Origin of the sequence: Streptomyces venezuelae, assembly GCF_008642275.1 — a bacterium.
Classification (GTDB): domain Bacteria; phylum Actinomycetota; class Actinomycetes; order Streptomycetales; family Streptomycetaceae; genus Streptomyces; species Streptomyces venezuelae_E.
In genome coordinates, this window is the sequence record NZ_CP029189.1 from 57,672 (window position 1) to 112,110 (window position 54,439).

55 protein-coding genes (1 of these 55 running past the window's edge) are annotated in these 54,439 nt (G+C 72.0%); 25 read left to right on the forward strand and 30 right to left on the reverse strand.

Annotated elements, in window-relative coordinates; all coding sequences use genetic code 11:
• Positions 1-7: 7 nt before the first annotated feature.
• The 5 genes from DEJ51_RS00180 to DEJ51_RS00200 form a co-directional block, all read right to left on the reverse strand.
• Positions 8-1,228, reverse strand: coding sequence for a 4-hydroxybenzoate 3-monooxygenase (locus DEJ51_RS00180; protein WP_190620085.1), 1,221 nt, complete (start codon positions 1,226-1,228; stop codon positions 8-10).
• Positions 1,229-1,711: 483 nt separating this feature from the next.
• On the reverse strand, positions 1,712-1,963 hold the full coding sequence (locus DEJ51_RS00185; RefSeq protein ID WP_150255180.1) for a hypothetical protein: 252 nt from the start codon (positions 1,961-1,963) through the stop codon (positions 1,712-1,714).
• A 79-nt stretch (positions 1,964-2,042) separates the two neighbouring features.
• A complete protein-coding gene (locus DEJ51_RS00190) occupies positions 2,043-3,092 on the reverse strand; it encodes a GRAS family protein (protein ID WP_190620087.1) in 1,050 nt (349 codons plus the stop codon).
• 119 nt (positions 3,093-3,211) lie between these two features.
• The gene (locus tag DEJ51_RS00195) at positions 3,212-4,648 is read right to left on the reverse strand and encodes a purine-cytosine permease family protein (protein WP_223835579.1); all 1,437 of its coding nucleotides are present in this window, start codon (positions 4,646-4,648) and stop codon (positions 3,212-3,214) included.
• Positions 4,649-4,758: 110 nt separating this feature from the next.
• Positions 4,759-5,517, reverse strand: coding sequence for a hypothetical protein (locus DEJ51_RS00200; RefSeq protein WP_150255184.1), 759 nt, complete (start codon positions 5,515-5,517; stop codon positions 4,759-4,761).
• 409 nt (positions 5,518-5,926) lie between these two features.
• Between DEJ51_RS00200 and DEJ51_RS00205 the strand changes: the two genes are divergently transcribed.
• Positions 5,927-8,602 carry an AAA family ATPase gene (locus tag DEJ51_RS00205; RefSeq protein WP_150255185.1) on the forward strand — a complete coding sequence of 892 codons (2,676 nt, stop codon included), beginning with the start codon at positions 5,927-5,929 and terminating at the stop codon, positions 8,600-8,602.
• 16 nt (positions 8,603-8,618) lie between these two features.
• Here the strand turns inward: DEJ51_RS00205 and DEJ51_RS00210 are convergent, their stop codons facing one another.
• Positions 8,619-9,476, reverse strand: a complete 858-nt coding sequence (locus tag DEJ51_RS00210) for a hypothetical protein (protein WP_150255187.1) — start codon at positions 9,474-9,476, stop codon at positions 8,619-8,621.
• A 161-nt stretch (positions 9,477-9,637) separates the two neighbouring features.
• Positions 9,638-10,087: an acyl-CoA thioesterase gene (locus tag DEJ51_RS00215; protein WP_150255189.1), complete on the reverse strand. Its 450-nt coding sequence runs from the start codon at positions 10,085-10,087 to the stop codon at positions 9,638-9,640.
• A gap of 246 nt (positions 10,088-10,333) precedes the next feature.
• Between DEJ51_RS00215 and DEJ51_RS00220 the strand changes: the two genes are divergently transcribed.
• Positions 10,334-10,750 (forward strand): hypothetical protein, encoded by a 417-nt coding sequence (locus tag DEJ51_RS00220; RefSeq protein WP_150255190.1) that lies wholly within the window; start codon positions 10,334-10,336, stop codon positions 10,748-10,750.
• 205 nt (positions 10,751-10,955) lie between these two features.
• Here DEJ51_RS00220 and DEJ51_RS00225 read toward each other — a convergent pair whose 3' ends face one another.
• Both DEJ51_RS00225 and DEJ51_RS00230 read right to left on the reverse strand, forming a co-directional pair.
• Positions 10,956-11,381: an SSI family serine proteinase inhibitor gene (locus tag DEJ51_RS00225; protein ID WP_150255192.1), complete on the reverse strand. Its 426-nt coding sequence runs from the start codon at positions 11,379-11,381 to the stop codon at positions 10,956-10,958.
• 475 nt (positions 11,382-11,856) lie between these two features.
• The gene (locus DEJ51_RS00230; RefSeq protein WP_223835580.1) at positions 11,857-13,365 is read right to left on the reverse strand and encodes a hypothetical protein; all 1,509 of its coding nucleotides are present in this window, start codon (positions 13,363-13,365) and stop codon (positions 11,857-11,859) included.
• 185 nt (positions 13,366-13,550) lie between these two features.
• On the opposite strand from DEJ51_RS00230, the gene DEJ51_RS00235 reads away from it, so the two are divergent.
• Positions 13,551-14,087 (forward strand): hypothetical protein, encoded by a 537-nt coding sequence (locus DEJ51_RS00235; protein ID WP_150255195.1) that lies wholly within the window; start codon positions 13,551-13,553, stop codon positions 14,085-14,087.
• Between the two features lie 54 nt (positions 14,088-14,141).
• On the opposite strand, the gene DEJ51_RS00240 is transcribed toward DEJ51_RS00235, so the two are convergent.
• Positions 14,142-16,082 carry an FHA domain-containing protein gene (locus tag DEJ51_RS00240; RefSeq protein ID WP_150255197.1) on the reverse strand — a complete coding sequence of 647 codons (1,941 nt, stop codon included), beginning with the start codon at positions 16,080-16,082 and terminating at the stop codon, positions 14,142-14,144.
• Positions 16,083-16,384: 302 nt separating this feature from the next.
• On the opposite strand from DEJ51_RS00240, the gene DEJ51_RS00245 reads away from it, so the two are divergent.
• On the forward strand, positions 16,385-17,713 hold the full coding sequence (locus DEJ51_RS00245) for a serine/threonine-protein kinase (RefSeq protein ID WP_263411727.1): 1,329 nt from the start codon (positions 16,385-16,387) through the stop codon (positions 17,711-17,713).
• Positions 17,714-17,761: 48 nt separating this feature from the next.
• On the opposite strand, the gene DEJ51_RS00250 is transcribed toward DEJ51_RS00245, so the two are convergent.
• Positions 17,762-18,265 carry a MarR family winged helix-turn-helix transcriptional regulator gene (locus DEJ51_RS00250; protein ID WP_150255200.1) on the reverse strand — a complete coding sequence of 168 codons (504 nt, stop codon included), beginning with the start codon at positions 18,263-18,265 and terminating at the stop codon, positions 17,762-17,764.
• 273 nt (positions 18,266-18,538) lie between these two features.
• Here DEJ51_RS00250 and DEJ51_RS00255 point away from each other — a divergent pair, with 273 nt between their 5' ends.
• Together DEJ51_RS00255 and DEJ51_RS34325 are read left to right on the forward strand one after the other, a co-directional pair.
• Positions 18,539-19,807: a YhgE/Pip domain-containing protein gene (locus tag DEJ51_RS00255; RefSeq protein ID WP_150255202.1), complete on the forward strand. Its 1,269-nt coding sequence runs from the start codon at positions 18,539-18,541 to the stop codon at positions 19,805-19,807.
• Positions 19,808-19,882: 75 nt separating this feature from the next.
• Positions 19,883-20,029: a hypothetical protein gene (locus DEJ51_RS34325; RefSeq protein ID WP_190620089.1), complete on the forward strand. Its 147-nt coding sequence runs from the start codon at positions 19,883-19,885 to the stop codon at positions 20,027-20,029.
• Between the two features lie 29 nt (positions 20,030-20,058).
• Here the strand turns inward: DEJ51_RS34325 and DEJ51_RS00260 are convergent, their stop codons facing one another.
• Both DEJ51_RS00260 and DEJ51_RS00265 read right to left on the reverse strand, forming a co-directional pair.
• A complete protein-coding gene (locus DEJ51_RS00260; protein ID WP_150255204.1) occupies positions 20,059-21,618 on the reverse strand; it encodes an amidohydrolase in 1,560 nt (519 codons plus the stop codon).
• 12 nt (positions 21,619-21,630) lie between these two features.
• Complete coding sequence (locus DEJ51_RS00265; RefSeq protein WP_150255205.1) at positions 21,631-22,965, reverse strand: lysine N(6)-hydroxylase/L-ornithine N(5)-oxygenase family protein; 1,335 nt, start codon at positions 22,963-22,965, stop codon at positions 21,631-21,633.
• A 253-nt stretch (positions 22,966-23,218) separates the two neighbouring features.
• Between DEJ51_RS00265 and DEJ51_RS00270 the strand changes: the two genes are divergently transcribed.
• From DEJ51_RS00270 to DEJ51_RS00285, 4 genes are all read left to right on the forward strand, one after another.
• Complete coding sequence (locus tag DEJ51_RS00270; RefSeq protein ID WP_150255207.1) at positions 23,219-24,163, forward strand: methionyl-tRNA formyltransferase; 945 nt, start codon at positions 23,219-23,221, stop codon at positions 24,161-24,163.
• 176 nt (positions 24,164-24,339) lie between these two features.
• The gene (locus tag DEJ51_RS00275) at positions 24,340-24,882 is read left to right on the forward strand and encodes a hypothetical protein (RefSeq protein WP_150255209.1); all 543 of its coding nucleotides are present in this window, start codon (positions 24,340-24,342) and stop codon (positions 24,880-24,882) included.
• Between the two features lies 1 nt (position 24,883).
• The gene (locus DEJ51_RS00280; protein ID WP_223835581.1) at positions 24,884-25,396 is read left to right on the forward strand and encodes a hypothetical protein; all 513 of its coding nucleotides are present in this window, start codon (positions 24,884-24,886) and stop codon (positions 25,394-25,396) included.
• Between the two features lie 303 nt (positions 25,397-25,699).
• A complete protein-coding gene (locus DEJ51_RS00285) occupies positions 25,700-27,742 on the forward strand; it encodes an MMPL family transporter (protein WP_150255211.1) in 2,043 nt (680 codons plus the stop codon).
• A gap of 24 nt (positions 27,743-27,766) precedes the next feature.
• Here DEJ51_RS00285 and DEJ51_RS00290 read toward each other — a convergent pair whose 3' ends face one another.
• Positions 27,767-28,390: a TetR family transcriptional regulator gene (locus tag DEJ51_RS00290; RefSeq protein ID WP_150255213.1), complete on the reverse strand. Its 624-nt coding sequence runs from the start codon at positions 28,388-28,390 to the stop codon at positions 27,767-27,769.
• Between the two features lie 99 nt (positions 28,391-28,489).
• On the opposite strand from DEJ51_RS00290, the gene DEJ51_RS34330 reads away from it, so the two are divergent.
• The 4 genes from DEJ51_RS34330 to DEJ51_RS00305 all read left to right on the forward strand — a co-directional run bounded on the left by DEJ51_RS34330 (position 28,490) and on the right by DEJ51_RS00305 (position 30,532).
• Positions 28,490-28,657, forward strand: coding sequence for a hypothetical protein (locus DEJ51_RS34330; RefSeq protein WP_190620091.1), 168 nt, complete (start codon positions 28,490-28,492; stop codon positions 28,655-28,657).
• Complete coding sequence (locus tag DEJ51_RS00295; protein WP_411757272.1) at positions 28,654-28,974, forward strand: DUF4190 domain-containing protein; 321 nt, start codon at positions 28,654-28,656, stop codon at positions 28,972-28,974. The genes DEJ51_RS34330 and DEJ51_RS00295 overlap by 4 nt, the downstream gene beginning before the upstream one ends.
• A gap of 134 nt (positions 28,975-29,108) precedes the next feature.
• Positions 29,109-29,621 carry a hypothetical protein gene (locus tag DEJ51_RS00300; protein ID WP_150255214.1) on the forward strand — a complete coding sequence of 171 codons (513 nt, stop codon included), beginning with the start codon at positions 29,109-29,111 and terminating at the stop codon, positions 29,619-29,621.
• A gap of 110 nt (positions 29,622-29,731) precedes the next feature.
• Entirely contained in the window at positions 29,732-30,532 is an 801-nt protein-coding gene (locus tag DEJ51_RS00305; protein WP_150255216.1) for an arylamine N-acetyltransferase family protein, read from the forward strand.
• A 44-nt stretch (positions 30,533-30,576) separates the two neighbouring features.
• Here the strand turns inward: DEJ51_RS00305 and DEJ51_RS00310 are convergent, their stop codons facing one another.
• The 3 genes from DEJ51_RS00310 to nadE form a co-directional block, all read right to left on the reverse strand.
• On the reverse strand, positions 30,577-31,338 hold the full coding sequence (locus tag DEJ51_RS00310; protein ID WP_150255218.1) for a GNAT family N-acetyltransferase: 762 nt from the start codon (positions 31,336-31,338) through the stop codon (positions 30,577-30,579).
• Positions 31,339-31,396: 58 nt separating this feature from the next.
• Positions 31,397-32,647, reverse strand: coding sequence for a SpoIIE family protein phosphatase (locus DEJ51_RS00315; protein ID WP_223835582.1), 1,251 nt, complete (start codon positions 32,645-32,647; stop codon positions 31,397-31,399).
• Between the two features lie 111 nt (positions 32,648-32,758).
• Positions 32,759-33,589, reverse strand: a complete 831-nt coding sequence (gene nadE / locus DEJ51_RS00320) for an ammonia-dependent NAD(+) synthetase (RefSeq protein ID WP_150255220.1) — start codon at positions 33,587-33,589, stop codon at positions 32,759-32,761.
• Positions 33,590-33,693: 104 nt separating this feature from the next.
• Here nadE and DEJ51_RS00325 point away from each other — a divergent pair, with 104 nt between their 5' ends.
• Both DEJ51_RS00325 and DEJ51_RS00330 read left to right on the forward strand, forming a co-directional pair.
• A complete protein-coding gene (locus DEJ51_RS00325; RefSeq protein ID WP_150255221.1) occupies positions 33,694-33,897 on the forward strand; it encodes a hypothetical protein in 204 nt (67 codons plus the stop codon).
• 61 nt (positions 33,898-33,958) lie between these two features.
• On the forward strand, positions 33,959-34,705 hold the full coding sequence (locus DEJ51_RS00330; protein WP_150255223.1) for an SAM-dependent methyltransferase: 747 nt from the start codon (positions 33,959-33,961) through the stop codon (positions 34,703-34,705).
• A gap of 87 nt (positions 34,706-34,792) precedes the next feature.
• Here the strand turns inward: DEJ51_RS00330 and DEJ51_RS00335 are convergent, their stop codons facing one another.
• Positions 34,793-35,206 (reverse strand): nuclear transport factor 2 family protein, encoded by a 414-nt coding sequence (locus DEJ51_RS00335; protein WP_150255225.1) that lies wholly within the window; start codon positions 35,204-35,206, stop codon positions 34,793-34,795.
• 87 nt (positions 35,207-35,293) lie between these two features.
• On the opposite strand from DEJ51_RS00335, the gene DEJ51_RS00340 reads away from it, so the two are divergent.
• On the forward strand, positions 35,294-35,860 hold the full coding sequence (locus DEJ51_RS00340; RefSeq protein WP_150255226.1) for a PadR family transcriptional regulator: 567 nt from the start codon (positions 35,294-35,296) through the stop codon (positions 35,858-35,860).
• Positions 35,847-36,653 (forward strand): SGNH/GDSL hydrolase family protein, encoded by an 807-nt coding sequence (locus DEJ51_RS00345; protein WP_150255228.1) that lies wholly within the window; start codon positions 35,847-35,849, stop codon positions 36,651-36,653. Before DEJ51_RS00340 ends, DEJ51_RS00345 begins: the two co-directional genes overlap by 14 nt.
• Before the next feature lie 34 nt (positions 36,654-36,687).
• Here DEJ51_RS00345 and DEJ51_RS00350 read toward each other — a convergent pair whose 3' ends face one another.
• The 7 genes from DEJ51_RS00350 to DEJ51_RS00380 form a co-directional block, all read right to left on the reverse strand.
• Positions 36,688-38,100, reverse strand: coding sequence for a sensor histidine kinase (locus DEJ51_RS00350; RefSeq protein ID WP_150255230.1), 1,413 nt, complete (start codon positions 38,098-38,100; stop codon positions 36,688-36,690).
• A complete protein-coding gene (locus DEJ51_RS00355; RefSeq protein ID WP_150255232.1) occupies positions 38,097-38,828 on the reverse strand; it encodes a response regulator transcription factor in 732 nt (243 codons plus the stop codon). The genes DEJ51_RS00350 and DEJ51_RS00355 overlap by 4 nt, the downstream gene beginning before the upstream one ends.
• A 34-nt stretch (positions 38,829-38,862) precedes the next feature.
• A complete protein-coding gene (locus DEJ51_RS00360; protein ID WP_150255234.1) occupies positions 38,863-39,492 on the reverse strand; it encodes a hypothetical protein in 630 nt (209 codons plus the stop codon).
• A 117-nt stretch (positions 39,493-39,609) separates the two neighbouring features.
• On the reverse strand, positions 39,610-40,386 hold the full coding sequence (locus tag DEJ51_RS00365) for a cytochrome c biogenesis CcdA family protein (RefSeq protein WP_150255236.1): 777 nt from the start codon (positions 40,384-40,386) through the stop codon (positions 39,610-39,612).
• The gene (locus DEJ51_RS00370; protein ID WP_223835583.1) at positions 40,383-41,036 is read right to left on the reverse strand and encodes a TlpA disulfide reductase family protein; all 654 of its coding nucleotides are present in this window, start codon (positions 41,034-41,036) and stop codon (positions 40,383-40,385) included. Before DEJ51_RS00370 ends, DEJ51_RS00365 begins: the two co-directional genes overlap by 4 nt.
• Positions 41,033-41,797, reverse strand: a complete 765-nt coding sequence (locus DEJ51_RS00375) for a thioredoxin family protein (RefSeq protein ID WP_190620093.1) — start codon at positions 41,795-41,797, stop codon at positions 41,033-41,035. Before DEJ51_RS00375 ends, DEJ51_RS00370 begins: the two co-directional genes overlap by 4 nt.
• Before the next feature lie 379 nt (positions 41,798-42,176).
• Complete coding sequence (locus DEJ51_RS00380) at positions 42,177-42,416, reverse strand: hypothetical protein (RefSeq protein ID WP_223835584.1); 240 nt, start codon at positions 42,414-42,416, stop codon at positions 42,177-42,179.
• 25 nt (positions 42,417-42,441) lie between these two features.
• On the opposite strand from DEJ51_RS00380, the gene DEJ51_RS00385 reads away from it, so the two are divergent.
• On the forward strand, positions 42,442-42,726 hold the full coding sequence (locus DEJ51_RS00385) for a hypothetical protein (RefSeq protein ID WP_223835585.1): 285 nt from the start codon (positions 42,442-42,444) through the stop codon (positions 42,724-42,726).
• 226 nt (positions 42,727-42,952) lie between these two features.
• Here the strand turns inward: DEJ51_RS00385 and DEJ51_RS00390 are convergent, their stop codons facing one another.
• Positions 42,953-43,831: a CAP domain-containing protein gene (locus DEJ51_RS00390; protein ID WP_150255242.1), complete on the reverse strand. Its 879-nt coding sequence runs from the start codon at positions 43,829-43,831 to the stop codon at positions 42,953-42,955.
• Positions 43,832-44,329: 498 nt separating this feature from the next.
• Here DEJ51_RS00390 and DEJ51_RS00395 point away from each other — a divergent pair, with 498 nt between their 5' ends.
• On the forward strand, positions 44,330-45,040 hold the full coding sequence (locus DEJ51_RS00395; protein ID WP_150255243.1) for a hypothetical protein: 711 nt from the start codon (positions 44,330-44,332) through the stop codon (positions 45,038-45,040).
• An 18-nt stretch (positions 45,041-45,058) separates the two neighbouring features.
• Here the strand turns inward: DEJ51_RS00395 and DEJ51_RS00400 are convergent, their stop codons facing one another.
• Entirely contained in the window at positions 45,059-45,754 is a 696-nt protein-coding gene (locus DEJ51_RS00400) for a GNAT family N-acetyltransferase (RefSeq protein ID WP_190620095.1), read from the reverse strand.
• A 94-nt stretch (positions 45,755-45,848) separates the two neighbouring features.
• Here DEJ51_RS00400 and DEJ51_RS00405 point away from each other — a divergent pair, with 94 nt between their 5' ends.
• The 3 genes from DEJ51_RS00405 (at position 45,849) to DEJ51_RS00415 (ending at position 48,057) form a co-directional block, all read left to right on the forward strand.
• Positions 45,849-46,697, forward strand: coding sequence for an NADPH-dependent F420 reductase (locus DEJ51_RS00405; protein WP_263411692.1), 849 nt, complete (start codon positions 45,849-45,851; stop codon positions 46,695-46,697).
• A 131-nt stretch (positions 46,698-46,828) separates the two neighbouring features.
• Positions 46,829-47,167, forward strand: coding sequence for a PadR family transcriptional regulator (locus DEJ51_RS00410; RefSeq protein WP_150255247.1), 339 nt, complete (start codon positions 46,829-46,831; stop codon positions 47,165-47,167).
• Positions 47,164-48,057 carry a hypothetical protein gene (locus tag DEJ51_RS00415; RefSeq protein ID WP_150255249.1) on the forward strand — a complete coding sequence of 298 codons (894 nt, stop codon included), beginning with the start codon at positions 47,164-47,166 and terminating at the stop codon, positions 48,055-48,057. The genes DEJ51_RS00410 and DEJ51_RS00415 overlap by 4 nt, the downstream gene beginning before the upstream one ends.
• A gap of 8 nt (positions 48,058-48,065) precedes the next feature.
• Here DEJ51_RS00415 and DEJ51_RS00420 read toward each other — a convergent pair whose 3' ends face one another.
• Entirely contained in the window at positions 48,066-48,866 is an 801-nt protein-coding gene (locus tag DEJ51_RS00420; RefSeq protein WP_150255251.1) for a class I SAM-dependent methyltransferase, read from the reverse strand.
• A 766-nt stretch (positions 48,867-49,632) separates the two neighbouring features.
• A complete protein-coding gene (locus DEJ51_RS00425; protein WP_150255253.1) occupies positions 49,633-50,478 on the reverse strand; it encodes a dienelactone hydrolase family protein in 846 nt (281 codons plus the stop codon).
• Positions 50,479-50,757: 279 nt separating this feature from the next.
• Here DEJ51_RS00425 and DEJ51_RS00430 point away from each other — a divergent pair, with 279 nt between their 5' ends.
• Positions 50,758-52,659 (forward strand): alkyl/aryl-sulfatase, encoded by a 1,902-nt coding sequence (locus tag DEJ51_RS00430; protein WP_150255254.1) that lies wholly within the window; start codon positions 50,758-50,760, stop codon positions 52,657-52,659.
• 29 nt (positions 52,660-52,688) lie between these two features.
• Entirely contained in the window at positions 52,689-53,339 is a 651-nt protein-coding gene (locus tag DEJ51_RS00435; RefSeq protein ID WP_150255257.1) for an HAD family hydrolase, read from the forward strand.
• Between the two features lie 36 nt (positions 53,340-53,375).
• Here the strand turns inward: DEJ51_RS00435 and DEJ51_RS34815 are convergent, their stop codons facing one another.
• Positions 53,376-54,439: the 3' portion of a DNA/RNA non-specific endonuclease gene (locus DEJ51_RS34815; RefSeq protein ID WP_223835586.1), read on the reverse strand. Its footprint extends 820 nt past the window's final position; the window shows 1,064 of its 1,884 coding nt (coding positions 821-1,884); its start codon lies beyond the right edge, outside the window — the gene reads right to left on this strand; the stop codon is at positions 53,376-53,378.

Here is a 54,439-nt window from a genome sequence, read left to right on the forward strand (position 1 = left end):
TCGGCGGTCACACCCCGACGTAGTTCTCGGCGAACCAGTCCTGGTGGACGCGCGAGGTGCGCAGCGAGGCGAGCCGGGAACGCTGCAGGGCGGCGTGGAAGAACGATCCGCCGCCCTGGTCCCGGTCGGGGGGCGGCGCGTGCAGGAGCCGGGTCATCCACCCGGTGAACTCCTGCGCCCGCCAGATGTGCGCCAGACACCGGTCCGAGTAGCTGTCGAGCCCTGCGGTGTCGCCCCGGGTGAGGGCGTCCGCGAGGGCCTCGGCCAGGATCTCGGCCTCCAGGACCGCGAGGTTGGCGCCCTTCGCCGCGGCCGGGGCGAGCAGGCTCGCCGCATCCCCGGCCAGGAAGAGCGGGCCGTGCCGCAGCGGTTCGACGACGTCGCAGGTGAGGTCGAAGACCCCGCGTTCCAGGAGGCGTCCCCGCCGCAGCGGGCCGTGGTCCGCCGCGCGCATCCGGACGTCGAGCTCGTCCCAGATCCGCTGCTCGGACCAGGCGTCGGCAGACGCGCCGCGCTGCCACTGGAGGTAGTAGCGGGTGACTTCCGAGGTGCGGGCCATGTGCCCGGCGAAGCCGTGGCCGTGGATGGCGTAGCCGACGGCGTCGAGGCTCGCGGGGGTCTCGGCGAGCAGGCCGAGCCAGGTCACCCCGTGGTCGTACCGGTGGTGGCGGACGGCGTCCGGTGGCAGTGAGCGGCGGGCCGCCCCGTACCGGCCGTCGCAGCCGGCGACGTACCGGGCGGTCCACCGGCCGGGGCTGCCGTCGGGCTCGCGCGTCGTGACGGCCGGCCGGCTGCCGTCGGTGTCACGCACGCCGAGCGCCTCGGTGCGGAAGCGAATGCGTCCGCCGAGGCCGAGGTAGTGGTTCAGGAGGTCCGTGACCAGGTTCTGCTGCGGGTAGACGTGATGCTGCCCGCCCTGGCCGAGAGCTCCGTAGTCGAGGCGGAACCGGCCGTCCTCCGTGCGGAACTCGCACGTGCCGTGGCGGTGGCCGTGTCGGTGCAGGCCGTCGGCGAGGCCGTGGCGGTCCAGGATCCGTACGGTGTTCGGGGCGAGGAACCCGGCGCGGGCCCGGGTCTGGACATGGGTACGGGAAGCACGCTCCAGGATGACGCAGTCGATCCCGGCGGTGTGCAGCAGGACTCCGAGAACGAGCCCGGCGGGTCCGGCACCGAGGACGACCACATCGGCTGATTCCCGTAACGTGCGGGAGGTCTGACTTTCCGTCATAGCGGGTGAAGCATAAGCACGCGAAGATCCACACACCTACGTGAATCATCCCTAGGCGGGAATAGAGTGACAATCGCCCCGGGTGTTGCCGTCCGGTGGCAGCGGGGCCGGAACGCGTTTCGACAGTCGGCCGGTGGTGCGCTCCGGGCGCGCGGAGGCGGACGCGCTCTCCCGCACGTTCCTACCGTGCACCGGCGCACACCAGGCCGTCGGGGTCGTGGAGTGCGGGCACTTCGAGGAGCCGTCGTCCGGCAGTCGCCGCGCCGCCGGGGCTCCCCCGGCGCGGGGGGGCGCACCCCCGGCCGCCGTGGGACCGTCCGGGCCGACGGAGTCGGGAGCTCCGGGGGTGTCGGCGGGTGCGGGGCGGAGCCCGGTCGCGCCGGCCTCCGTGCCGTCCCCGCCCGCATCGTCACCGCGCGCGCCTGGGAGTACGCCTCCCACCGCACCGGCGGACGGCCGGCCGGGCGCTTGCGGAACCGGTCCTCATCCGGTGCGCGGCTTCGACCGCGGCTCATCGGGCCGGGCCGGCGACGACTCCCGCTGCGCCTCGGTTCTCAGCCCGAGCAGTCGGTTCCGCAGCGCCTCCAGCCTGGCGACATCGCCCTCGGCCTCCCGCGTGAAGATCCCGATGGCCGTCACGTAGTCGCTCACGAGCTGCGCCGCGTATTCCACTCCGCCAACGGCGATCGCCTCTTCGATTTGATCCCTGGTCAGGAATCCATGAAAGTTGTTCACTGAACGATCCGGTTCACTCTGTGGGGCGCGTCGGGCTGGTGTTCCCTGCGGGGACGGACGGCCCCTTCCCAGCTGCTGGTCAGCGCGCGGGTTCGGCCACGATCACGGCGGCGACGGAGGTACGCCGGTAGGCCAGTTCGAGGTGGGTGGGACGGGCGGTGGCCGTGAAGCCGGGCAGCTGCTCACCGGCGGGCTGGGGCAGGGCCACGGGGACGAAACCACAGGCGGTCAGACGGTCGAGCCATGTGCGCGTCGGCTCGTGCCGTTCGTAACGCGCGGTCTCGCGGGTGGCACCCACGACGTCCACGATCTCCCGGCCGAAGAACCGCTTCATCTCGCGCTTCTCCCCGTCGCTGGCGCCGGTGGCGTCGATCGCGGCGAAGACCGTGCCGTAGTGGTGCCAGGCGTTGGCCAGCCTGACCCGCAACGGGACGAGGTGGTGATCGCTGTCGGGTTCGCACAGTGCCAGCGCGGCCGGCTCCAGCGCGCGCAGTCTGCGCAGAAGTGCGGCGCGCGCGTCCGGTTCACCCTCCCGGTCCAGCATGTGGTGGAGGGCGAAGGAGGCCGTGACGAGCAGGGGACGGGGCAACCGCTCGATCATCGCCCACACGCTTTCGCCCACGTCCTCGCTCGCGGCGAGGACCGGACGGAAGTCGACCCGGGTCCCTGCGGGTACTTCCGGCCCGCTCATGGCCCGGCCGGCCGCATCGAGGCTCCCTGCGGCGACGTCGACACCTACGACGGTCACGCGCTCCAGCCCCGCGCGGGCCACCAGGTCCACCTCCTGACGGCCCTGACCGATCCCGAGTGCGAGCACGGTGGCCGTCTGCTGGTCCGCGCAGTATTCGAGGAGGGCGTCGTTGGCGAGCTTCCCCGCCCGCAGGAAGGGCAGGTGCTGATGCAGCAGGTAGAACAGGTCGATCTGGGCCATGCCCTCCGTCCGCAGATAGAGATTGGCGGGCCGGTCCCGGCCGAGGCGGGTGGCCAGACCGGCGAGGAAGCAGTCGGCCAGGCCCGGGCCGCCCTCGGAGAACCTGCTCGCTTCCTCCAAGTGCGCGGCCAGTGAACGGAGTTCGCCGGTCTCGGCGGCGATTGCCGCCTTCTGGAGAAGTGAATACACGTCACTCATGTCTTTACACCACATCCTGTGTTGATCGATGTCGCACGCACGAGGAGACCTCAGGACCACCGGCATCACTTCCAGCGCGAAGGACATGGCCGATTCCTTCCTGCCGGGCCTCGGGCGGCTCACAGGGACCGTACGGACTTCAGCGGACGGCCTTCGGGAAGAGGCGCAGTGGCATCGCGCTTTCCCGCCAGCACCGCGTAGAGGATGCCGCTCACCAGCAGTCCCACGACGAACGAGACGTCGGCGCCGTCCATGGCTTCCGCGGCCGGCCCGCGGAAGAAGGTGGTCGAGATGAACGGGACCATGGCGACGAGGCCCGTGACGTACGAGACGAGGCCGCGCCAGGACCAGCGTCCGTAGACGCCCTGGTCGTCGAAGATGTCACGGATCACGTAGTGACCCTTGCGGATGGCGTAGTAGTCGACGAGGTTGACCGCGGTCCACGGGACCAGGAAGTAGAGCATCAGCAGGACGAAGCTGCTGAAGCCGGCCACGTAGTCCTCGGGCAGGGACAGGGCCACCGCGAGGACCACGGCGCCGACGGACAGGACGACGGCGGTCCGCAGACGGCGCGTCGGGCGCTCGCGCCGGAAGGCGTCCACCGCGCTCACCACGGTCAGCATCGCGCCGTAGGTGTTGACGCCCATGACGCTGATCAGGGCCAGAGCCGATACCAGGACGACGAGGGGGCCGAAGCCCGAAACGATGCCGTCACCGGTCCGGAGCAGGCCGCTGACGACATCGTCGGCGGACATGCGGTTGCCTATGAAGGCGCCCAGCGACATCAGCCACACCGCCGAGCCGGCCGCGCCGGCGTAGGTCCACCAGATGACCGAGCGGGCGTCCGCGTCCGCGGGCAGGTACCGGGAGTAGTCCGATACGTAGACGGCGTAGCTGATCTGGTAGCCGGCCGCAGCCGCGAAGACCGTCAGGAACGAGGTCCACGGGCTGCCGGTCGCGGGGGCGACGGCCGGCGCATCCCACCACTGGACGACGACTCCGGCGGTGAGCACCCCGAACACGAGGACGAGGATCCCGGTCAGGACGCGTTGCACGAGGTGGATCAGGTCATGACCCACCAGGGCCAGCACCACCGACACGGCGGCCAGGACGGGGTACCAGAGCCAGGGGCCGCCCCCGACGATCCGGGACAGTCCTTGGGCGGCGAGCACGGTGTTGAAGACGTTGAAGCCCACGTAGACGAAGATGACGGCCGTGAACGGTACGACGGCTCCCCGGACCCCGAACTGGGCCCTGGACTGGATCATCTGAGGCAGGCCCATACGGGGACCCTGGTTGGCGTGGACGGCCATGAAGAACGTGCCGAAGCAGGCACCGAGGACCACGGCCGCCACCGACCGGCCCAGGCCGAGGCCGATCGAGGGGCCGATGAATCCGATGACGAGCGTGGTCAGGACGAAATTGCCGGAGAACCAGAACGGGCCCTGGTGCCAGAGCTTGCCGTGGCGCTCGTCCACGGGGATGTGGTCGATGGACCGCGCCTCGGGGGCGGTCAGCAGGGGGAGACCGCGGCGCGGGGCTTGCAGGTCGTGCACAGGGGGGTCCTTTGCGCTCAGAGCCGGAAAGGGCGGCCGCTCCACGACCGCGTGGCCGGCTGCCTCCGAGAAGCAAACCGGGCACCGGTTCCCCGGCACATGAGCAAGCACTACTCAACCCCTGTGCGCCCGTGGTCCACGGGCCCCGGCTCCTGGGTCCCCTGTGCCGGAGGACGAGCACTGCGGGTGTGCGACGGACAGCCGACGGCGGCCCGTTCGGCGAAACGCCCGGCGATGTTCCAAGCGGCCGCATCCTGGATGTCTGGTTCGCTGATCTCGACGGCTTCCCGGTGGAAATCCACGAACAGCGCCACTGGCTCCATGTCATCGATCCCGTGGAACGACACATGGCCCGCACCGCCGGACTCCTTGGCGGCAGTCGCCGCAAGAATCAGGGGAAGGCGGTACTCGCCGTAGGTGTCGTAGTCGCGGAAGGCCCCGCTGATCACGATATCGCCGTGATGGTGCAACGACATGGAGTGAACCTGCAGCAGGCTCGGGGCCGGGTTGACGCGCAGGTGATCCAGCAGGGCCTCGACGCGGGAGTCCCGCCTCAGCTTTCGGGTCTCCCTGAGGTAGATGCCCGGATGTCCCTCGTCACCCACCGCAGGCATCCACTCCGCGATGTCTTCCTCCGTGATCTCGTGGCCGGCACTCCGGAGTTCGCCCAGTGCTTCTTCCAGGGTCGAGGCATCCTCGATGACGAGATCCGTCAGCAGGTCCTCGTCGAACGGATCGAACCTTTCCGAGAACCGGGGAAGGGTTTCCAGTCGTGTCCGCTGCTCGATGAGGATCTGCCGGCGCCACGCCTCGAATTCCTCAGCGGAGGCAAAGGTGAGTTGCATCTGGAATTTGATGCCGAATGCCATGCTTCGTTCTCCCTGTTTCCTGTGGTCCTTTCGGCGCGCAGACGCCACCGTGCGCGCCCCGAAGGCTCGGCGGGGGTGGAGAACCGGTCCCACTCCCCTTCGGATATGATCCACCCGAGCCGTGGATGTGCCGTCCGCTCTGCCGACGCCACAACCCAGTGCCCGTCACCTGACTGACGGCAGGTCATCCCGCGCTCATCACCTACGCCCGCAGCGGGCCGCCGCCCGGCCTTGCATGCACTCCGCAATCCAGGTGTGGCGCAGCGTGTTCATTCAGCCTGTTGTGTCGACTTCTCCTCCGGTCCTGTTCTTCGGCTACGTGAAAACGAGAACTGCCGCACGAGGACTGCCGCACGAGAAAGTCGCGGGCCAGGGCGGGCGGGCAGGGTCGACCGACGGGGGCAGAGGAATGAAGCGAGACGGCGTGCTGCGGCGTTGGCCGCTTGTCGGCCGCGAGGGCGAGCTGAAGGATTTCGACGAGGTCCTGTCGGAAACCCGCAGCGCCGGGTTCCTGGTATTCGGGCCGGCCGGAGTGGGCAAGTCCCGGCTGGCCGAGGAGTGTCTGGACCGTGCGGCCGTGCTCGGGCACCGGGTCGGCAGGGCGGTCGCCACCGCGGCGGCGGCCTCGGTTCCCCTGGGGGCCATCGCCCACCTGCTGCCCGACGGCGTCGATCTGTCCGACCCGGTCTCGGGATTCGCCCACGTGGCCCGGCTGCTGTCACAGCCGGGCACGGCGAGGCCCCGCACGGTGATCCTGGTCGATGACGTCCACCTGCTCGACGCGACTTCGGCGATGCTGTTGCGGCAGTTGATGGACGCCGGGGTGGTCTTCCTGGTGGGAACGGTTCGGTCGGGTGAAGGCCAGGCGCTGGCGGTGGCCGCGCTCGGGCACGGCGACGCCGTGCGGCAGGTGGACCTCGCCGGATTCACCCGTGAGCAGGTCGTGACCGTGCTGGAGCGGGTCCTGGAGGGGCCTGTCGGGAGGAGCGCGGTCAACCACCTGCTGACCAGCAGTGGCGGCAATCCCCTCTACCTGCGGGAGTTGGTGGTGGGGGCGGTGGCGGCGGGAGTGCTGACGTGTGACGGCGAGATCTGGGACATGACCGCGGACCGCCTGCCGGGTACCCGGCGCCTGACCGATCTGATCGGGTCCCGGCTCTCCGTCGCCCCACCCGCCGGCCGCCAGGTGCTGAACGTGCTGTCCCTGTGCGAGCCGCTGTCCCTCGGCCACCTGGAAAAGGAAGCCGAACCGCACGTGCTGGGCGCATTGGAGCAGTTGGGACTGATCGTCGTCGTCCAGGAGGAACGGCGCTCAGCGGTCCGGCTCGCCCACCCCCTCTACGGCGAGGTGCTGCGCGCGGACATGACCGCCCAGTGCCGCAGGGACACCTTGCTCCGGCAGGTCCACCTGCTGAAGCAGAGCGGGGCCCGTCGCAGGGAAGACGCGGTCCACCTCGCCACCTACAAGCTCGCGGCCACGGGCACCGCCAACCCGGCTCTGCTCGTCCGCGCGGCGGTCCTGGCCGCTCACGCCCGCGAGTACCCCCGTGCGCTCGGTCTCCTGCGGGCGATACCGCAGCAGCACCAGAGCTTCCAGGTCCAGTTGCTGCTGGGCAAGACGCTGTACGAGGCCGGTGACTACCAGCAGGCCGATCACGTGCTGTCCCAGGCCGACGCCATGGCCTCGACCGAGGAGGAAGTCCTGTCCGCGCTGCCGGTCCGGACACAGAACCTCCTGTGGGGGCTGGGCACACCCTACGCAGAGGTCCTCGACGTCATCGGGGCCGCCCGTGACCGCGTCACCAGTCCGCTCGGCCGCCGGGCCCTGCTGCTCAACGAGGCCGCCACGGCGCTCACCGTCGGCAACGTCAGGCGCAGCCTCGCCCTGACCGCGGACCTCGAACCGGAGGGCACGCACGCACCGGATGCCCAGGCATGGCTGTGGGCCGCCTTGACCAGGTCCACCGCCCTCTCGGTCACGGGTCGCGGCGAGGAGGCCGAGGGCTGGATCCGCCGCGCCATGGCCTTCGGCTCGGCTGCCGGCGAACCCGACTCACCGGCCACGCACGAGGTGAGCCACTGGGCGGTTCTCGTCCTGGCCCTGGCGGAGAGCGGTCGCCTCGCCGAGGCCCAGGAGGTGGGCGCGCGGGCGTTCGGGGACGTCACGGACGCGAGTGCGAGCGCAGACCGTCGGCTGCTGGCCTTCTATCTGGCTCGTGGCGCATGGTATGCCGGACACCCCGCCCGGGCGCGGCGCTGGTTCGCGGAGGTGGCCCGGGCGTCCCGCCCGCACACTCCGGTCGTGCTGTCGATGGCGCTGGCGGGTGTGGCGGCCGCCGCCGCCCTGCAGGGAGACTGCGAAGCGGCGGAAACGGCCCTGGCCGAACGCGACAGGCTGCCCGCCGCGGGGTACTTCCCCGAGGAGCGGCTCGGCGAAGCCTGGCTGTACGTCGCCCGCGGTGAGCTGACCCGCGCGCGAGCGGTTCTGACGGCGGCCGCCGGGGAGGCGTACGAGCGCGGGGAGACCGCGTCCGAAGCGATCCTGCTGACCGATCTCGTCCGGCTCGGGAAGCCCGGAGAAGCCGGGGAAGCCGGCGTGGCCAGGGCGGCCGCCAAGCGGCTGACCGAGATCGCGCGGGAGTGCACCGGCCCCTTCCACCGGTCCCGCGCGGATCTGGCTGTCGCGTGGTCCACGCGCGACCCCGAGGGGCTGCTCGCCGCCTCGGACGCACTGGAGGCCATGGGGGCGGACCTGCTGGCGGCTGAGGCGGCGAGCACCGCCGCTTCCCTCCTGAGAGCGGCGGGGCAGACCCGTCGGGCCAGCGCCGCCGCCGTCCGCGCCGAGGATCTCGCCGAACGCTGCGAGGGGGCGAGGACCCCGGCTCTCGTGGTCTGTGAGGCTGTCGTACAGCTCACCGGGAGAGAGCGCGAGATCGGGCTGCTCGCCTCCCGGGGCATGCTCAGCAAGGACATCGCCGCCGCGCTCACCATTTCGGTGCGCACGGTCGACAACCACCTGCAGCGCGTCTACAACAAGCTCGGCATCACCACGCGGGGGGAGCTGGCCGACCGACTGCTGCCCTGACCCCCGCGCGGGTGCGTCAGGCGTGCCGGGTCGCGGTGAGCATGCCACGGAACACCTGCACGAATTCCCGGCCGACCGCGCTGTCGTCGAGGGGGAAGGGGTAGCTCGACGACTCGATGGAATCCAGCCACGCCGACCTCACGTAGACCTCGCGCGCTCCCGTACCGTCCTCCGGGCGGGACGGCTCCGTCACCATCGTCTGCTGCAGCCTCCCCACGAGGGCGACCCCGCGCCCTTCGGTGTGCACTATCAGGACGATGACCAGGTTCTCGGTGAGAACGCACGCCTCGACCACGGGAGGCGGTCCGGCGAACGAACTACCGCGCGGGAGCACGCCCTCGTCCGCATACCGCGTTTCGCAGCACAGCTTGGTCGCTGCGCGCAGGTCCCCCAGCGAGTACGCGTGCACCGTGTCCTCCAGCAGGGGAAGGAGGCGTTGATCGAGATCGGTGATGCGGCACAGCCTGGTCCGGCGCTCTCTCGGCTCCCCGCCGGCGACGGCATGCAGCGCCAACTGCCCGAACAGGGAGGAAATGGAGAACCTGGCGAGGACGAACGTGAACGACAGCCCTGCGACGATGCATACCAACCCCATGAGCACTTGGGTCGTTTCGCCGCCCGTGATCCCTGACGCCAGGAATCCCAGCCCTGCCGCGGCGACGGACGCAGAGCCCATCACGGTGATCCCGCGCACGGCGAGAACGATCGATACGAGCAGGCTCAGGGTGAAGACTGCGGCCGTCCAGACGACGGGCCACATCGAAAGGGCCACCGAAGGGCTGTTCATGAGGGAGAACATCGAATACGCGGAGAACATCTCTCCCAAGAGGGCTGCCGCTGCCAGAACCGCAACAGAAGACTTTCTCTTCAGCATGACGGAAACGCACTCCTTGGGTCGTTCTGAAATCCCTGGCGCGGTGGGACGAGGTGAGACGCCAGGTGCTGGTTCAAAGTCTTGTGCGTATGCGGCCGGGTGTCGTGAGCAACGCCTACTCAGCTGGATCCACCCGGCGGTGTTCTCCCCGGTGAGCCGCCTCACCGCCCGGCCGACGCCGCCATGAGCCGGCGCGCGGTGTTCCGCAGCTCGTCGCTGAAGGCGAGGGGCTGCAGCGTTTCCGGGTCGATCCGGACCTGCACCCGATGGCCGTGGGCATGAACACGGCGGCCCTCCGCGGACCGCACCTGGAACTCGTACGTCACGCTCGTACGGCCGAGCCGGGATATCCGGAACCACACGCCCACGTCCCCCGTGCCCCGAATCGGTTCCTCGTACGTGACGAGGAATTCACGCACGACGAGATGGGTGTCCCGATACCGTGAGCGACCGGGGTCCGCACTCCATCCCTGCTCCTGCCAAAAGGCTGTGACGGCTCGCTCGACGAAGAGCGCATGGCGTGAGTTGTGCACCATTCCCAGAAAATCCAGATCGTCGAGATGGATCTGGACCCGCTGGGTGCATCCCACTTCGGCGGGCGGTTCCTGCATGACCTGTTCCCCTTGCTGTCCGGTCGTCGGCGTCCTATACGAAGCGACGCCCGGTCGCAGTGAACACGACTGCCGAGTGGTCCGCATGAGTAGTCGATGCTCAACGCGACGGACCGGTTGCAAGTCCGAACGCCGGACCGGAAACCGGCTATGGTGACCGGCATGCATTCGATCGAATTTCGCACGGTTCCCCACTCCTGCGGTGGGCAAGGCCGGGGTGAAACTCCCCCCGTTCTGGAATTCTCGGTGGACGGGATTCCGTTCCTGGAACTGGTGCGCAGGGCGGAGCTTCCCGATGCGCTCGCGGAACAGGAGGAGCGAGCCGCGGAGTTCGCACCGGATCCCTCTCCGCTGCTCGCCGGCGCGTACACGTATCCGACCCCGCTGTCCGTCGGACACCTGCTGGGCACCGAACCCGACAGCGTGCCCCACGGCACCGGGCCGGGCGACATGCTGCTGTTGTCGTGCACGTGCGGAATCGACGACTGCTGGGCGCTGACGGCGCACATCACCGTCACGGACACCACCGTGACCTGGTCGGGCTTCCGCAACAACTCCCGGGACTGGAACCACGACGCCCTCGGCGTCCTGGCCTTCTCCCGCTCGCAGTACGAACGTTCGCTCCGCGCGGCCCTGGGCGCCCTGTCGGCAGCCCGGGACTGACGCATCAACGGACGCTGGCGGGCGCCGGCGTCGCCGCAGGCTCGGCGGGACGTCCAGGCGCGGCTGCCCGAAGCGGGCCGCACCGACGCGGCCACACGGCGACGCGTCGGGCTGCCAGGGGTCGAAGGCTCCCCCGCGCCCGCGCTGCGGGGCCGGCCACCACCCGCGGTGGCGGCCGGCCCCGGCACGACGGGGGGCCGCAGCGTCAGAACGCGTAGAGGGCGTTGCCGTTCAGAGTCGCGGACATCACGCACTCGTTGCGGAAGGTGTGCTTCCATTCAATGCGGTCACCGTTCCACACACCGTCCGCGGTGATGGTGACGCGGTCCTTGCGCCTGGGGCAGGCCCGGCCCCGGTCCGGGGTGGCCAACAGCCGGTCGAACTCGCCGTCCACGGCGTTGAGGGCGTCACACGCGGCCCGGCGGTCGGGGTGCGTGCCCTCGGCGGTGTAGGCACAGCTGAGGACGGCCGCCCGTAACACCGTGCCCGTGGTGGCGTCGCCCCCCTGAGTGACGGTGAAGACCATTGCGGAGGGTCCGTGCGAGCTCGCGGGGCTCGCTTCCGCCAGGCCCGCGGTGCCGGCGAGGCAGAGGAGAGCGGCGGCGGAAACAGTGGCGAAGCGATGACGCATGACAAGGCCCACTTTCGATTCGAAGGTTGTTTGGCGCGCCAGAACTTTCATGTGTCGCCCAACTGGGGCTGAGCCTGCCAGGCATGAAGGCCTCCCGCACATGGGCGGTCGATTTACGGACAGTCCGTTCGCATGCCGGTGATCCGAAGGGTGTTCGCGCAGCTCCCGCCGGGTGCCCGCAGGCCCGCACCACGGAGCTGCGCGGCGGACCGACCCCTGCGACGCGGCCTCTCGCACCTGCGGCCCAGGTGACGGCCACGCACGTTTCATGCGACGGCCCGCCAGGGTGACCGGATCGCTACGGTGAGGAGCCGGCTCGTCGGCTCCGAGGATCCGCGGACCATGCCGCCCCCACGCGAAGGCCGCCTCACCGTCGGGCGAGGCGGCCTTCGCGCGCCTGGGGCATCACCGCATCACGGCATGACCGCAACACGACGTCACCGCATCACGGCATCGGGGCCGGCCGGTCACCTCTTCACCCCTTCAGCCGACGGCCGATCTCCTCCGTCATCCGGCGCTGGAGTTCGGCCAGCTGCTCGTTCGTATAGGCCGTCAGATCGCCCGGGTCCCCCGGGTTCTTCGCACCCTCCTGCTGCTGTTTCTGCTGCTCCCTGCGTTTGAGCTCCTGCTCCTCGGGCGATCCGGGCACCACGTACGCGCACCGGATGAGCGCTCCGTCGGCGGCCTTCAGGCAGGTCGCCTCACGTCCGCCGACCTGGCCCTTCCCCTCCACGCGGTAGCGGACGTTCTGCTCGCTGCCCACGGTGGCCGTCCACGTTCCGCCCCCGGTGGGGACGACCTCGAACACCTGGTCGTCGTTGTAGCAGCAGACGTCCCGGTACTCCGCCTTGATCAGGGCGACGAGTGCCTTCGGCGAGGACCACGCCGGATCGAGGCGATGGACCGTCATCGGCGCCAGCCCGCCGCCCTGGTGGCGGGTGGGCACCGTCGACACGGCCACGACCGAACTGGCCTCCCCCTGCGGGGTGAGCGGGGTGACGTACGCGCTGTGCCCGGCCTCGTCGGCGTACCGCATGGTGAACTCGGACTCGTTGCCCTCGTTGGCGCCGTCCTCGGAGGCGTCCCACCCGCTGCGCTCGAACCACCAGTCGCTGAAGCCGCCCACCGCGGCCGTCCCTTCCCGCTGGCGGGCCGCCAGGCTGATCGGATAGGACGGGCCCGGAACGGCGGAGGTGTCGGTGGTGATCGTGAGCTTTCCGGTCCGCCCGTCGTAGAGCGCGACTCCGGCGGGCCGCTCGGTCACCACGAGGAACCCGGTCTGGCGCTTGAGCGGTACGACGACCACCGGTGCGCCGCCCGAGCAGGTCACGTAGGCGTCGTCGGCCTCGAACCGGACCCAGCGCTTCTCGGCCGAGATCTTCCTCCCGAGGTTGTGGGTGAACCAGCCGCTGATCCTCGCGTCCGCCTTCGACACGTCGAACGGACAGCGCTCCTGGCTGCGGCTCTCGCCGCCGAGGGGCACGTCCTGCACGAGGCCGACCTCGTACCCGGCCAGCCAGCCGCGCCGCTCGACGAGGGTGGCGAACCGGTCCGAGTCGGGCAGGTAGGTGATGTCGGAGATCTCACCGGTGACGTCGCCCAGGTGCGGAGCGGCCTGCGCCTTGCCTGCCACGTACGGCACCCGGGCCGCCAGGGCGGGCACGGGCTCCGTCACGACCCGCGCCGTGGCCATGTACGCACGGTCCTGCAGGTACGAGCCGTACACCAGCCAGCCGACGGTCAGGCCCAGCCCGACGACGGCGCCCAGGCAGCCGAGGGCGGCGGCCGCGTTCCCGACACCCGCACCGCGCCCCGCCCGCCGCCGCAGCCAGCCCACCAGCACCATGACCACCACGACGACCGCCGCGGTCAGCAGGGGCAGGGCGAACCAGGCGAAGAGCTTGCGCAACTCCCAGACCACGACAGTGGTGTAGTACGAGGCGTACCACAGCACGAACCCCACCGGCAGAACCACGATCCCCACACGCAGTACCCGACCCACAGCGCCCCCCACCCCTCGGCCCCACGTCCGTGCGTCCGATTCTCCACCCCGGGCCGGACCGTGTCACCGGCTCGCCCGGAGGCACCGGATTCCGCTGACCGCCCCGCCGTCGTGGGGCTACTGTACGAGTACACCGAGTTGCGCACGGTCACCCGAGGAGGAATCCTGTGCCATCGCCCTGTGACTCCCAGTACGCCGCCGTCGGCGACGTGGGTGCGGCACTCATGATGATCGACTCACGGCTGAAGGCCATCTATTCCGGCAAGTCCGGGACCGACCCCGAACAGCAGCAGCTGGTCGAGCAGTTCACCGCGTCACTGGGCCCCGAGGAGGCCGAGGACCTGGTGGACGGTGCGTGCACGCTCATCTACATGTTCGTGCAGTGGCTGCGGATGGCCCACGAGGACCAGGGCAGTGACGTCATCGAGTACGTGGTGCCCAGCTTCGTGGCCTCGATGCGCATGATGCCCAGAAGCGTGCGCCCCGAGGTCATCCCCACCATGGTCGGCCTGGTCGTCGCGGCCGCCACCGGGCTGAGCCCCAACCTGTGGCGCAAGCAGTACGGCGACTGGACCGGGGACGAGATGAACTCCCTGGAGGCCACGGCCCTGCTGCTCGCGGAGCACATCAACCGGATCACCGGAGACCGGGATTTCGCCACGCGTATGGTCACCGACGCCTTGTCGCGCGCGGACGAGGACTGACCCGCGGCGTCTCCTCGTCCGCGCGGCGCCCTCCCTCGCCCTCACCCTCACCGGTCACCCGGCGACCGGGGCCGGTGCCCGCCGGGGGTCTGCCGGACGGGGACCGGCCGGACCGGGGTCGGCTGGACGGGGTACGAACACCGGGGAGTCCGACTGGTAGAAGAGGTCGATGTCGGCCTCCTCGCCACCGACGATCAGGGTGTCCCAGGCTCCGCTCTCCCGCAGGGTGCGCAGGGTGGCGGGGGCGACCGATGCGAGGTGGGAGCGGAGTTCCCCGTCCGCGGGCAGGCCCGGGAGCCGCGATGCCAGCCGGTCGCGGATTCCGGCCATCCGCTCCAGCAGCGCCTCCAGGTCGTTCCCGTCCTCGCCGCCGTCGGCGCCGCCGGCTTCCGCGCTGCGCGCGATGACGTCCCTGATCGCGCGGGTGACGCCCTGGCCGTCGGTGGTCACCATGGCGTTCCAGGCGCGGCTCTTGTGCCGGTACTGGAGCATGGACATGGCGGCCTCGTGCCGGATGAAGTCGGCATCCCGCAGCGGCCTGCCCTGCCAGGCACGGCCGAGCGAACGGACCAGTGAAGTGGCCGAGGCCAGACCGCTGTTGAGGCCGCGGCCGGGCCAGAAGTGGATGGCGTTGGCCGCGTCGCCCAGCAGGAAGCCGAAAGTGCCCGGGCTGGTGGCGGTCGGCCGGTGCAGCTGGGCCGTGAACCGCGGGCGCTGCACCATGTCCAGGCGGAACGAGGTGATCGCCGACAGGTCGTCCTCGGCCACGCCGAAGAGGCGGAGGCCCTGGCGGATCTCCTTCCACAGTGGGGAACTGCGCAGCAGGGCGGGCAGGAAGAGGGTGCCGTGGGTGGGACAGCGGAACTCGTTGTCCTCCTCCTGCCGGCTCATCAGGCAGGGGCGGGCGGCGATGCACTCCTCGAAGACCTGCCGGACCGGGTCGATGCCGATGACGTTCCTGGCCTCCTCCCGGGTGAGCCTCATGTTCAGGAATCCCTCGCCGTGCAGCGAGTTGAGCAGGAAGCGGTTCTGGGACACGGTGAGCAGGACACTCATCGGGTCCGGCAGGGTCGACCTGACCCGCAGCCCCAGTACGACGTCCTGAAGGTGTTCGCCGTCGAGGGAGTAGATCGAGGCGTCGGCCGCGCCGAAGCGGTCGGCGTAGTGCTCGCGGGTGCGGGAGCGGCCGCCCTCGCAGACCACGAGCACGTGTTCCTGGGTGAGCCGGTTCTGCTGCTCCGTCACGTCGAAGCGTTTGGGGACGAGACGGATCGCGGGCCGCCGGCCGGCGAGCTCCAGCAGCCGGTCCTCGATGTGGGCGATCCGGATGTTGCGGGGCGGGTGGCCGTCGACCGAGTCCGGGCCGACGGGCCACATTTCGCAATAGGCGCCGGCGTCGTCGAAGAGCGCGTGGCGGACCTCTTCGGACAGGGCGAGGTACTGCCGGCTCTGGACGGTCACCACCTGCTGGCGGCGGAAGTTGCCCTGGGTCTCGTCCTTCCAGACGACCGCGGAGCCCTTCCTGGTCCAGCGCCCGTCGTAGACGGTGATGACGGTCCGGCCGGGCAGCATCTCGTCGAGTGCCAGGGCGAAGGCGAGACCGACCGGGCCGCCGCCGGTGACGGTGACCCGCAGCAGGCCCGGGTCCGCGGTGCTGATCCGGGGAACGTCCAGGAGGGAGAGGTCCATGACCGTCTCCATGGCGTCCTGCGCCTCATAGAGGAACGTTTCGTCACCGATCCGGATGCAGTCGTTCGGGCGCAGCACGTGCCGGGTGACGCGCTGGTCGTTGACGAACGTGCCGTTGCGGCTGTCCCGGTCGTAGAGGACGAACCCGGGGGCCTCCGTGAGGATCTCGGCGTGCAGCCGGGAGGCACTGGGACTGACGATCACGACGCTGTTGTCGCTCTTGCGCCCGAAGCTGAGGGGCTCACTGCCCAGGACCACGCTCTGTCCGGTGAACGGACCCGTGCGCCCGACGATGACCGACGCCACTCCACACTCCTTGGGAAAACGACACCGCTGATGACTCGTACGACAGGAACACGCCGTCGAGAACGTGTCCGGTTCAACCATTTCTTGGAATCTTTTGAGCCATCCTGAACCGGGCTCCGGGTCCGTACGTGATGCTCGCGTCGGCCTGCGACAAGAGGAGACCCACCGCCATGTACTACGACGAATCCGAGATCGTGACGGAGACCGCGCTCACGGCCACCAACTCCGCGCCGGGTCCGGCGGGTGGGGAACGGCTGATCGCGGGCCGCTACCGGCTGCTGTCCCGGCTCGGGGAAGGCGGTATGGGCACGGTGTGGCAGGCCCTCGACGAGACCCTGCACCGGGAGGTCGCCGTCAAGGAGGTACGGGTTCCGGCCGGACTGTGGGGCGACGACATCGCCCGGCTGTACAGCCGGCTGGAGCGGGAGGCGTGGGCGGCGGCCCGGATACCCGACCGCAACGTGGTCACGGTCCACGACGTGGTCATGGAGGACGGCCGGCCCTGGATCGTGATGGAGCTGATCCGGGGGCAGTCGCTGGCCGAACTGCTGCGTACCGGGGGGCCGCTCACCCCCCGGTACGCCGCGCACATCGGCGCGGAGGTGCTGAGCGCGCTGCGTGCCGCCCACGCCGTCGGGGTGGAACACCGGGACGTGAAGCCGGCGAACGTGCTGCTCGCGGACGACGGGCGGGTGGTGCTCAGTGACTTCGGGGTCGCGATGGTCGAGGGCAGCTCCGCCCTGACCATGACCGGCGAGGTGGTCGGCTCTCCCGAGTACCTGCCGCCGGAGCGCGCGCTGGGCCGCCCCTCGGGACCCGAGTCGGACCTGTGGTCCCTCGGCGTGCTGCTGTACGCGGCGGTGGAGGGCATCTCCCCGTTCCGGCAGGACACGGCGCTGAGTACCCTGCGGGCCGTCGTGGACGAGGAACCGCCGGTGGCAACGTGTGCCGGGCCGCTCGCCCCGGTGATCGCCGGGCTGCTCCGCAAGGAGCCCGCGCAGCGGACCCCCGCCGCCGAAGCCGCTGCAGCCCTGCGGGACATCGCGCACGATCCGGACGCCGCCACGACCGCGACCCGCACCCCGCCGATCCCTGCGGATCGTGCCGCGGCGGCGGCCGCGGGCTCCGGGGCGCAATCCGCGGCCTCGGGGCGGGCCGAGGCCGCGGCGGCGGCCGCCCCGCCCCGCAAGCGCCGCACGATGACTCTCGTCGCGGTGGGAACGGCGGCGTGCGTGCTGATCGGAGGCGGGATCGCGTACGCGCTCACCGGCAACGGCGATGCCACCGCGACCGGTCAGGGCGTCCAGGTGTCGGTGACGGGCTCGAACACGGCCTACACCGGCAGCTGCCCGATCCCCGAGGGCCGCGCCCCGGCGTTCACCGCGACCTTCACGGCGTCCGAGCCGACACTGATCTCCTACCGCTGGGTGTCGGGCGACGGTTCGGTGGTGGATCCGCACTGGCGCACCCTGTCCGTCGGGGACAGGGCGAACCCGACGGGACGCGACACCGTGCGCCTGTCGGCCTACGCGAAGACGGGCACCCTGAGGACCGGGATGGCCGTGGAGATCCAGAGCCCCGTGCGCACCACCTCCAACCCCGTCCCCTTCTCGATCACCTGTGCCCGCTGAAGCCCACGCGGGCCCGGCCCACGGCAGGCGGAGCCGCCGAGGGCTGCGTCAAGATGCCCGGGGCTCCGCCGACTCCACATTGGCGACCATCCTGCGGAGCACCTTGAGGGCGGCCACGTACTCCTCGTCGCCGATGCCCTGGTGGACCAGCGCGCGCTGCTCGGTCACCAGCTGCCGCAACCGCGCCCTGGCGGCCTCCCCGGCCTCCGTGAGGTGCAGCCGCCGTGCGTCGTCGGCCGAGAGCCAGCCGCGGTGCAGCAACTGGTCCACGACCCGGCCGATCTCGTGCGGTCCTTCCGCGAGAGGGGTCAGCTGCGTGACCACCTCCTCCCGGCTGGGCGCCGGAAGTCCGCCGTTCACCCGGTTGAGGACCCAGTACTGCGGCTGTGTCACGTCGATCCTCGCCATGGCGTCCCTCAACTGCCGGGTCACCGCCGTGTGGGCCAGGCCGCTCCAGTAGCCGATGGGCTGGGTGGCCAGCACGTCGTCGGTGGCGGCCGGATCGGCCGGTGCCTGGTCGGTGGTGGTGGCGGTGTCCGTCAGCGGTTTCATGATCACGAAGCTACACACCCCCGGATGCGGACTTCACCGGTGGCCGGTGGCCCGGCCACCCGGTCCCCGCCGTCCCCGTGCCGGGCCCGCCCCGCCCCCCCGGCGGGCGGCGCCCGGGTGGGCCGTTCCGGTGGTCCCGTACGCGGGTTCGCGGACGGAGCGCGAGGGGTACGGCGGCGTTCCCCGGTACGGAGACCATCCTGAGGGTGCCGAGCGGCGCCCGCCGCTGCCACCGCCCCTCGATCCCGGCCCGCCGGGAAGCTACGGAGACCGATGTCCCCGACCGTCGCCCCCGAAGCCACTGCCGCGGCCCTGGCGCGCCGCCCCCAGCTGTGGCTGGTCCCCACGATCCTGACGGGGCTGCTCGCCCTGCTGCTGTCGCTGCTCTACATGGGCGGCATCGTCAATCCCAACGCGGAACTGCGCGACCTGCCCATCGCCCTGGTCAACGAGGACACGGGCGCACCGCCGGCGGGACAGCGGCAGAACCTGGGCACGCAGATCACCGCCGCCATCGCCGCCGACCCCGCGGGCGGCAAGGCGGACTGGCGCGAACTGAGTCTCGCCCAGGCCCAGGAGCAGCTCGACTCCGGCCAGGTCTACGGCGCGCTGGTGGTCCCGGCCGGCTTCACACAGGCCGTCACCGCGCTCCCCACGTCCGGCGCCACGAAACGGCCGGCCATCACCGTGCTCACCAACCCCGGCAAGGGCAGTCTCGGATCCTCGCTGGCGAGTCAGATCACGACCCAGGCCGCCCATCAGGCGTCCCGCACCGTCGGCGAACAGCTCACGGCTACCGCCGGCGCCCAGGCCGGCCCCACCGCGAAGCTGCTGCTGGCCGATCCGGTCGAGGTCGTCACCCGGGTCGGTCACCCGATCGGGGCGCACAGCGGCCTCGGGCTGACGGCCTTCTACTACACCCTGCTGCTCGTACTGGCCGGGTTCATGGGCGGCAACGTCATCAGCAACGGCGTCGACACCGCCCTCGGCTACGCCGACAACGAGATCGGCCCGTGGCACACGCGCCGCCCGACGGTGCCGATCAACCGTACGCAGACGCTGCTCCTCAAGATGCTGATGACCGCGGGCATCACACTCGTCAGCACCGCCCTGGTGATGCTGGCCTGCATCGGCATCCTGGGGATGGACGCGTCCCATCTGCCGCTCCTGTGGATCTACTCGTACTGCGCGGCCCTCGCCGTCGGCCTGGGGGTGCAGGCCATCAACGCGGCGTTCGGCGGGATCGGCCAGCTCGTGTCGATGTTCGTGTTCATCGTGCTGGGACTGCCGTCGTCGGGTGCGACCGTCCCACTGCAGGCGGTTCCCGGCTTCTATCGTTTCCTCTCCCACTTCGAACCGATGCGCCAGCTCAGCGACGGCGTGCGCGCGATCCTCTACTTCGACGCGCGCGGCGACGCGGGGCTGACCCGTTCCTGGATCATGATCGCGGTCGGTACGGTGCTGGCCCTGCTGTTCGGCTTCGCCATGACCGCCTACTACGACCGCAAGGGCCTCAAGCGGCTCACGCCACAGCCGGCCTGAACAGCCGTGCGGCTGCCCGCACATGTCCGTCCCGCCTGCGGGTACACGAGCCGGTGAGTACCCCAAGGAGGCGTCATGTCAGCGTTGTTGATCCGAATCAAGCAGTTCGCGCGCGGCCCGCAGGGGCAGCGGGCGGTCGCGTCGGTCCGGCGGGCCGCCGCCGACCCCCGCAAGCGCGCACAGGCCGGCCGGCTGCTGAACCGTCTGCGCGGGCGGCGGTGAGCGAACGCGGACTGCCCGGTGGGCGGGTCTCAGGCGGGCCTGCCGTCCACGTACGTGGCGACGACCTCGATGGCTCCGATCCGCGAGGGGTCGACCCGTCTCGGGTCGTCGCCGAGTACGGCCAGATCCGCGCGCCGGCCCGGGGCCAGGGTGCCCGCGCTGTCGTCCCAGTGGCAGGCGTAGGCTCCCGCGACGGTGTAGGCGTGCAGGGCCTGGTCCACGGTGACGCCTTCCTCGGGGCCGATGAGGGCTCCGGAGGCGGAGGCCCGTTCCACCATGAACTGGACGGCCTTCAGCGGTGATCCGTCGGTGACGGGGCGGTCGGAGCTGCCCACCAGGGTGACCCCGTGGTCGAGGAAACCGCGGCCCCGGTACATCCAGGGCGCCCGCTCCGGGCCCAGCACGGCCGCGTAGTCGTCGCCGAAGGAGCGCAGGAAGTGCGGCTGGACCACGGCGCTCACCCCGAGGCGGGCGAAGCGCGCGAGCTGGTCGGGCCGGACCAGGCCGGCGTGTTCGATCCGGTGCCGGGCGGCCGGCCGGGGCCGCAGCCGCTGGGCGCGTTCCAGGGCGTCCAGGGCCAGGTCGACGGCGCGGTCCCCGATGGCGTGTACGGCGAGCTGCCAGCCGGCGCGGTGGCCGTCGACGACGGTGCCGGTGATCAGCTCGGGGTCGTCCTGCAACTCCCCCGTGTGGCCGGTCCCTTCGTAGGGGCGGGTGAGTGCGGCCGTACGGGCCATCATGCCGCCGTCGGTGTAGACCTTGAGCGCGCCGAGGGAGAGCCAGTCGTCGCCGAAGCCGGTGCGCAGACCGAGGCCGAGCGCGCGGGGGATCCCGTCCGCGGCGTGTGCGGCCACCGGCCGCAGGGTGTCGCCGGCCGCCATGAGCTGGACCCGCAGGGGCAGCCGCCCCTGGTCGCGCAGGAGCTGGTAGGCGCCGAGCTCGACCGGGCTGTTGCCGAGCAGGCCTCCGCCGATGCCCGCCTCGGCGCAGGCGGTGACGCCTTCGGCGAGGCAGATGCGGCCGGCCTGCTCGACGGCGTCGGCGATCTCCGCCTGCGAGTAGGGCAGGCGCAGTCGGCGGGCCGCGGTCATGGCGCTCTCGGCGAGGAAGCCCTCGCCGTGGGCGAGTTCGCCGGGGAGCAGGTCGAGGACGCCCGTGTCGACGACGCAGCCGTGTCCCGAGTCGTGCAGCATGAACACCTTGCGGCCGTCGCTGACCTTGTCCAGTTCGGCGGCGGTGAGGTGCCTGCCGAGGGCCCGCTGGTCGTAGCCCCCGATGTCCACCCACGCGCCGCGCGGCTTGCGGGCAACGGCCTCGGCGACGACGGCGAGCACGTCCTCGACGCGTTCGCAGGGCGCCACGCTGGGGGTGCTCGCCTTGAGTCCGGTCCAGGCCAGGTGCACGTGGGCGTCGATGAATCCGGGCAGCACCGTGGCACCTTGGAGGTCGACGACCTCGCGGGCGGGCAGCGCGGTCACGGCCTCGTCCAGGCCGACGATCCGGCCGTGCCAGATGCCCAGGTCGTGGGCGACGGGGTGGCCGGGATCCATGGTGAGGAAGGTGGCGTTCGTCAGCCTGGTGCAGAGCATGGGTGCCGGTCCTCAGGGGGTGGGTGCCGTACGGGAGGCCGGTACGGGTACGCGGCCGTGGGCGACGATGGACTGGAGGATCTCGCCGACCCTGACGGCGGTGTTCGACAACAGGGAGGACGTGATGCCGTGCGTGTGCTCCGTCCCTCCCTGGAGGTAGATGCCGCAGCGCAGTCCCGGCTCGCTCTCGACACGGTAGTCGCGCGTCACCCGGACGCGGCCGAGGCCGTCGCGCCGGCAGTACTTCTCGACGTCTCCGAGCAGTCCGAGGCCGTCCGCCGAGCGGTAGCCGGTCGCGTAGACCAGCGCGTCGGCCGCCAGTGCCTCCTTCTCCCCCGTGACCAGTGACTCGACGGTGACGAGGACGTGGTCGGGGGTCTCGGTGACGTCCGCGAGCCGTGACACCTTCAGGAAGCGCAGCCGCTCGGTGCCCAGGACCTTCTCCTGGTACTCCTGCCGGTAGAGGTCGTCGATGAGGTCGATGTCCACCACGGAGTAGTTGGTGTTGGCGTGGTACTCGATCAGCTTGCGCTTGACCTCCTCCGGTGCGGTGAAGTACTCGTCGACCGCGGAGGGGTCGAAGATCCGGTTGGCGAAGCCGCTGTCGTCGGCGGGGCTGTAGCCGTAGCGGGAGAAGACGGCGCACACCTCGGCCCGCGGGAAGGTGCGGTGCAGGAAGGACACGTTCTCGGCGGCGCTCTGGCCGGCGCCGACGACGATGAAGCGGGTGGGGTCGGCGCCGCCCAGCGCGGACACCCGCGTGAGGAGTTCCGAGGTGTGCCAGATCCGCTCGGTGCGGGCCACGCCCTCCGGCATCTGCGGCCGCAGGCCGGTGCCGATCACCAGGTTGCGCGCCCGGTGGACCACGAGTTCGGAGCCGGAGCGCGCGGTCACGTCCACGTACTCGATCGCCCCGTCGCGCAGGACGGGGCGTACGGCGACGACCTCGGACCCGTAGGAGACCATGTCGTCGACCTTGGCCGCGGCCCACTCGAAGTAGTCGTGGAACTCCACGCGCAGCGGGAACAGGTTCTTGTGGTTGACGAAGTCGATCAGGCGGCCGCGGCTCTGGAGGTAGCAGAGGAAGCTGTACTCGCTCGCCGGATTGCGCAGTGTCACCAGGTCCTTGAGGAAGGACACCTGCATCGTGGCGTCGTCGATGAGCATGCCGCGGTGCCAGCCGAAGCGGGGCTGCTGCTCGAAGAAGTGGGCGGTGACCGCCTCGTGCGGCCCGGCTCCGGCGTTGTGCTCGCTGAGCGCGATCGCCATGGCCACGTTCGAGGGGCCGAAGCCGATGCCGATGAGGTCGTGGATCGGTGGCGCGTCATCGGACAGATCCTGTGACATGTCACTCCCAATCGTGCGGGGCAGCCGATTGCCGTGCATGGGGGGGAACCGGGGTCAGGGCACACCGAAGGAGCGGAGCCCGAAGCGAACTTAGGGAAGGCTAACCTGACACGGTGGACCTGTCGATGGGCAAATCAGATCGAGTCCTTCATCGATTTCCAGCTGAACTCTCCTCAAAGTAAGGCGTGTTGCGCAGTTAGGTAAGGCTTGCTTTACTCATTTTGAAATCTGTCGCCGCTCCAAGGAGGAACCCATGCGGGTCGTCATGTTCGGCTATCAGACGTGGGGGCATCGCACCCTGCAGGCCCTGCTGGAGTCCGAACACGATGTCGTCCTGGTCGTGACGCACCCGAAGAGCGAGCACGCCTACGAGAAGATCTGGAGCGACTCGGTCGCCGACCTCGCCGACGACCACGGCGTCCCGGTGCTCATCCGCAACCGGCCCGACGACGAGGAACTCTTCACGCGGCTCCAAGAGGCGGAACCGGACATCATCGTGGCGAACAACTGGCGCACGTGGATCCCCCCGCGCATCTTCGCCCTGCCCCGCCACGGCACCCTCAACGTGCACGACTCCCTCCTGCCGAAGTACGCCGGCTTCTCCCCCCTGATCTGGGCGCTGATCAACAACGAGCCCGAAGTGGGCGTCACCGCCCACCTGATGAACGACGAGCTCGACGCGGGCGACATCGTCGTCCAGCGCGCCGTACCGGTCGGCCCGACGGACACCGCCACCGACCTGTTCCACAAGACGGTCGACCTGATCGCACCGGTCACCGTGGGCGCCCTGGGCCGGATCGCGGCCGGCGAGAGCGACTTCACCCGCCAGGACCGCTCGCAGGCCACCTTCTTCCACAAGCGGTCGGCCGAGGACATCCGCATCGACTGGAACTGGCCGGCCGAGGACCTGCAGCGACTCGTCCGCGCCCAGTCGGCCCCCTATCCCGCCGCTTTCACCTACCACCGCGGCAAGCGGCTGGAGGTCCTGGCCGCCGTCGTCTCCGAGGGCCGCTACGGGGGCACGCCCGGCCGCGTGTTCTACCGCGAGGGCGAGGGCGTCGTGATCGTGGCCGGAGCCGACGCCCGCACCGGGCGCAACCACGGCCTCGCCATCACCCGGGTACGGACCGAGGAGGGCGAGGAGATGCCCGCCACCGATTACTTCACCACCATGGGCGGGTACCTGACCGGCCGCTGACCCACGGCGCCGTCCCGGGCGTACCGGGAGGCTCCGGTACGCCCGGGCGCCGTCGCCGCGCCCGGCCTGCCTTCTCCGGCCCCACCGGACCCGGCCTCGCCTCCGCATGCGTTTGGCCCCCTGCGCGGGGGGCACCCGCGTGGCAGAGGCCGATGAGGCCCGGATGGAGGCGAGCCATGTCGAACAGCATGCTCATCACCGTGATCGTCATCGCGGCGGTCGTGGTCGTCGCGCTCTGCGTCGGGCTGTGGATGATGTCCCGCCGACGCCGCTTGCAGAAGAGGTTCGGGCCCGAATACGAACGCACCGTCGACGCGGCGGGCGGCCGCATGGCCGCGGAGCGCGAGCTCCGTGACCGCGAGGCGCGCCACGCCGCCTTCGAGCTGAGGGAACTCCCGACGGAGCGGCGCCACGAGTACGCGGAGCGGTGGAGCAGCGTCCAGGAGCGGTTCGTGGACCGGCCGGAGGGCTCCGTCGGCGAGGCCGACGAGTTGATCACACAGCTGATGCGCGAGCGCGGGTACCCCACGGAGGGATTCAGCCGCCAGGTGCGGGATCTCTCCGTGGAACACGGACGGACCTTGGACCACTACCGCGCCGCGCACGACGTCAAGGTGCGCAGCGGTTCGGGAGGGACGACGACGGAGGAACTCCGCGGAGCCATGGTGCACTACCGCGCGCTCTTCGACGAGTTGCTCGACGACCAGAGGAGCAGGTGACATGCGCAACCGAGCGGACATGGAACGAGCGGGCACGGAAGAAGTCCGGCCCACCGGCACCGAGCTGACGACGGAGGACATCGCGAACCCGGGGACGGCGGCTCCCGCGCCGGACGCCCGGCCGTACGGGGACCCGGGAGTCCCCACGTACCCGGGGGAGGCGACGGCGGACGTCCGGGGCGGCGACGCCTCCGCCACGGAGGAGGAAGAAACCGGACACCAGGGCGAACAGCCCTCGCAGACGGACGAACCGCTGCTCGGCAGCGAGGAGGCGGAACGCTACCGCAGGACGTGGAGCGAGATCCAGGGACGCTTCGTGGACGACCCGCAGGACGCGGTCACGTCGGCGGACGCTCTGGTGGCCGAGATGATGCAGGCACTCGCCCAGACCTTCGCCTCGCGCAAGCAGGGGCTGGAGGGCCAGTGGGACCAGGGCGAGAAGGTCGCCACGGAAGAACTGCGGCTGGCGCTCCAGCAGTACCGCTCCTTCTTCAACCGGCTGCTCAACACCTGAGGCCTCCGCCGGCCCACCCCCTCCCCCTCACAGGGCACGGGCCGGCGGACCCGTGACACGGCGCGGAGCCGGGGCCGGGGCGGCCGTGCCCGCCCCGGCCGCGTCCTGAAAGTGATGCAGAAACGCTGCGTGTTGCCCAGGGGGCGCCGTCGCGGGGAGGGTGGGCCACTCGCAGGGCGTGGCCGGTTGACTTCCGGTTGCGCCCGTGGCCCTTCTTGAGCGTCGAGCCTGACCGTCGAGCCCGCCGGTCGGACTCGACCGCCGAGTCGTGGGCCGTCCACCCGTACCTGTTCCAGGAGCCGCATGCGCACCTCGCCCCGACCGGCCCGGTGGCTGGTGCCCGTCCTCCTCCTCGTGGTCTGGCTGGCCGTCGGAGGCAGCCTCGGCTCGTACGCGGGGAAGCTGGGCGAGGTCTCCACCAACGACCAGGCCGCCTTCCTGCCCCGCAGCGCCGAATCCACCAAGGCCGCCCAGGCCCAAAGTGCCTTCCGGCAGGAGGAGTCCCTCCCGGCCGTGGTGGTCTGGACCGCGGACGGCGCCACCCGGGTGACCCCGTCCGCGGTCGCCTCCGCCCGGGCCGCACTGGCCGGGCTGGAGGCAAGGCCCTGGATCGCGGGCACGCCCTCCCCCGTCCTCGTGTCGCGCGACGGCGAGGCGATGCAGGCGGTGATCCCCCTGCGGTCCGCGCTGGGCGACGAACTGCCCGCCGCGGTCGCCGAGATCCGGGAGGCCGGCGCCCGGGTCGCGGCCACCACGTTCCACGTGACGGGTCCGGCGGCCACCCGGGCGGACCTGTCGGAGGCCTTCGCCGGGATCGACGGACTGCTGCTGGGCGTGGCGCTGGTGACCGTCCTCGTGATCCTGCTGCTCGTCTACCGCAGCGTCCTGCTTCCGTTGCTGATCATCATCGGGGCGGTGTTCGCCCTCTCCCTGGCGTGCGCGATCGTCTACGCCCTGGCGAGCGCGGGCCTGGTCAGGGTCGACGGGCAGGTCCAGGGAATCCTCTCGATCCTCGTCATCGGGGCGGCCACCGACTACGCCCTGCTGCTGACCGCCCGCTTCCGTGAGGAACTGGGACACACCGAGGACCGGTACGCGGCCATGCGTGCGGCTCTGCGGCAGTCCTGCGGTCCGGTCGTGGCCAGCGCCGGCACCGTGGCCCTGGGCCTGCTCGCCCTGTTCCTCAGCGACCTGACCAACAACCGGGCGCTGGGGCCCGTCGGGGCGATCGGGATCGTCTGTGCGGTGGTGAGCGCTCTGACCTTCCTGCCCGCGGCGCTGGTGCTGCTGGGACGCAAGGCCTACTGGCCGGCGCACGTCAGCGCCGACGGCGGCACCGCGGGCATCTGGAGCCGGATCGCCCACCTGGTCAGCAGCGCTCCCCGCCGGGTGTGGGCGGTGGCTCTGGCAGGCCTGCTGGCCTGCGCGGCCTTCGCACCCGCGCTGCACTCGGGCGGGGTCCCGCTGGACGAGATCTTCGTGAACGAGGCCCCTTCGGTGACGGGGCAGAAGGAACTCGGGCGGCACTTCCCGGGAGGGGCCGGCAATCCGGCCGTCGTGATCGCCGCCGCCGGCCGGCAGGCGCAGGTGCGCGAGCGCGCCGCGGGAACGCCCGGTGTGGACTCGGCCGCCGTGCGCGGCGAGAAGGACGGCCTGGTACGGATCGACGTGGTCCTGAAGGACCCCGCGGACAGCGCTGCCGCGAAGGAGACGGTGGTCAGGCTCCGGGAGGCGGTCCACCCCGTGCCCGGCGCGGAGGCTCTCGTGGGCGGCTACACCGCGCAGGCCTACGACACGCAGAAGACCGCCGAGCGGGACCGCCAGGTCATCGTCCCGGTGGTGCTGGCCATCATCCTCCTCATCCTGGTGGCCCTGCTGCGCTCGCTGGTGATGCCGCTGCTGCTGGTGGTGACGGTGGCCCTGAACTTCTTCGCCACCCTGGGCGTGTCCGCCCTCGTGTTCCGCCACGTGTTCGGGTTCAGCGGCACGGATTCGTCCGTCCCCTTGTACGGGTTCGTCTTCCTCGTCGCGCTGGGCGTGGACTACAACATCTTCCTCATGTCACGGGTGCGCGAGGAGTCGCAGCGGCACGGAGTCCACGAGGGGGTGATCCGCGGTCTGACGGCCACCGGTGGCGTGATCACGTCCGCGGGCGTGGTTCTCGCCGCGACGTTCGCCGCGCTGGCCGTCATCCCGTTGGCGTTCCTCGTGCAGATCGCCTTCATCGTGGCCTTCGGCGTCCTCCTGGACACCCTGGTGGTGCGCTCGCTCCTGGTGCCCGCCCTGGTCCTGGACATCGGCCCCGCGGCCTGGTGGCCGGGCCGGCTGAGCCGCCGACCGAGCTGAGGGCGACCCGGGGTGGTGGCGGAGTCACCCCGGCCAGTGCGCCCGCCCGAGGTGGATCAGGCGCAGCTGGGCGCGGGCCGTGCGGGTGGCGGCCGACCAGTCCTCCCCGCGGAGGGAGGCGGCGAGGAACGCCGAGGCCGTCATGAACATGTGGTCCACCAGCAGCCGGGACAGCATCGTCACGTCGGCGGCGTCCCAGCCTGCGCTGACCGGATCGGCCCCGAGCGCGACGGCGGTCTCCTCGGCGAGGCGATCGAGCTGTCCGGCGATGGCCTCGCGTACGGCCGGCACCCCGCCGTGGCGTTCACGGACCAGGAACCGGACGTGCGCGGGCCGGCTGCGCACCAGTTCGGCGACGAGCTGCACCACGGCGTCCCCGCGCCGGCCGGCGTCCCCGGTCGTGGCGAGAACGTCCCGGACCGTGTCGTCCAGGCTGGCCAGCGCCTCCTCGACCAGTACGGTCCCCAGCTCGTCCATGCCCCGGAAGTGCCGGTAGAAGGCGGTGGGGGCGACCCCGGCGGCCCGGGTCACCTCTCTGAGGCCGAGGCTGCCGAGACTGCGCTCCGTCATCTCCGACAAGGCCGCGTCGAGGAGGGCGCGTCGGGTGCGGCGGCGCTGGGTCTCACGAAAGCCGGTCTGCGGACTCATGACGGGAAGTCAACCGCGTCACAGTCGTGTGCCGCCAGCATGAGGACAATTGAACTGGGTAGTCAGTGAACAACTGTTACCTGAACGGAAGGACGTCTCATGCTCTTCCTCGTAGGTGCGTTGCTGGTCCTGGGCGTCGTGCTGGGCGCCGTGGCCCACGTACCCGTACCCGTCAGCGTGGTCGCCGCTCTCGCCATCGCCCTCTGGCTCGCCGTCTTCGCCACGCGCGAACGCCTCTCGGGCCGCCGCCGGGGAGGCCTGCGATGAGCGCGCGGACCGAACCGTCCGGTACCCGGGCCCGGACCGGGGACCGCGCCGGAGCCCGGACCCCGTCCCGTACCCGTACGGGTACCCGTGACGCCGACGCGATGGCCGTCACCGGGTTCGTCCTGGGTCTGGTGGGGCTGCTCGTGCTGAACCTGATCCTCGGACCGACCGCCGTCGTCCTCGGCGCCCTCGCCCTGCGCCGGCGCACCACCAGGCCCGGCCGGGCCCGCCTCGGCATCGCCCTGGGCCTGGCCGACCTCGTGGTCCTCGCCTGCCTCGTCACCGCCGACGGGACGTGGTCGTGGGGCCTGACCTGAGTGTTCCACTGCCGGGCGCGACCGTGGCACAACGGCCGCTACCGGTAAGGTGATACGGAAAATCCCTTATGCCGGGCGGCTGTTCGGCGCCGTCCACGCACTCCGCACCCCAGACACCGAAGCGACGCACACCTGTGAACGAAACAGACCCGGCACCCGTCGAGGACACCCACTTCGGCCCGATCACCGTCCGCCAGGACGGCCAGGACCGCATCGAGGTCGAAGGCGAGGCCATTCCCCGCGTGACCCTGGAGCGCGCCCCTGCGGCCGAGGCGGACCCGCAGATCGCCATCGGCACCCGCGACCCGGCACACCTCACGATGCGGGTCGACGGCGCCGTCGTGGGGCTGCTGCCGGCGAAGGGCCGCCTGAGCAGGCACTCGTACCGGGTGGACGTGACGTACGACGGAGCGGACTACCGCCTGGTCCCGGACTCCGTCCCCAGCAGCCGGCTGACCCGCGACGGCGTGCACCTGGGCGACTTCTCCTCGGACGGTGACGAGATGGTCATCGTCGAATGGCGCGAGGACCGCGAGATCCGGCCGGCGGACGCCGCGATCGGCTACGCCCTGGCCTCGGCGTTCGGCACGGGTGCCCAGCCCATGTGGATGATGATCGTCGACGGCGTGACCAGCGCCCTCCCCTGAGCACGACCGGCAGGGCCGGCAGGGCCGGCAGGGCCCGGATCGAGCTGGCCCTGGCCGCACGGGCCCCGGCCGTATGGCGTGAGCGGGGGGTGGCTTGCGAGACTGCCGGGATGGAAGAGTTTCCCGCGTCACGTGTCGACGCGTACCTGCGGCGGATCGGGGCGGCCCGGCCCGGGTCGGCGAGTGCGGCGGCCCTGCGTGACCTGCACCTGCGGCACCTGCGGACCGTCCCGTTCGAGAGCCTTTCCATCCACCTGGGAGAGGAGATCGTGCTGGAGGGCGCGGCGCTGCTCGACAAGCTGCTGACGGGCGGCCGCGGCGGGTTCTGCTACGAGTTGAACGGTGCCTTCGCGCTGCTGCTGCGCTCCCTGGGCTACCGGGTGGAACTGCTGCAGGCCCGGGTGCACTCGCCCGAGGGCGGGCAGGGCATTCCCTACGACCACCTGGCGCTGCGCGTGGAGTGCGAGGACGGCCGCCCATGGCTGGTGGACGTGGGCTTCGGCGACCACAGCCACCTCCCGCTCGCCCTCGACGAGCACGGCGAACAGACCGACCCGGGCGGAGTGTTCCGGATCGTGCCGGCCGGTGGTCCGGAGGGGGACCTCGACGTCCTGCGGGACGGTGTGCCCCGGTACCGGCTGGAGACGCGGCCCCGGGTCCTGTCCGACTTCGTGACCGGCGCCTGGTGGCACAGCACCTCACCCGCCTCCGGATTCACCCGCAAGCCGGTGTGCTCGCTGCTGACGGAGGCGGGCCGCACCACCCTCAGCGACCACGTCCTGACGGTCACGGCGGACGGGGCGCGCAGCGAGCGGACCCTGGCCGACGACGCAGAGGTCCTGGCCGCCTACCGTACCCACTTCGGCATCGACCTGCCCCGCGTCCCGGTCCCCCTCCATCCCCGCCCCTGAAGGCCGGGCCCGCGCCGCGCACCACGGGTACGGTGCGCACGGCGTCAGCCGCGTTCGAAGGCGTGCGAGTGGCCGATGACCGCGAAACCGCGGCGCTCGTACCAGTGGCGCGGCCAGTCCGTGGCGTCTGCCGTCAGGAAGCGGAAGTCGCTGTCGTGGGCGGCCGCCAGGTGCAGGGCGCCCGCCAGGACGGCGTCCGCGTAGCCGCGTCCGAGGTGCGCCTCCGAGGTGATCAGGTCCTCGATCTGGGCCGTGCCGGTCGCCCGGTCGACGTAGAGGTCGGCCCATGAGGCGACCTCCCCCGTCCCGGTCCGGGCGGCGATGAACCGGACGACGTCCGCCCCGCGCCGACGGGCCTCGCGCCGGTCGACGAGCTGGCGCAGGACCTCGTCGTCGACGTCCGGGAGGAATCCGCGCCAGCGCCGGGTCAGCGGACCGCGCAACGCGTCGAGGTCCACTTCCCGCGCGGGTCCGGCGTCCGGGACGGGTCCCGTGTGCAGCATGACCAGGTAGGTGGAATGGGTGTATCCGGCACGGATCAGCGGCTGTGCGCACGCCCTGCCGGTCTCGTCGTCGAGTACGGAGACCAGCCGGTGCGGCAGGTGCCCGAGGGCCTCCTCCGCCAGGGCGGGCAGCGCCTCGGGGTCGACGGCCGCGTCGATCAGGACCTGGTTGTTCGCCCGGGACTGCGCGAACGCGTCGTCGTACACGGCGAACCCACCGGGCAGTGCCTCGGTACGGGCGGCCTGGCGGCGGGCGAAGTCGGACAGGAACGCGTTCACGCGCTGGAGTGCGGGGCTCGGCATGAGCCGAGCCTATGCAGGCGAAGCCGTGGCCTCCTCCGGTTTTCCCCGTGGGCGGCCGTCACAGGCGCAGGACCACCAGTGCCGTGTCGTCGGTGACGCCGGCCGCGGGGATGAGCTCCGCCAGCAGGGCGTCGGCGAGGGCGTCGGGGTCGGCGGTGCGGTGTCGTGCGAGGGCGTCGGCGAGCCTGCCCAGGCCCACGTCGATGTCCTCGCGGCGGCGTTCGATGAGCCCGTCGGTGTAGAGGACGAGGGTGGAGCCCTCGACGAAGCCGAGCCGGGCCTCCGGACGGCGGGTGTGTTCGGGCCGGGCGCCGAGCGGTGGGTCGGTGGCCGCGTCGAAGAAGGTGACCGTGCCGTCGGGGTGGCAGAGCACGGGCGGGGGGTGGCCCGCGCTGCTGTAGGTGAGCGTACGACCCGTCCAGTCGATGAAGACGGACACGGCGGTCGTGGATTCGGCGCCCTCGATGTCACGGGCGTACAGCCCGAGGACCTCCAGGGCCTGGGCCGGGCCCTCCGCGACGCGTGAGGCGGCCGACAGGGCGCTGCGGAGCTGACCCATGACGCCGGCCGCGCGCAGTCCGTGGCCGACCACGTCCCCGACGGCGACGGCGGTGCGGCCGGGCTGGTCGACGAGGTCGTACCAGTCGCCGCACACGTTCAGCGCCACGGTGGCGGGCCGGTAGCGGACGGCGGCCTGGTGGTGGCCGAGGGGGCGGGGTGCGGGCAGCAGCGACTCCTGGAGGTGGACGGCCACCTCCCGCTCGTGGGCGTGGGTGCGGCGCAGGCTTTCGTTGACGGCCTGGAGCTCGCGGGCCCGGGTGTAGAGCTCGGCCTCCAGCACCTCGGCGGCGCGGTCCTGGCCGCTGGGGCCGCCGCGGGCCCGGATCAGTTCGGTGACCTCCTCCACGCGGTGCAGCAGCAGGGCCACCGTGCCGTCGGCCGCGAGGACGGGGACGTTGACGGGGCTCCAGTAGCGCTCCTGCCACAGCCCGGACCCGTCGGGGTGCTCCACGTCGTAGCGCTGCACGGCCATGGTGTCGGGCTCGCCGGTGGACGCGACCCGTTCCAGTGAGGCGCGCAGGTTGCGCATGCCGGTCGCCGCCGGATCGGTGGGGTTGTCGGGGAAGACGTCGAACAGGTAGCGGCCGATGACCTGCCCGCGGGTGCGGCCGGACGCCTCCAGGAAGGACTCGTTGACGTCCACGTACACCAGGTCAGGGGTCAGCAGGGCGACCGCGCCCGGAAGGGCGTGGAAGACCGCGTGATAGTCGATCCCTGATCCGTCCACATCCACCTGTTCGCGCGCCACCGCCGGGTCGTGAGGTCACTTCCACGATAGGTGCGACCATGCGGGGCGGGCCCGCCGTCGCCCTGTCATTGAGCCGTTCGGCTCAATGACAGGGCGACGGCGGGCAGCGGCTCAGGGGGCGATCGGCAGCTGTCGCTTGTGCTCGGTGAGGCGGTAGCGGGCGACGATGGCCGCGAAGGCGGGCCCCTCGACGGGCTTGCCCTCCAGGAGGTCGTCGATGTCGTCGTAGGTGACGCCGAGCGCGTCCTCGTCGGGCTTGCCCGGGTCCAGCGTCTCCAGGTCCGCGGTCGGGGTCTTGTGCACCAGCTCGGCGGGCGCGCCCAGCTCCTGTGCGAGGGCGCGGACCCGGCGCTTGGTGAGGCCGGTGAGCGGGACGACGTCGGCGGCGCCGTCGCCGAACTTGGTGAAGAAGCCGGAGACCGCCTCGGCCGCGTGATCGGTGCCGACCACCAGGCCGTCGTGCGCACCCGCCACCGTGTACTGGGCGATCATGCGCTGCCGGGCCTTGATGTTGCCGTGCACGAAGTCCTGGTGGCGCGCGTCGCGGAAGGCCGTTCCGCCGGCCAGCGCCGCTTCCAGGGCGGCGTCGCTCGCGGGCTTCACGTCCACGGTCAGGACCCGGTCGGCCCGGATGAAGTCCAGCGCCAGCTGCGCGTCCTTCTCGTCGGCCTGGGTTCCGTAGGGCAGTCGCATCGCGAAGAAGGTCGCCTCGCGCCCGGCGGCACGCGCCCGCTCGACGGCGAGCTGGCACAGTCGGCCCGCGGTGGTGGAGTCCACGCCGCCGCTGATGCCCAGGACGAGCGCGCGCAGGCCCGTGGAGGTCAGGCGCTCGGCGAGGAAGGCCACTCGGCGCTCGATCTCCTGCCGTACGTCGAAGGACGCGCTCACCTGGAGATCACGGGCGATCTCCTGCTGCAGGGATATGGACGCCAGGTCGGTCACGGTCGCTCCTCGCTCGGGCCCGCGCACGGGTCGGCAGGTGCCGCCCGGCCGGGGTCGCAGTCCACGGGTACGGGACGGAAGCACTCTAGAGGAAGGCCGGGGGCATGGCCGACGGGGTCCCGTCCAACGGCCGCTCCGCCCCCGCCGGGCCGAACCTGCCGCTGGGGACGGTGAAGCTGGCGCCCCACCAGGTGCGCCCGCTGGGGAGCAACGCGGTCCACGCCCCGTTCGGCCGGGCGCTGCCGACGGCACCCCTGCACGAGATGTTCGCCCGAGCCCGGGAGCGGAGGACCGCCGACGAGGACTGATCGTCCGGTAGTCGGACGGAAACCAGGTGCGCGCGGGCGTCGGCGTTGCCAAGCTGCTCCGGTGAATCATGAACAGATCTCCGGGATCGCCCACGCCGGCCACCCCATAAAGGCCCCGCTCGACGACGACTCGGTACGCCGACTGCTCGGACACGGCGCACCGCGCGACGGCGAGCGGGTGCTCGACCTCGGGTGCGGTACCGCGGAATGGCTGTTGCGCGCCCTGACCACGCACCCCCGTCTGCACGCCGAGGGCGTGGACACCTCCGAGGTGTCCGTGGAGCAGGCACGCCGGTCGGCGCGCCTGCTCGGCGTCGGTGAACGGCTCGTCGTACACCAGCGGAAGGCTGCGGACTTCGTCTCCGACCAGCCCTTCGACCTGGTGCTCAGCGTCGGTGCCACCCACGCCTTCGGCGGCCTGCTGCCGACCCTGGCGGCGGCGCGGGAGCACCTGGCTCCCGGCGGCCGGGTGCTGCTCGGCGAGTGCTTCTGGGACCGCGCCCCCTCCCCGGAGGCCGTCGAGATCTTCGGCGAGCTCCACGACCTCGCCACGACCGTGGACCTCGTCGTCGCCGACGGGTGGGTACCCGTATTCGCGCATGTCAGCACCCGCGCGGAGCTGGACGCCTACGAGTGGTCCTGCCTGGGATCGCTGGCCTCGTGGGCCCTCGACCACCCTGCCGATCCGGACGCCGCCGAGGTGCTGCGGACCTCCCACGCGCGCCGCGCGGAATGGCTGCGCGGCTACCGCGACAGCTTCGGCTTCCTCTCCCTGGTCCTGCGTCCGACCTCCGGCCGGGCCGTCTGACGTGACGAGGAGGGGTGCGGGCGGGCACGTCCGTCCGCACCCCGGCCACCGTCGGCCACGGCCCGGGCGCCGCCCGGTGCGGTCGGCCTAGGCGAGGCCGTCGGCGACCAGCCCGGCGAGGACCGCCTGCCCCAGGGCCTGCACGGCGGACTGCGGGCGGACCATCACGGTGAACTCCTTGATCCGGCCCTCCTCGTCGAAGTGGAGCAGGTCGATCCCGTGGATCTCCCGGCCGTCCACCGCGGCCCGGAAGAGCAGCACCTCCGCCGGGGCCTCCGCGCCGTCGGCACTGGTCTCCGCCGTGCCCTCGAAGTCGCCGACGTACCGGAAGTCCTCGAAGACGCGCATCAGGACGCCGAAGAGGCCCAGGACCATGGGCCGGCCCTCGAAGGGCGTGAACTTCACCGGGCTGTAGAGCCGGACGTCCTCGGTGAACAGGTCCTCCAGCCCGGTGAGATCCCGCTTCTCCACGGCGGCGCGGAAGCGTTCGGCAGTCTCCATGACCTTCTCCCCATACTCATGAATCTGACTAGTCACTTTCTTGAGTATCATGCAGGGGTCGACGAGGAAGGGGAAGGGGCGACCGCGATGGCTTTGCGACATGCCGTACTGGCGGCGCTGCTGGACGGCGAGTTCAGCGGCTACGAGCTGGCGAAGTCCTTCGACATCGGCGTGGCGAACTTCTGGCACGCGCTGCCCCAGCAGCTGTACGCCGAGTTGGCCAAGCTGGAGAAGGAAGGGCTGGTCGAAGGCCGCGAGGTGGTCCAGGAGACCCGGCCCAACAAGCGTCTCTTCCGGGTCACCGAGGCCGGCCGCACCGAACTGGAGGAGTTCGCCGCGGCCCCGCTGAAGTCCTCCGTCATCCGTGACGACCTCCTCGTCAAGGTCCAGACCGCCGACCGGATCGGCATCGAGCCGGTGATCGCACAGCTGGAGGCGCGTGCGGTCGCCGCCGACGCCAAGATCGAGCTGCTCGGCCGGGTGCTGCGCAAGATGCGCGGCGACATGGACGAGGACGAGTTCCTGCTGCACGGCGAGCGGATCGGCGGATACCTCACCGGTCTGCGCGGCCTCGCCTTCGAACAGGGACACCGCGACTGGTGCCGCCGGAGCGCGGCGATCCTGAAGGAGAGACTGACCCGTGCCGAACGGTGAGTACCTGCGCTACGTCGCCCTGGGCGACAGTCAGACCGAGGGCCTCGGCGACGGGGACGACACCGTGGGCCTGCGCGGCTTCGCCGACCGGTTCGCCGAACACCTCACCGCCGCGAACCCCTCTCTCCTGTACGCCAATCTGGCCGTCCGGGGTCGTCTCGCCGGGCAGGTCCGCGCCGAGCAGCTGGGCCCCGCCCTGGAGCTCCGCCCCGACGTGGCCACCGTCGTCGCCGGGGTCAACGACATCCTGCGGCCCCGGTTCGACGCCGCGGAGGTCGCCGGGCACCTGGAGGAGATGTTCGCCGCGCTCACGGCCGCCGGGGCACACGTGGCAACGGTGACCTTCCCCGACCTCAGTGTGCTCGTACCGCTCGCCCGACCCGTCGCGCCGCGCATAGCCGACCTCAACGACCGCATCCGCGCCGCGGCCGCCCGCCACCAGGTCGCCGTCGCCGAGACCGCCCGGCCGGTCGCGGTGACCGACCCGCGGATGTGGACCACGGACCGCCTCCACGCCAGCCCCGTCGGCCACGAACGGATCGCCGCCGCCCTCGCCCACGCCGTCGGCCTGCCCGGCAGCGACGACACCTGGACGCACCCTCTGCCACCGCGGCCGGCCGCCCCGGGCGGCTCGACGGTGGCGGCCGAACTGCGCTGGGCGGCCGCGTTCCTCGGCCCCTGGCTGGGCCGTCGGCTGCGCGGCCGCTCCTCCGGTGACGGCCGCACCGCGAAGCGCCCCGCCCTGCTCCCCCTGGCCACTGCCGCCGACCGCGCGGACTCCCCCGGCGCCTGAGCCGCAGCGCCGCCGGCCCGCCGGGACCGGGCGGTCATCGCTTGCGCGGCCACCAGCCGGCGCGTCTGCGTGAGCCGCGCGGTCCGCGCTCGGACCGCAGGGGCGGTGCCAGTGCGAAGACCACGGTGATGTGCGCGCCTCCCCGCGGGCCCCGGGCGATGCGCATCGTGCCGCCTGTGACGGCCGCGGCCCTGCGGGCGATGTCGAGGCCGAGCCCCGAGGAGCCCGAGCTGCTCCCGCGGGACAGGGCCCGGTCCGGTTCCGGAATGCCCGGCCCGGAGTCCTCCACGACCAGTTCCACCGCCTGGGCGGTACGGGCGACGCGGACCCCGAACGCGGTGCCGGGCGGGGTGTGGCTGAAGACGTTGCCGATGAGCGCGTCCACCACGGCGGCGATGTCGTCGTCGCTGAGGCTGACGGCCGTGGGCTCCTGGGTCAGGTCGAGGGAGCAGGTCCGGTTCTGCTGCTCCGCCAGGACCGCCCAGAAGGCGGTCCGGCGCCGCACGACGTCGGCTGCCTCGCCCCGGGGGCACTCGGCCGCCGGGCCCGGCCCGGTCGCCTGCGGGCCCGTACCCGTGTCCGCACTGCGCATGCCGTGGCCCATCGGGCCCACGGCGAGCGGTGTCCGTGCCGCGGTGATGATGGCCTGGAGCTCCGACTCCAGCGCGTGCACCGCCGCCTCGACCCTGGCCGACTCCGGGGTGCCGGCCATCCGCTCCGATGCCAGGTGCAGGGCGGTCAGCGGGGTGCGCAGCCGGTGGGACAGGTCGGCGACCAGTTCGCGCTCGATGGCGAGCAGTTCCGTCATGCGGTGGGCCATGGCGTTGAAGGCGACGCCCGCGTCGCGGAGCTCCTTGGGCCCCATGGGCTCCACCCGGGTGTCCAGATTGCCCTGGCCGAGGGTGTGCGAGGCCTGGGCGAGCTTCTTGGAGGACCGGACGACCTTGGCTCCGAGCCGGTCCGCGACCAGCACCGACCCGCCGACCAGGCCGACCGCGAGCAGGAACATGACCGCCCAGGAGGCCTTGACCCCACGGGTCAGTTCCTCGTCGGGGACGAAGTTCTCGATGACGGCGACCCGGTCACCGGGGAGCACCACGGGCTGCAGGCAGATCCATCCGCCGGGAGTCTTCTGCGAGATGGACTCGCGTCCTTGCTGGGCCCGTTCGAGCAGTTTCACGGGGGCCTGGGAGTCGCCGAGGCTCTGGGCGTCGGGAAGATGGACGACCAGGTGCTCGGCCGAGTCGAGTCCGGCGGCGGATTCCCGCAGCGCGGACGGATCCGTGGTGAGCGTGAGCACGGGTGCGAGGGCCGCGGCGCGCTGCTCGGCCGCGGTGACGCTCTGTTCCTTGACCAGCGACATCACGAGGGCGCCGAGGGGTATGAGGAAGGAGAGGGCGACCATCGACGTCACGGCGAGCGCGACTCCCGCCAGTGAGCGTCTCACCGCGGGGCCACCAGTTTGATGCCGACGCCGCGGACGGTGAGCAGGTAGCGCGGGGCGGCGGCGCGTTCGCCGAGCTTGCGGCGCAGCGACGACAGGTGCACGTCGACCGTCTGGTCGTCGACGTACGGCTCGCGCCAGACCTCGGTCAGCAGCCTGCGTTTGGAGACGACCTGGCCGGTGTGGTGGGCGAGGAAGGCCAGCAGGTCGAACTCCCGCCGGGTGAGGTGCAGCTCCCGGCCCGCCAGGTACGCGGTGCGCGCACCGGGGTCCACCGTCAGCTCGCCCACGGTGGTGGCGCCCAGCGGGTCGGCGGCGGGCGCCGGCCGGGCCCCCGGCCCGGTGTGGGCGGTGCCCGTGGGGGGCACGTGGCTGGTGCGCCGCAGGACGGCGGAGAGGCGGGCTATGAGCTGTCCTCCGGAGAAGGGCTTGACCAGGTAGTCGTCGGCACCGGCGTTGAGGAGCTTGATGATCTCGGTCTCGTCGTCGCGGGCGGTGGCCACCAGGACGGGGACGGAGGAGATGCCCCGGATCATGCGCAGTGCGTCTCCGCCGTCCAGATCGGGCAGGCCGAGGTCGAGGACCACCGCGTCGACGGGCGTCTGGGTGACCTCGCGCAGGGCGCCGAACCCGTCGCCCACGCTGCGTACGGCATACCCGTGCTCCGCCAGGACCTCGATGAGTGACTGGCGGATGCTGGGGTCGTCTTCCACGACCAGGACGCTGGGCATGGGCACACCTTAGGGGTTCGGTCCGCGCAGCTTCCTAGTGGGCGGCGAACGCCGGACCGCTGTCGGTGAGGCGCAGGTGTACGGGGTGGTCGGCGACCGGAATGGTGCAGCCCTCCTTGGCGCTGCAGCTCGCGTAGCCGAGCAGCACCGTCGCATCCCCGTTGCCGTCGGCGCGGACGGGCAGGGTGGTGGTGACGGGGCCGTCCGGGTAGACGGGCATCGGGGCGTCGACCCCGGGCACGCTGATGGAGCGTACGTCGGCGGATGCCGTCAGTTTCCCGTCGGCTTTGAGGACGCCGGTGACGCCCACCGCGGTCGGCCGTCCCACGCCTTCCACACCGGTGGGCGGAAGTTCGGTGCTGTACAGGTGGAAGCCCTTCTTCTCGGGGGTGAAGACGGCGGTCAGTGTGCCCTTCGGGGCGTGCCAGTCGGACACCGAGAGGGTGACGGTGACTCCGTTCTCGGTGAAGCTTGTGGTGGCCGGGGCGGCCCCGGCGGCCGCGGCTCCTGCGGCGCCCTGACCGGAGGGAGCGGAGAGTGCGGACGAGCCGGAGGGCGCGGACGAACCGGACGGCGCCCCGCAGGCCGTGAGCGCGGCCAGGGAGAGGAAGGCGGCCGCGGTCCGGGCCGTCCGGACATGCCTCTTGCTCGGGGAAACGTACATCTGGACCTCTGTGCCTCTCGTGTCGGGAAAAGGAACGGTTCTCGGGGTCTTCGGGACTTCGGGACTTCGGGACTTCGGGACTTCGGGTCTTCGGGGCGGGCTCGTACGGGAATCCGCTCACACGGCGGTGGTGAAGTCCGCGCTCCACGACTGCAGCCGGTACACCAGGTCGTTCCACACCCCGGTGGCCAGCAGGACGCCGACGAGCACGAGCATCCCGCCGCCGATCCGCAGGACCCAGGGGTAGTGGCGTTTGACCAGGCCGAAGGCGCCCAGGGCCCGCCGGAAGGCCAGTGCCGCCAGGACGAACGGCAGCCCCAGGCCGAGACAGTAGGCCGCCATCAGCAGCGCCCCGCGGGCCGCGCTGGCCTCGCTCCAGGCCAGTGCCTGTACTGCGGCGAGCGTCGGGCCGATGCACGGGGTCCAGCCGACGGCGAACACCGCGCCCAGCAGGGGGGCTCCGGCCAGCCCGAGGGCGGGCCGGCGGTGGCTGCGGAACTCCCGTTGGGTGAATCCCGGCAGGAACCCCATGAAGGAGAGCCCCATCAGCGCGGTGAAGACACCGAGCACCTGGGTGATCACCTCCTGGTGGGCCAGCAGGGTGCGGCCGAAGTACCCGAACAGTGCGCCCCCGGAGACCAGGACCGCCGTGAAACCGAGGACGAACAGCGACGCGCCCACCGCCATCCGGCTGCGGCGCCCGCCGCGGGCCTGCGCCAGGTCGGAGACCGACAGGCTGGTCACGTAGCTGAGGTAGCCCGGTACGAGCGGCAGCACGCACGGCGACAGGAAGGAGACGAGTCCGGCGAGGAACGCCACCGGAGCGGCCACCGCCACGGTTCCGTGGAGGAGGGAGGGGGTGTCCGCGGCGGCGAGCACCAGCACCGCCGTCATGACGCCTCACCCGCCACACGCGCGAGCAGCGGGCTCAGTTCGTCCCCGGTGACCGCGCCCCCGATGCTGACGGCGATGCGGCCGCGGCGGTCGATCACGAGGGTCGAGGGGATGGCCTGCGGGTTGAGGAGGGCGGGGGGAAAGCGGAGCAGGAGCTCGCCGGTGGGATCGTGGAGGCTGGGGAAGCCGAGACCGTGCGCGCGTACGAAGGACCGGGCCGCGGCGCGGTCGGGGTCGCGGGTGTTGATTCCGAGGAACCGGACGCCCTGGTCCCGGGTCTGCCGGTCGACCCGCGCGAGTTCGCCGGCCTCCGCGCGGCAGGGGCCGCACCAGGAGCCCCAGACGTTGACCACGACGACGTGCCCGCGGAAGCCGTCGAGGGTGAGCGGCTTCCCGTCGAGGTCGTCGCCCGCCAGGACGGGCGCGGCGGGCCGGTCGGCCGGATCGATGACCGCGGCCTCGGCAGCGGTGGCGACCACGGCCGAGGCCGAGTCGGCGGCCGCAGGTCCGGCCGCGGCCTCCGCGCGGCTGCCGTCGGCGGCGACGGTGCCGACGGCGGCGAAGACACAGCCGGCCACGGCCGCCGCGAGGGCGGCCACGGCCAGGGCCGCCGTACGCATCCGGACCCCGCCCGGGCCTTCTGGTCTCACGAGGCCCACTTGCGCAGGAAGGCGTTGATCCCCTCCGCCGTGAGGGAGGGGTTGCCCGTGGCGTGGGTGTCGGTGCGCACCTTGCCGGACGAGTTGACGGCGACCAGGACGGGCATCGTGTAAGTACCGCCCGAGGGGCTGTACTTGCGCAGGAGTGCGGAGTTGGCGGAGCTGTTGCCGCCGATGTCGATCTTGACCAGGTGGTACGAGGCTCCGAGGATCGCCGACGTCTGGGGCTGGGCGAACACCTTGTCCGCGGCCTTGCAGTTGCCGCACCAGTTGGCCCCGAAGTCGAGGAGTACCGTCCGCCCGTCGGCCTTGGCCGCGGCCAGGGCGGCGTCGATCTGCTTCTGGGCGTCGGCCGAGCTGTCGTAGCCGGGTCCGGGGACCCGGGCCGGGGCGGGCGCGGCGGACGTACGGGCCGGCTTGGGGGCGGCCGGGGCGCTCTGGGTCCGGGCCGGGGCCGGCGAGGAGGAGGCCTGCGCGGTGGCGGACGCCGACGGCGAGGCCGAAGCGCTCGGGGAGGCCTCGGTGGACGCGGAGGCCGAGGGCTCGGCAGCGGCGAGGGCCTGCGCGGACGACGCTCCGGCGGTGGTGGGCGAGGCGGAGCCGGCGCTCTCGGTGGACGGCCCGCAGGCGGTGCACAGACCCGCCGCGATCACGGCCGCGGCGGCGAGGGGCAGCCGGACACCCAGAGGTGCGGCGGTGAGGGGGCGCGCGGCGCGGCCGGCACGGACGGGTCGGAGTATGCGAGAAGTCATGGCGAAGACACCCCAAGGCGCACGGAGAACTGAGGGAAGCGGGAAGGGCGGGAAGCCCCCCGGCTCGGTGAAGCCGGCGGACCCGTGGTGCGCCGGGGCGGTGTGCCCGGGCGCCGGAGGCCGGTCGGCTGAGGTGAGCATAGGACCGCGGCGGGCCCCGGGAACCGCCTGAGCCGGATCTTGAGGTTCCCCTAAGGAAGAGCTCACCTTCCGCTTCGCCGGGACTCGTGCGATGAGCGCATACGGGGAGGCGAATCCGCCGAAAGGGAGCGAGCGGGGACCCAGTGGTGCGGACCGGACCGGGCCGTCCGGCGCTGGGCGGTTGGCGCTCGGCGACCGGCTCTCGGCTCTCGGCTCTCGGCTCTCGGCGAGCCGGTTCTCAGAAGGACGTCTCGCGCACGCTGGCCTTGGCGATCGGGTCGATGGTCGCGGTGACGACCGACCGGTGGTCCGAGCTGCTGAACGTGACCGTCAGGGTGTCGTCGTCGGTCTGTGCCGTGGTCGCCTTGAAGCCGCGGCTCGGAACCGCGGAGATCAGGCACACGCCGCGGCTCCCGTACCGCACGGTGACCTTGCCGCCCTGCGAGGGGACGGTGTGCAGTCCCGGTCCGCCGTTCACGCAGTCGACGCCTGCTTTGGGCGCGGTGGTGCGGGGGGCCGCCGAGGGCTTCGCGGGCGGGGAGGACGGGGCCGAAGGGGTCGGAGCCCCGGTCGCGCTGGGCGAGGGGCTCGCAGACGCGGAGGCGGTCGGGGACGGAGCGTCCGGCGACGGGCCCTGCACCGCGGGCCAGGCCGGCGGCGAGTCGAAGACCATGGGGGCGGACCGGGCCACCGGGGGCGTATGGCGGGTGGAGCCGACGACGAACTGGACCGTGGCGAGCACGGCCGTCACGCTGGTGGCCGTGCACGACAGCCATATGAACAGGTAGCGCGGAAATCGAGGCACGGCCCCATAGTGGCCGACGGGCCGAGCCGCGCGTCACCGGCTCCCCCGTACGGCGCGACGGAGCTCCGTCGCCGGGGGTCCCCGTGGGTCGCCGGGGTCTGGGACCCGGGCGCCAACACGGACGTCCTCCGACCCGTGTACGGGTCGGAGGACGTGTGCGCCCCGGCAGCCGGTGGGAGGAGGCCGGTGTGGGGCGAGGGGGAAGGCTCCTACTTCGACGTCCCGAAGTCCTGCGTCCACCACGGGCCGCCGTCGCCCTTGTGGACGCCTATGCCGATCTCCTTGAAGGAGCAGTTGAGGATGTTCGCCCGGTGGCCGGAGCTGTTCATCCACGCCTTCATGACGGCGTCGGCGTCCGACTGCCCGCGGGCTATGTTCTCGCCCAGGCGGGACCAGGCGTAGCCGGCGGCCTCCACGCGGGTGGTCATGGTGGACCCGTCGGGTCCGGTGTGGGACATGACGCCGCTGCGGGCCATGGTGTCGCTGTAGGCGCGGGCCGCGGCGCTCAGCTTGGCGTTCACGGTCAGGGGACCGCAGCCGGCCGTCGCCCGCTCCTTGTTCACCAGGGCGAGGACCGCGGATTCCGAGTCGCCGGAGGAGCTGCCGGATCCACCGGACGAGCCGCCGGAGGAGCCGCCCGACGAACCACCGGACCCGCCGGACGTGCCGGAGCCGCCACCGCTGCTCCCGCCTGACGTACGCGCGGGCTTGCCGGCCGGAGTGGACTTGGCCGGTCCGTCCTCCTCGGCCGCGGGCTTCGCGGGGGCCGAGGACCCGGCGCCTTCGGGCGCCGTCGTCTCGGGCGGCAGCGAGCCGGTGGCGGCCGCGGCATCGGCGGTGACCTCGGGGAGCGGAGCGGTGGGGCTCGCCGTCCCGGCCGTGTCCGCGGGGGTCGGCGTCCCGGTCTTCGCCGCGCCGGCGCCGTCGGCCCGCTGGTCCACCTGCGTACCGCCGCCGGAATCGGCCACGGCGACGCCGACCGCCACCACCGCGGCGGCCGCGGTCACGGACAGGACGATGCGGGTGCGCATCGCCTTCTTCCGCCGTGCTTCGACGCGGGACGGCGTTGCGGGAGTTCGGCTGCTCATGCCTGTGGTACCTCACAGAGGGAAGGGGGGGTGGGGTGCGACCGAGCCTAGGGTCGTGATCAGTGAAATCCGCCCGCTGAGGGGCTTCTTCAAGTTCCCTTAAGGAAGCCCGCAGGGTCGGTTCAGGGGATGATCCGGGTGATCCCCGGCCATTCGGCTGAAACGGATCCAGCGAGCTCTCGGTGAACCCCCGGCGAGCGCCCGCACCGTGAGTCCGGCGCCGGTCACCGCCGGTACAACTCCTCGCGCGTCAAAGCCCTTGCGGGCCGCGGCCGGTCGGCGGATCGCGGGATCGGGCGTCCGGCTCCGGGCGGGACGGGCGAACGCCCTCCGGGCGGTCGGCGGTCCTCCGGCCGCTCGGCCCCCGGCAGACCCCCGGCTCGGCCCCGGCCCGACTGTCGGCCCGGCCCCGTCATCGGTGCTCCGCCGGGACGGAAGGGCGCGCACCAGCGGCGTGTGATCATGTCCGTCGACAGATCCGCACCTCATGGGGGGACCATGCGCACCCGCACCACCACCGCCACGACCGGTCTCGTGACCGCGCTCGCCGCGCTGCTCTTCCTCGTCGGCTGCTCCACGTCCGGGGACGGCCGGCCCGCGGCGTCGAGTTCCGTGGCGTCCGCGCCCGCGCAGAGCGGCGGCGGATCGGGCTTCGAGGGACCCCGGCCGCAGGACCAGAACCTGCTGGCCTGGACCGGGGACCCCAATGACGCGGGGCACGTCACCGCCCAGTCGTCGGCCGGGGTCGGCGGCCGGGTCACCCTGGTACGGATCGTGCTGCGCGAGCAGATCACCTGGTCGAACGTATGGCTGGGCCTGGCGGGCATCGACCCGAACGCCCAGCTCGCCAACTGCTACCTCGGCGTGTACGACGCCAAGGGCGCGCTCGTAGGAGCCACCCCGGACATCTCCCCCCAGCTGATGACCGACGCGATCGCCAAGCCGTTCGCCCTCGGCAAGCCGTTCACCGCGGCTCCCGGGACGTACTTCATCGCTCTGCTGCTCAACGGCACTTGGGCAACCAACGGCCTGACCCTGAAGTCCACGGGCGCCGGCATCTCGGTCAACGCGGGTCTGACGCCCCCGAACCTCCGCTACAGCACCCTCCTGACCGGTCAGACCTCGCTGCCGCCCAGCGTGAACCTCGCCGAGCAGTCCACGAGCACCATCAACACCGGCTGGGCCAGCCAGTGGTACGCGATTTCCTGAACCGCGGCGCCCGCGCGCTCACCCCCGGCTGATCGCGGCCGCCGGCGCCCCCGCGCAGCGGGCGGTGTCAGCGGCTTCGTGCCGGTACCAGGTGGGGTCGACGACCCTGCCGTCGGGGAGCGTGTGCAGGGCCGGTCCCTCGCACCGCACGAAGCCCGCGGCCCTCAGGGCTCCTCGGCAGCGGTGGTTGGCGGTCTCGGTGCCCGCCGACACCGATTCCAGGCCCAGGTGTTCGTGGCCGAACCGGGCGGTGGCCGCCGCCAGTTCGGCCCCCAGGCCACGACCGCGGCAGGCCGGAGCGAGCCAGAGGCCGATGGCCCCGCCGTCGTCCGGGGTCAGCGAACTCATTCCGGCCACCGCGCCCGTGACCGCGTCCACGGCGAGCAGCCGCTGCTCGGCGCCCGGATCCGGGAGCACCACCGGCCGCGCCAACTCCCGCCGTACGGACCGGGGGAAGGCCCGCAGCCGCTCGGCGCGGTTCCCGTCGTGGATGCCGAGGAGGTGCTCGGCGGTCTCGGGGGTGACGAGGGACTTGGGGGTCCAACCGAACCAACGCTGCGCGTCGCTGTCCGCACCGGCGGCGGCACCCACTTCCACGTCCCAGTGGTCACGTGGGGTGTGCAGGACCAACCGGGCGGTCCGTATCGTATGGCGGCCGTCGCCGCAGTGGTCCGGCACGGGCTGCGGGCGGCGCGATCCCAGGCCCAGGATCATCGGTGTGTCCTCACGCGGGAACTGTAGGCGACCCCCCGCACGCCCGACGCGGGAGGGTCGGTCCCGGTCCTGACCGGTCCACGGAACGCGATACATGGCCGAAAGGTCACGCACCCGGCCCGATCGCGCCGGTCAGGGGTCTCCCGCGCGCCGACCCGCTCTCGTACGGCGGCGCGAACGCATCGCTCGACCGGGGGATGCTCGCCGCGGGGCGGAATGCGGGGCCCGGGGCGGAGGTTGGGGCGGACGCGACACTGGACCCGGACGCACTGGAGAGCTCATGAAGATCGGCATCATCGGCGCGGGCAACATCGGCGGCAACCTCACCCGTCGGCTCACGGCCCTCGGGCACGAGGTCTCCGTGGCGAACTCGCGCGGCCCCGAGACCCTGGCCGCGCTGGCCGAGGAGACCGGCGCCACCCCCGTGACGGTGGCCCAGGCGGCACGCGGCGCCGAGGTCGTCGTGGTCACGATCCCCTTCAAGCGGGTGCCGGACCTGCCGTCGGGCCTCTTCGACGAGGCCGCCGAGGGCTTCGCCGTCATCGACACCGGCAACTACTACCCGCGCCAGCGCGACGGCCGGATCGCCGGCGTCGAGGACGAGGGTCTCACCGAGAGCCGCTGGACCGAGCGGCACCTCGGGCACCCCGTCATCAAGGCCTTCAACGGCACCTACGCCCAGGACATCCTCGACCGGCACCGCCCGGCGGGCGCCCCGGACCGGATGGCGCTGCCCGTCGCGGGCGACGACGCGACGGCGAAGAAGACCGTACGCGCCCTGATCGAGGAACTCGGCTTCGACACGGTCGACGCGGGCGGGCTCGACGAGTCCTGGCGCCAGCAGCCCGACACCCCGGTCTACGGCCTGCGCGAGGGTGTCGACGCCGTCACCAAGGCCCTCGCCGAGGCCTCGCCGACCCGCCCGGAGTCCTTCCGCGGCTGACCGCCACCCGCGGGTCCCGGTCCGGCGGGCCCGTACGGGGCGCCCCCGTCGAGCCGTGGCGGGGGCGCCCCGGCGGCCCGGCGCACGTCCGGCCTGGCGTCATATGCCGGTGGGTGACCTACCATGCGGTCATGAGTGATCGTGCGATGCAGGAACCGACCCTCCTTCTCCTGACCGCCCTCGCGGACGAGCCCCGCCACGGGTACGCGATCGCGCGCGAGGTGGAGCTGATCTCGGGCGGACGGGTAAAGATGCGGACCGGCACCTTGTACGGGGCCCTGGAGCGGCTGCTGGGCCAGGGTCTGATCGAGGTCCACGAGGAGCAGATCGTCGACAGCCGGCTGCGCCGCACCTACAGCCTCACCGCCGAAGGCCGGCGGAGCCTGGCCGCCGAGGCCGAGCGGATCGCCGCCACCGCACGTGAGGCGGCGCGCCGGCTGGGCGTCTCCGGAGAGACGGCCACGGCATGAACCTCCGTCTGCTGCGCCTGTACCCGGCCGGCTTCCGCCGCGTGTTCGGCGACGAGATAGCCGAGGCCTACCGGGAGGCGACCGAGGACGCCGGGCCGCTCACCCGGCTGCGGGAGGCCGGGGACATCGTGGCGCACGCGCTGCGGCTCCGCCTGCGGATCGGTTCTGCGCAGCGCGGCGGTCGCCTCTTCGCGGCGGCGGCGCCCTTCGCGCTGGCCGCCACCGGCGCGCACGCCGCCTTCCTGCTCGCCTCGGCCCTCAACCGCGCGTACGTCACCGGCCGCCCCGACGTCGAGACCCCGCTCGGGTACGCGATGTACGGGTTCTCCGTACTCACCCTCATCGGCGTCGTCGTGGCGCTGAGCGGGCGCTTCGGCACCGGCGCCCGGGCCGCGTTCGCCGGCGCCGCGGGAACCGCGGCGTGCCTGGTCGCCGCCGTCCTGCCGGGGGCCCTGGACATGCCGCTGGAGCATCTGGCCTACCTGGCCCCGCCGCTGACGATCGCCGCGCTCCCGCTGCTCTGCCCCCCGGACCTGCACCCGCCCCGCCGGATCGGGACCACGACGGGGCTGGTGGCGCTGCTGCTCTGGGCCCCGCTGTCCGTCGTGCTGCTGGGCCTGCTCGACGCGGGCGGGATCGGCATGGTCCCGCTGTGGCGTTTCACCGTGGCCGTGACGGCCGCACTCGCCCTGGCGGGCCGGCCCGCACTGTCCGGGATCCGTACGTCCGGTCAGTTCGCGCTGGCCGCGGCGCCGTTCCTGGTCCTGGGCCACTTCGCGGGGGTGGTGGGCGAGGACACCGCGCTGCCGTGCCTGGTCCTGCTCGCGTCCACGGGACTGGCCGTGCGCCGGTGGCGGCGCAGGCGTACGGACACGGCCGGCCACGCCTGAACCGCCGGTCAGACCTCGGCGTCGACGCCGGATCCGGCGACGCTGACGCGGATCTTGGACTGGCCGTGGCCGAGTTCCTCCCAGTCCTCCATGAAGTGCGCGGAGAGCCCGTGCCGGGCGGCCAGGTCGACGAGGGTCTGGGTGCGGTAGTAGAAGTCCTCGCGCAGCACCTGGTGTTCGGTGCCGGTGGTGCGGTCGAAGGTGAAGTCGAAGTGGCCCCCTGGCGCCAGGACCCGGCCCACGTGGGCGAAGCACTCGTCGATGACGTCGATCGGCGAGTGCGAGAAGACGCTGTGGGCGTGGACGACGTCGAAGTAGCCGTCCGGGAGGAAGTCCAGCGTCAGGTTCCTGGTCAGGGTCAGGTGCGGGACCTTCGCCTGGAGCCCCCGCTCGGTCAGCGTCCGCTTTGCGGCGATGAGGATGTCGGGCGAGATGTCGATGCCGTAGTAGTGGCCCGATCCGAGGTAGTCGATGAACCGCCAGCCGGCACGGAGGTTGCCGCAGCCGATGTCCAGCATGCGGTCCCCGGGCTTCAGGCCGTGTCGCAGGAGGTAGTCGAACTGCATCTGCCCGAGTGCGAGCCAGCGTTCGTGGGTCTGACTGCCGACCGCGGCCTCGGGGTTGCGGCGGGTGTCCGAGGCCATGACGGCCCGGTAGTAGCTGACGTGGTCGGGGTGCTTGAAGGCCAGCCAGCGGTCGCGGGCGGCCCGCTTCAGGTACGGGGCGATGCGGTGCGGGCGGCTCGCGGCGTAGCGGACCTTGTGGACGAGGGATTCCCGGTTCGCGGTGAGGTTCTTCCTGGTGGCCATGAGCACTCCGTCTCCATCGCAACGTGAATCCCGGGCGGCAGGCAGAAGCGACTGCCGCCGGGGAGGATCTTGGAACCCACCATACGTCGATGACCGACATATACAAATCACCGGACTATCCCCGGAGGGCGGGGAGCGCGGCGCGGCGGACGCGCGGACAGTTCGCGAACATGGATGTTTGCGGCGATATCGCCCAGATTGCCACTCAGTGGCGCGGCGGTCCACGCAACGCGCCCAGGGGCATGACGCCCGGTCAGCCCCACCTCCGGCGGCATGAAGAGACGGAGAACAGAAGCCGGAGGGTCGGCTCGGGATCACCGCCGGAGCCTCGGGTCGGCTCCTCCCACGCGGTGCGGACCGACCGGTACGCCGCCGTCGCCGGGACGCCCGCGTCGGGGACGACGGTTCCGGCCGCCGGGCCCGGCGACGTCCGAGCCCGGGCCGGACGGCGCCCGGACATCGCCGAGGAGGCCTGGGCCGCCCCTTGCGGACCTTGCCGGCCGAGCCAGCGGCGCACGGTGCCGTGCCGGGCAAGGCGCAGGGGCGCCCGCGTACTGGACGTACCCGGGCGGCCCCGACGACGCGGCCGGGTGCGGTGCCTGGCGTCGCGGGCCCGGCAGGATCCGCAAGAGACGGCCTCGCGGCCGTCCGGCTCACGGTCCCGGGCGGCTCGTCGAAGGTGGAGAACGACGCGGCGATCGAACTCGAACGGGGCCGAGGAGCCGCTCCAGTGCCGTGCGGTGCCGTGCGGTGCGGTGCGGTGCCGTCAAACGGCCGGCGCAGGCCGTTCCCGTTCCCCCAGCAGCCGGCTGCGGAACAGGTCGAGGACGGTGTCGAGCGCCTGCCGGGTGGGCTGCCCCGGTTCGTCGACGAGGTGTTCCGTCAGGACGGAGTGCGGCGCGAGGGCGCTCTGCGGGTTCGCCGCGCTCCCGTCGAGCTCGACGGCGACGAAGGCGTCCCCGAGCTCCCGGCGGAGGTGGGCGAACCGGTCGCCGGGGACGAGCCGGTCGCCCCGGAAGCGCAGTCCGAGCACCTGGAGCCCGTCGCGCTCGCACCGTCCCCGGACGACCGCGAGGTCCTCGGGGCTGATGTCGATGGTGCCCGCGCGGCTCGCAGTGCAGGCCAGCGGGAGCGAGGGCTGGGACAGCACGGGGGCGACGAGCCGCTCGTCCGTGGCCATCGCCAGGGCGAATCCGCCGGTCAGGCACATCCCGACGGCGCCGACCCCGGGACCGCCGCAGCGCTCGTGTTCGGCGGCCGCCAGCGCGCGCAGCCACCCCACGACGCGCGAGCTGCGCCCCGTGGCCAGCAGCGTGAACTCACGGCTCACGCACACCTTCCACAGCGACGAGGCCATGTAGCGGCCGGCGCTCGACCGGCCGACCCTGCCGGGATCCGCGTCCCGGCCGGGTTCGCCGAAGAGCACCGGGAGTACGGCCGTACAGCCCGCCGCAGCGACGTGCTCGGCGAACGCGATGACCTTGGGGGTGATGCCCGGGATCTCCGCCATGACGATCACCGCGGGACCCGTGCCCCGGCGCAGGATCCGGCGGGTGGCACCGTCGTGGGTGAACGTGCTCTTCTCGAACCCGCTCAGGTCGTGGTCTGCCACGCGCCCGGCTCCTTCCGACGGCTCTCTCCTGGACGACTTCAAGTTACCGACAGGTAGAGCCTTCTGGTCAAGGCGCGTGCGGCACGTTCCGGTGCAGCCGGCCCGCACGGCGCGCACCCGGCGCCGTCCCGCACCCCGTTCACCCGGGCGGCGGAGCGCGCCGGGCGGGCGGAGTGCCGCCGGGCGAGGCTGGGACGGAGCGGCCACGCCCGCCGTGGGCCCTCGCCCGGTCCGGTCCGGCCCGGGCCCGGCCAGGTACCGCCCGAGGAGGCTCACGCGATGGAGAACGGCCCCGGCCACGACGCCTCCGGACCGATCGGCGCCGCTCACCGTGCAGCGCGCGGCAGCGGTACCTTCGCCGACCGCGCCGACTTCGACGACGCCACCCGCGGCTTCGTCGCCGCCCTGGAGCCCTGCGTGATCCGGGCCGAGGACGACAGCGTCGTCTGGGACGGCGACGCCTACGCCTTCCTCAACGGGGACCGTCCGGACACGGTCCATCCCAGCCTGTGGCGCCAGAGCCGCCTCGTCGCCCTCCAAGGGCTCTTCCAGGTCGTGGAAGGCGTGTACCAGGTGCGCGGCCTGGACCTGTCGAACATGACCCTCGTCGAGGGCGAACGCGGCGTCGTCGTCATCGACCCGCTGATCAGTGAGGAGACGGCGGCCGCGGCCCTCGCCCTGTACCGGGCCCACCGCGGGGACCGTCCGGTCACCGGCGTCCTCTACACCCACAGCCACGCGGACCACTTCGGCGGCGTCAAAGGGGTCACCACCCAGGCCGAGGTCGACGCGGGCGAGGTCCCGGTCGTGGCGCCCGAGGGCTTCCTCGAACACGCGGTCAGCGAGAACGTGTACGCCGGTACCGCCATGGCCCGCCGCGCGGGGTACATGTACGGGGCCGGCCTGCCCAAGGGCCCGCGCGGCCAGGTCGGCGCGGGTCTCGGCCAGACCACTTCCACCGGCCGGGTCACGCTGATCCCGCCGACCGTCGACATCACCCGTACCGGCCAGGAGGAGACGGTCGACGGCGTGCGCATGGTCTTCCAGCTGACCCCCGGCACCGAGGCACCTGCGGAGTTCAACCTGCTGCTGCCCGACCACCGGGCGCTGTGCATGGCCGAGAACGCCACCCACACCCTCCACAACCTGCTGACCCTGCGCGGCGCCCTCGTACGCGATCCGCGCGCCTGGGCCGCCTACCTCACCGAGTCCATCGCGCTGTTCGGCGACAAGTGCGACGTGGTCTTCGCCTCCCATCACTGGCCCACGTGGGGCCGCGAGCGGGCCATGTCCTACCTGTCGCAGCAGCGCGACCTGTACGCCTACCTCCACGACCAGACGGTGCGCCTGCTCAACCAGGGGTACACCGGGACCGAGATCGCCGAAACGCTGCGCATGCCGCCGGCGCTGGAGGCCGCCTGGCACACCCACGGCTACTACGGGTCGGTCAGCCACAACGTCAAGGCCGTCTACCAGCGGTACATGGGCTGGTTCGAAGGGAATCCGGCGCTCCTGTGGCAGCACCCGCCGGAGGAAGCGGCCCGCCGCTACGTCGAGTTCATGGGCGGCGCGGACGAGGTCCTGCGCCGGGCGCGGATCTCCTTCGAGCAGGGCGACTTCCGCTGGGTCGCCCAGGTGGTCGACCACGTCGTCTTCGCCGACCCGTCGAACGCGCTGGCCCTGCGGCTCCAGGCCGACGCCCTGGAGCAGCTCGGCTACGGCGCCGAGAACGGCACCTGGCGCAACTTCTACCTCACCGGTGCCCAGGAACTGCGCGGCGAGCAGGTCGGGACCCCGGCCACCGCCGCCTCTCCGGACGTGCTCGCGGCCCTGAGCCTGGACCAGTTGGTGGACTCCCTCGCCGTACGGGTCGACGGGCCCCGCGCCTGGCACGCGGACGTCGCCGTCCGGTTCGTCCTGCCCGGCTCGGACCCGCTGACGCTGCGCCTGGCCAACGGTGTGCTGACCGGTGTCCGCGGGGACAACCCCGCCGCCGGCCGGCCGCACGCCGTCCTGGTGCTCGGCGAGCCGCTGCTGCGCGGGCTCCTGCTCGGCGCCCTGCCGCCGGACGACCTCCTGGGGCACGAGGGGGTGGCCCTCGACGGCGATCCGGCGGTCGTCGCCGAACTGTTCGCCTACCTCGACTCCCCCGACCCGGACTTCGCGATCGTCACCCCCTGACCCGCCGGGCGGGCCTCTATGCTGCGGGAATGATCAAGCCGATTGAACTGGTGATATTCGACTGCGACGGGGTGCTGGTCGACACCGAACGCATCGCGGTTCCCCTCCAGGTCGCGCTGGGAGCGGAGCTGGGCTGGCCGCTGACCGAGGACGAGGTCATGGACCGCTTCGTCGGGCGCTCCAACGCCTGCATCCTGGAGGACATCGCCGCCCGGGTGGGCAACGAGACGGCAGACCTCTGGCGGGATCTGTTCGAACAGCGCCACCGCGAGGCGGTGGACGCCGGGTTGTCGGCCGTCGAGGGAGTGCCCGAGGCACTGGGCACGATCACCCTGCCGACCTGCGTCGCCTCCAGCGGCTCGCACGAGAAGATGCGCCACACCCTCGGCCGCACGGGCCTCTACGAGCACTTCGAGGGCCGCATCTACAGCGCCACCGATGTGCGCCGCGGCAAGCCGGCCCCGGACCTGTTCCTGTACGCGGCGCAGCGGATGGGAGTCGACCCCGCGGCGTGCGCGGTGGTCGAGGACAGCCGCCCGGGCGTCGAGGCCGCCCGGGCCGCCGGCATGCGGGCCTTCGGCTACGCGGGAGGACTGACCCCGGCCGGACGGCTTGAGGGAGCCGGCACCGTCGTCTTCCACGACATGCGCGACCTGCCCGGCCTCATCGCCGCGGGGTGACCGCAGGTGGCCGGGCCGCCACCTGCGCACCATCCTTCAGTTCCCGAGGTTCAACAGCCCAGTGTCCTTGTAGGTGTTGGCGATGTAGATGTCGGGGAACAGGGGCTGCGACGTGCCGTCCGACCGCTCGACCCTGGCCGTCATCGTGACCCCCTGGGGGATCGTGCTGTCGCTGTTCCGGTAGTCGGGCGTCACCTGGTAGAAGATCGCGTCGTTCGGACCGAGAATGCCGCCCTTCGCCACAGGCTTCATCGAATTCTGGGCGAGGGTTTCATAGGTGCGCATGCTGGGTGTTCCGGTGTTCATTCCCTGCTGCCAGCAGGGGACGAGATTGATCTGCCCGCCGTCCTCCACGGCGCCTGTTCCACCGAGGACATTGGCGATCAGGTGACACCGGGCAAGGCCGGCCGTGGACGAGTTCGCCTGACGGAACAAGTCGGCGTCCGCCCAGCCGGTGATGTTCCCCTTCGCGTCACTGCCCTTCCCTGACAGCGTGCCCAGGCACGCCTGGGCCGCGGATGCCCGAGTGCCGGGAGGACCGGGCGGAGTGGTGGTCTTGTTGACATGCAGGACCGGTTCGGTCGTGTTCTTGATCCACCCGCTGCCGGAGGTGAACGCCCCGGCCGGAGTGCTCTGACGGCATACGGCGTACGGCTCGGCGATCGAACCCCCGATCTCTACGGTGAACTGGTCGTTCTCCACCACTCGCTGGTTGGTGAAGCCCTCGGAGAGCTGACGCTCAGCAGCCTGGTGGTCCGCGAGCGGGACGTGAGCGCGCGCGCAAGGGCTGCTCGTGCTGCCGTCCAGCACATCGACGACCCACCCGCGGGCGCTGAGACGGGGAAGGAGCTCAGCGCACTGAGCACCGTCGGTTCCCCCCTCGTGGGCGGCCGCGAAGGGGAACCCGGCGCAGCTGTCGGTTGCAACCAGGTCCGTGCGGGCCTGGAAGGTGCCGCAGGTCCGAGCGGCCCGGTCGGCTGCGCCACTCTTGGCCCGAGTGAGCGGCTTGTTGAGTCCCCAGCCATCGGGAAGGTTGTTCTGGGCCCACAGGTAGCCGGCCGCCGCAGCCCCCGCGCCCTGCGGGTTCTGCTGGTCGCTCA

What these genes read in the sequence shown, in the direction of transcription:
- DEJ51_RS00180 (WP_190620085.1), bottom strand. Translation starts at nt 1,228, where the DNA reads ATGACGGAAAGTCAGACCTCCCGCACGTTACGGGAATCAGCCGATGTG.
- DEJ51_RS00190 (WP_190620087.1), bottom strand. Translation starts at nt 3,092, where the DNA reads ATGAGTGACGTGTATTCACTTCTCCAGAAGGCGGCAATCGCCGCCGAG.
- DEJ51_RS00200 (WP_150255184.1), bottom strand. Translation starts at nt 5,517, where the DNA reads ATGGCATTCGGCATCAAATTCCAGATGCAACTCACCTTTGCCTCCGCT.
- DEJ51_RS00205 (WP_150255185.1), top strand. Translation starts at nt 5,927, where the DNA reads ATGAAGCGAGACGGCGTGCTGCGGCGTTGGCCGCTTGTCGGCCGCGAG.
- DEJ51_RS00210 (WP_150255187.1), bottom strand. Translation starts at nt 9,476, where the DNA reads ATGCTGAAGAGAAAGTCTTCTGTTGCGGTTCTGGCAGCGGCAGCCCTC.
- DEJ51_RS00215 (WP_150255189.1), bottom strand. Translation starts at nt 10,087, where the DNA reads ATGCAGGAACCGCCCGCCGAAGTGGGATGCACCCAGCGGGTCCAGATC.
- DEJ51_RS00225 (WP_150255192.1), bottom strand. Translation starts at nt 11,381, where the DNA reads ATGCGTCATCGCTTCGCCACTGTTTCCGCCGCCGCTCTCCTCTGCCTC.
- DEJ51_RS00245 (WP_263411727.1), top strand. Translation starts at nt 16,385, where the DNA reads ATGGGCACGGTGTGGCAGGCCCTCGACGAGACCCTGCACCGGGAGGTC.
- DEJ51_RS00250 (WP_150255200.1), bottom strand. Translation starts at nt 18,265, where the DNA reads ATGAAACCGCTGACGGACACCGCCACCACCACCGACCAGGCACCGGCC.
- DEJ51_RS00255 (WP_150255202.1), top strand. Translation starts at nt 18,539, where the DNA reads ATGTCCCCGACCGTCGCCCCCGAAGCCACTGCCGCGGCCCTGGCGCGC.
- DEJ51_RS34325 (WP_190620089.1), top strand. Translation starts at nt 19,883, where the DNA reads ATGTCAGCGTTGTTGATCCGAATCAAGCAGTTCGCGCGCGGCCCGCAG.
- DEJ51_RS00260 (WP_150255204.1), bottom strand. Translation starts at nt 21,618, where the DNA reads ATGCTCTGCACCAGGCTGACGAACGCCACCTTCCTCACCATGGATCCC.
- DEJ51_RS00265 (WP_150255205.1), bottom strand. Translation starts at nt 22,965, where the DNA reads ATGTCACAGGATCTGTCCGATGACGCGCCACCGATCCACGACCTCATC.
- DEJ51_RS00270 (WP_150255207.1), top strand. Translation starts at nt 23,219, where the DNA reads ATGCGGGTCGTCATGTTCGGCTATCAGACGTGGGGGCATCGCACCCTG.
- DEJ51_RS00275 (WP_150255209.1), top strand. Translation starts at nt 24,340, where the DNA reads ATGTCGAACAGCATGCTCATCACCGTGATCGTCATCGCGGCGGTCGTG.
- DEJ51_RS00280 (WP_223835581.1), top strand. Translation starts at nt 24,884, where the DNA reads ATGCGCAACCGAGCGGACATGGAACGAGCGGGCACGGAAGAAGTCCGG.
- DEJ51_RS00285 (WP_150255211.1), top strand. Translation starts at nt 25,700, where the DNA reads ATGCGCACCTCGCCCCGACCGGCCCGGTGGCTGGTGCCCGTCCTCCTC.
- DEJ51_RS00290 (WP_150255213.1), bottom strand. Translation starts at nt 28,390, where the DNA reads ATGAGTCCGCAGACCGGCTTTCGTGAGACCCAGCGCCGCCGCACCCGA.
- DEJ51_RS34330 (WP_190620091.1), top strand. Translation starts at nt 28,490, where the DNA reads ATGCTCTTCCTCGTAGGTGCGTTGCTGGTCCTGGGCGTCGTGCTGGGC.
- DEJ51_RS00295 (WP_411757272.1), top strand. Translation starts at nt 28,654, where the DNA reads ATGAGCGCGCGGACCGAACCGTCCGGTACCCGGGCCCGGACCGGGGAC.
- DEJ51_RS00305 (WP_150255216.1), top strand. Translation starts at nt 29,732, where the DNA reads ATGGAAGAGTTTCCCGCGTCACGTGTCGACGCGTACCTGCGGCGGATC.
- DEJ51_RS00310 (WP_150255218.1), bottom strand. Translation starts at nt 31,338, where the DNA reads ATGCCGAGCCCCGCACTCCAGCGCGTGAACGCGTTCCTGTCCGACTTC.
- DEJ51_RS00325 (WP_150255221.1), top strand. Translation starts at nt 33,694, where the DNA reads ATGGCCGACGGGGTCCCGTCCAACGGCCGCTCCGCCCCCGCCGGGCCG.
- DEJ51_RS00335 (WP_150255225.1), bottom strand. Translation starts at nt 35,206, where the DNA reads ATGGAGACTGCCGAACGCTTCCGCGCCGCCGTGGAGAAGCGGGATCTC.
- DEJ51_RS00340 (WP_150255226.1), top strand. Translation starts at nt 35,294, where the DNA reads ATGGCTTTGCGACATGCCGTACTGGCGGCGCTGCTGGACGGCGAGTTC.
- DEJ51_RS00355 (WP_150255232.1), bottom strand. Translation starts at nt 38,828, where the DNA reads ATGCCCAGCGTCCTGGTCGTGGAAGACGACCCCAGCATCCGCCAGTCA.
- DEJ51_RS00360 (WP_150255234.1), bottom strand. Translation starts at nt 39,492, where the DNA reads ATGTACGTTTCCCCGAGCAAGAGGCATGTCCGGACGGCCCGGACCGCG.
- DEJ51_RS00365 (WP_150255236.1), bottom strand. Translation starts at nt 40,386, where the DNA reads ATGACGGCGGTGCTGGTGCTCGCCGCCGCGGACACCCCCTCCCTCCTC.
- DEJ51_RS00375 (WP_190620093.1), bottom strand. Translation starts at nt 41,797, where the DNA reads ATGACTTCTCGCATACTCCGACCCGTCCGTGCCGGCCGCGCCGCGCGC.
- DEJ51_RS00390 (WP_150255242.1), bottom strand. Translation starts at nt 43,831, where the DNA reads ATGAGCAGCCGAACTCCCGCAACGCCGTCCCGCGTCGAAGCACGGCGG.
- DEJ51_RS00395 (WP_150255243.1), top strand. Translation starts at nt 44,330, where the DNA reads ATGCGCACCCGCACCACCACCGCCACGACCGGTCTCGTGACCGCGCTC.
- DEJ51_RS00400 (WP_190620095.1), bottom strand. Translation starts at nt 45,754, where the DNA reads ATGATCCTGGGCCTGGGATCGCGCCGCCCGCAGCCCGTGCCGGACCAC.
- DEJ51_RS00405 (WP_263411692.1), top strand. Translation starts at nt 45,849, where the DNA reads ATGGCCGAAAGGTCACGCACCCGGCCCGATCGCGCCGGTCAGGGGTCT.
- DEJ51_RS00410 (WP_150255247.1), top strand. Translation starts at nt 46,829, where the DNA reads ATGAGTGATCGTGCGATGCAGGAACCGACCCTCCTTCTCCTGACCGCC.
- DEJ51_RS00415 (WP_150255249.1), top strand. Translation starts at nt 47,164, where the DNA reads ATGAACCTCCGTCTGCTGCGCCTGTACCCGGCCGGCTTCCGCCGCGTG.
- DEJ51_RS00420 (WP_150255251.1), bottom strand. Translation starts at nt 48,866, where the DNA reads ATGGCCACCAGGAAGAACCTCACCGCGAACCGGGAATCCCTCGTCCAC.
- DEJ51_RS00430 (WP_150255254.1), top strand. Translation starts at nt 50,758, where the DNA reads ATGGAGAACGGCCCCGGCCACGACGCCTCCGGACCGATCGGCGCCGCT.
- DEJ51_RS00435 (WP_150255257.1), top strand. Translation starts at nt 52,689, where the DNA reads ATGATCAAGCCGATTGAACTGGTGATATTCGACTGCGACGGGGTGCTG.